This window comes from Senimuribacter intestinalis, from assembly GCF_943192965.1.
Classification (GTDB): Bacteria; Bacillota; Clostridia; order Peptostreptococcales; family Anaerovoracaceae; genus Senimuribacter; species Senimuribacter intestinalis.
In genome coordinates, this window is the sequence record NZ_CALPCF010000010.1 from 1 (window position 1) to 57,671 (window position 57,671).

A 57,671-nucleotide genomic window follows, 5' to 3' on the forward strand; every position below is an offset into this window, starting at 1 on the left:
ATCCAAGAAAAAGGATGGTTTTATCTAATACGGGTGAAAGATTTTAATCAATATTCATCCGGTATTCTGCATGGCTTGGAGCTGCCGGATACTGAGGAATTCGATGAGTATATCGATTTAAAATTAACTCGGAAACAGACTAATGAAATGAAAAAGCTTTTTGAGCAGAGAAATCACTATCGGAGAATCGCGCATAATAAACCATTTGACTATCTGCCTGTTAAGAGCAGAAAATCTGATCCTGCAGTACTTTATAATTTGCCATTTCGCATTGTACGCTTTCCAATATCAGAGGATTATTACGAAGTTGTAGTAACTAATCTGGATACTGATGAATTCCCTGCGGATACTCTGAAACAACTGTATGGCATGCGGTGGGGAATTGAAACTTCATTTAGAGATTTGAAATATACAGTAGGACTGCTTCATTTTCATTCAAAAAAGGTGGAATACATACTTCAAGAAATCTTTGCACGGTTAATCATGTATAACTTTTCAGAATTGATTACCTCGCACGTAGTCATTGAAAAGAAAGACAGAAAGTATGAATATAAAGTCAATTTTTCTGTCGCAGTACATATATGCCGTGAATTCCTGCTTAGTATAAATATCCCACCTAATATTGAATCACTTATTGCAAGATATATAACGCCCATTCGGCCTGGACGTTCAAGGCCTCGTGAAATGAAAGCCAAACAGGCAATAAGTTTCATGTATAGAATAGCATAGATTTTTGAAATATACATTATTTTTTTGACAAGGGAACGCTCTTGTCTATTTGTTGCGTTTTTAAATCTACAAAAAAACAATTTATCAGCTTGAATCAAAGGAAAAAAAGAGAAGTTAATATCGCGAACAATACTAACTTCTCTTTAAATCCCTTAACTTAATGCCATTGATTTCCTATGTGCCGGGGTTTTCCTTTGCCATCTGATATGCAAGTCTTGGCGATCCATCTTTCGAAGAAATGATTCCGCAGTAAGTAAAACCACACTTCTGAATCAAATGCTGCATGATTTTGTTGTCCTCGTGAGTGTCAATACGAATATTGTCAATCAAGGTAAATCCGAAATCCACACACTGCTGCAACAGCCCTTTCACCGTGCCGTTTCCTGCGATTCTGTGAATGGTTCCGTAGGCTCTGTCGTTTAGCCACTGACCGCCGTCAATTCTGTCGTAGGTCGGATCAGCACCTATAATAAAAGCAAATACGCCACAGATACTGCCTCCATCTTCCATGACGTAAAGATTGCCCCTTTTCATATCTCCCTCCAAAAGTTCTTTTTCGGGGTAACCCCAAATCGCCCACTGGGTTGGATTTCCGTTTTCCGACATGAAATTTCTGGCATAGGCATAGATATCCAAAATCTCTATAAAATCCGTCTCAGCGGCTTTTCTGATATTCATAAGCAGCCTCCTTATTCTTCTCTCGTTAAATGGGTGAACTGTGCACCAACTAATTCTGCCAAATCAACCGGTGAAAGCTCTATCTGCAGTCCTACCTTACCGCCACTGACGCAAATCCTCTGATGATTCTTCGCCCTTTCGTCAATAGCAGTCGGAAATAATTTCTTCATACCGACCGGAGAGCAGCCACCTTTGATATAACCGGTAATTTTCGTAATATCTCTCGCATGAATCATTTCGATATTCTTTTCTCCAAAATGCTTCGCCGCCTTCTTTAGATTCAGTTCACATGCCACAGGAATCACACAGACGTAATTCTGTCTACTATGTCCTACGAGAACCAGAGTCTTAAATACCATATCAGGATTCTGTCCTACCTGCTCTGCCACTGAAACACCATCTAAAAAGCCCTCCGGCGCTTCATAAGTATGTAGCTGATAAGCAATCCCTTTCGCCGCCACCATGCGTACCGCATTGGTTTTTGGCTCTTTTTCTTTCTTTGCCATGTCTGTATCCTTTTTTTATGAAATCCATATTATTCTATCACAGGAACGATAAAGTGACAATAACTTTGAATATATCTTCCAGTTTTCATAAAAACTCTGTTGGGTTTTCAAAACTGCCAAAAATGGTTTCTTTTTGCGGACAAAATCGAGATTTTGAAAATCGTTTGAAGAAAAGATGAAAACTGGAAACAAAATACATTGCAACAAGTGCTGAAATTTACAGCTAATATTTTTTCATTTTAACACCGAAATTAAAACATCGCACTGCAGGTTTCCCGTGCAGTGCGATGCAGTTTTCATCAATGATACTGATTAGCCCAGTAATCCAGCGCCAAACATTGGTGCGAATACTACGGATACAATTGTCATCAGCTTAATCAAGATGTTGATGGAAGGACCGGAAGTATCTTTGAACGGGTCACCTACAGTGTCGCCTACAACAGCAGCCTTGTGAGGTTCGCTTCCCTTACCGCCGTAATTTCCTTCTTCGATATATTTCTTAGCGTTATCCCATGCGCCGCCTGCGTTGGACATCATGATTGCAAGAAGTACACCTGCAGACAGTGCACCGCCCAGCATACCTGCAAGAGCTTCAGCACCTAAAATAAATCCAACTGCTAAAGGCGCAATGATTGCCATCAGACCTGGCATAACCATTTCTTTCAGAGCAGCACCAGTGGAGATATCTACGCATCTAGCATAGTCAGGCTTGGAAGTGCCTTCCATGATGCCTTTGTCTTCTCTGAACTGTCTTCTAACTTCTTCAATCATCTGGTTAGCTGCTTTACCTACAGAGTTCATTGTCATAGCAGAGAACAGGAACGGCAGCATAGCACCCAGGAACAGACCAATAATTACGATTGGGTTCAGCAGGTTAATTCCTACTTCGGAAATGCCTGCTACTTCTGCATAGGATACAAACAGAGCCAGTGCAGTCAGAGCAGCAGAACCGATAGCAAAACCTTTACCGATTGCAGCGGTAGTGTTGCCTACAGCGTCTAATTTGTCGGTGATTTCTCTAACTTCGTGTGGAAGTTCAGACATTTCTGCGATACCGCCAGCGTTATCGGATACAGGACCGTAAGCGTCAACTGCTACAGTCATACCTGCTGTGGACAGCATACCTACAGCTGCCAGTGCGATACCATAAACACCTGCAAACATATATGCTACGAAAGTAGCTACACAAATCATGATAATTGGCCACAGAGTGGACATCATACCAACGCCCAGACCGCTGATAATAGTAGTAGCAGCACCTGTCTGAGACTGTTCAGCAATTTTCTTAACGGAACCGTAATCGCCGGAAGTGTAAACTTCTGTAATCTTACCGATTGCAATACCTGCAACCAGACCTGCAATAATTGCAAATGCATAAGTGAAATCACCCAGCATATACTTACTCATAACCAGAGAAGCAACGATTACAATGATACCACTGATGTAAGTACCCATGTTCAAGGCATTTGCAGGGTTGGAACCCTCGCTGCCTCTTACCATCAGGATACCGAGAACAGAAGCGATGATACCTACTGCAGAAAGCAGCAGCGGGAACAGTGCAGCAGTTGTTTCAGAGAACATTGCAGTTTCTGGTGCATTGGCAACAGCAACGGAAGCCAGAGTAATAGCGGAAATGATAGAACCTACATAAGATTCAAACAGGTCGGACCCCATACCAGCAACGTCACCTACGTTGTCGCCTACGTTGTCAGCGATAACAGCAGGGTTACGCGGGTCATCTTCAGGGATACCTGCTTCTACCTTACCAACAAGGTCAGCGCCTACGTCAGCAGCTTTGGTATAGATACCGCCGCCTACTCTTCCGAACAGCGCCATAGACGAAGCGCCCAGACCGAAGCCTGTGATACATTCTGTAACAGTTGCAAGATCCAGTACGCAGAACACTACGCCAAGACCGAAAAGTCCAAGACCGGATACGCAAAGACCCATAACAGCGCCAGATCTGAATGCAATCTTCAGCGCTTTTGGCATACCTGCTTCTTTGGCAGCCCATGCAGTTCTTACGTTACCTTTGGTTGCCACGTTCATACCGAAGAAACCTGCCAGTACAGACAGCAGCGCACCAATTAGGTACAGTCCTGCAGTAATCCAGCTTTGCAGGCCAAATCCGATGAGCAGGAACAGCACAGCAATTACGATAACCATGGTCTTGTATTCTCTCTTTAAGAAAGCCATAGCACCTTCTCTGATGTATCCTGCGATTTCCTTCATTCTGTCAGTACCTTCGTCAGATTTGCTGATCCAGGAGGACAAGCAGAAGGCTACCAACAGTCCGACCGCAGCCGCGATTGGTACAATCCAATTCATAATATAATACCTCCATTTTCTTGTCTGGTTTATAACGCGTTTAAAGAGGCACCGCATATGCACGCGCCTCTTATAAAACCAAACAAATATTTTAAATTAAATTATTAACTAAACATTGAAACAATAGCAAGTGAAAGCACGATAAATAACACAGCGCATACGACTGTAATCTTGCTTAAGATTGCTTCGTATCCTCTGCCCTTTTTCTTTCCGAAAAGCTGTTCTGCACCGCCTGCAATAGAACCGGATAAACCATCGCTGTTACCAGACTGCAGAAGAACACTTAAAATCAGAACGATACTTGCAATTGCCAGTAATGCCATAAGAGCGATCTTCATCTTATTCCCTCCTTTAAATTTAACCATTTAACTTTATCATAAGAACCACGAAAAATCAAGTGTTTTCCTGCTAAAAGTTGACAATCTCCATAAATTTAGACGAATCCAGACTAGCCCCGCCAACCAGCGCGCCGTCAATCTCGTCCATATCCATAATTTCCGTTGCATTTTCAGGCTTTACGCTGCCTCCGTACTGGATAATCACTTTATCACAGGTATCTTCATCGTAAAGACCTTCGATAGACTTTCTGATCCATGCGCACATTTTTCCTGCCTGCTGGGGACTTGCGGTTCTGCCGGTACCGATTGCCCAGATTGGTTCATAGGCTACCACCACTTTAGCAGCATCCTCTGCAGAAATTTCTGCAAAAGCCTTTTCTATCTGCGCACATACAACTTCCTGTTCGATCCCAGCGTCTCTCTGTGCCAAATCCTCGCCAACGCATAAAATCGGCGTGATTTCACTATCGGTTAGGATTTTCTTCAGTTTCAAATTTACCGTCTCATCAGTTTCTCCAAAGTACTGACGTCTTTCCGAATGACCTACAATACAGTAATCTACACCAATTTCCTTGAGCATATTTAGTGAAACTTCTCCAGTAAATGCACCTTCTTCTTCAAAATGAACATTCTGAGCACCGACACCGATTCCGCTTCCAGAAAAAGCCTGTACCAATGCCGCAAGCTGCGTATATGGTGCACAAATTGCAGCTTTTACGTCAGTATCTCCATACATTGTTTTCAGTTCCTTTGCAAAAGCAAGCGCTTCTTCTGTGGTTTTATACATTTTCCAGTTTCCTGCAATTAGTGGAATTCTCATCTCTATTCCTTCCTATTCCTATAAAACATGCAGAGGAGACTTCTCCACTGCATGTAAGATTACAATAAATTATTATTTTTCTTCAATGACGGCAATGCCCGGAAGTACTTTTCCTTCCAAAAATTCCAACGATGCGCCGCCGCCTGTGGAAATGTGGCTCATCTTGTCCGCAAGTCCAAACTGCTCTGCTGCCGCTGCAGAATCTCCGCCGCCAATGATTGTCACAGCATCACTCTCTGCCAGAATCTCAGCAATTGCCTTAGTTCCCTTTTCAAAGGTCGGCATTTCAAAAACGCCGACAGGTCCGTTCCACACGATAGTCTTCGCTTCTCTCAGCACTTTACCATAAAGGCGAACCGTTGCTGGTCCGATATCAAGTCCCATCATGTCAGAAGGAATCCCATCCCTGTCTGTAATTTTTGTCTCTGTTTCATTGGCAAATTCCTTAGCGCAGACAACATCGACAGGAAGCAGCAGTTCTACACCTGCCGACTTAGCCTTTTCGATCAGCTCCGCTGCAAGATTTATATTCGCTTCATCTAAAATGGAAGTTCCGATCTCCAGTCCCATTGCTTTAAAGAAAGTATAGGACATACCGCCGCCAATAATCAGCGTATCGACTTTCTTCAGCAGATTTTCAATGACAGGAATTTTGTCTCCTACTTTGGCGCCACCCATGATGGCAACGAAAGGTCTGCTAGGATTTTCAAGCGCATCTCCAAGGAACTTGACCTCCTTTTCGATGAGGAATCCTGATACTGCAGGAAGATAGTCCGCAATACCTGCTGTAGAAGCATGCGCTCTGTGCGCTGTTCCAAAGGCTTCCTGAACAAAAATTTCTCCAAGATCAGCCAGTTCTTTGGCAAATTCTGCTCCATTGTCCGTCTCTTCTTTGCGGAAACGAACATTTTCAAGAAGCATAACTTCACCTTCTTCTAAGGAAGCCGCCATGTCTCTGATGGTGTCGCACACCACTTCAGGGCAGCTCTGAAACTTCACTTCGCAGTCCAGCAGTTCTGCTAATCTGTCTGCTACAGGTTTCAGTGTAAATTCCATCTTCGGCTCACCTTTCGGTCTTCCCAGATGGGACATGAGAATCACTTTAGCGCCCTGCTCTCTAAGATAAGTGATTGTCGGCAGTGCAGCTTTGATTCTGTTATCATCTGTGATGACACCGTCCTTCTGGGGAACGTTGAAATCACATCTTACAATTACTTTTTTTCCTTTGAGCGCAATGTCTCTAATGGTTTTTTTCATATTTAGCCTCTTTACTTTGCGTGATCTACTTCATACATATGTTTAATCAGCTCTAAAGTTTTGCTGGAATATCCATACTCATTGTCATAGAACGCAATTAATTTGAAGAACTTGTCGTTGAGTTCGATACCTTCTCTCGCATCGAAGATAGAAGTATGCGGATCACCGACAAAATCTCCGGAAACAACTTCATCATCCACATACTCAATAACGCCGTGGAGATAAGTTTCTGACGCCTTCTTAACAGCTCTGCAAATCGCATCATAGGACGCGGATTTTTTCAGTACTACATTCAGGTCGATTACAGAAACATCAGCAGTCGGCACTCTATACGAAATACCTGTCATCTTACCTGCCAAAGACGGAATAACCAGCCCTACTGCTTTAGCAGCGCCTGTGGTGGATGGAATCACGTTTCCAAATACGCTTCTGCCGGTTCTCCAGTCTTTCATGGAACGAGCATCTACAACTTTCTGTTTTGCTGTTGCAGAGTGGATGGTCGACATCAGTCCCTGTTCAATACCAAAGTTATCTTCCAGAACTTTGCAAAGCGGTGCCAAACAGTTAGTAGTACAGGATGCGTTGGAAACCACCTGCATATCACTGGTATATTCATCTGAATTAACACCGTAAACAAATGTAGGCGTAGTCTTATCCTTTGCTGGTGCAGATATGATGACTTTCTTTGCACCTGCCTTTACATGGTCGAGCGCCTTCTCTGTTGTAGTATAAGCACCTGTCGCTTCTACTATGTATTCTGCGCCGCATCTGTCCCAAGGAATGTTCTTCGCTTCTGATTCACTGAATACAGGAACTTTCTTGCCATCAATGATGATACCTTCCTCATATTTATCTAAACTCTTAGGAAAACGACCAAATGTCGTATCATATTTCAACATATAGATTAGGTAATCAATGTCTGCGTTACGAACGTTAATGCCTGCGATTTCAATTTCAGGCATGTCCATTGCAGCTCTGATTACCACTCTGCCGATTCTTCCGAATCCACTAATACCAACTTTAATTGCCATAATTTACCTCCATAACTCTCTTTATATCAAATTAAAGTATGTCAACTGTATTGGTGCAAGCACCATTTTACGACTAAATTCTGCCAATTGAGCATCGCTTAACAAGCTTGCCCTCTTGGGAATTTATAGCATAAGGCATTCCCTTCAATTTCTTTCAGAAATTGGGGGGCAAGTGCCATTAGAACCTGCGCCGCTTGGAGGAAGACAGGATATTCATGCCCTCCCTATACTTTGCAACAGTTCTTCGGGATATATCAATTCCCTTATTTTTTAATATCTCAACCATATCCTGATCACTGTAAGGTTTCTGCGGATTCTCTCCTGCGATAATCTCTTTGATGATGGACTTTACGCTGTTGGATGAAACACCCGTGCCATCTTCGCCTGAAACCCCGCTGGAGAAAAAATACTTGAGTTCAAAAACGCCGCGAGGGCTCTGCATATATTTTCCATTGATGGATCTGCTGACAGTAGACTCGTGTACGCCAACATCCTCTGCAATCTGCTTCAGCGTCAGGGTTTTCAGCGATTTCTCTCCGTTATCGAAGAAATCCTGCTGATACTTAACAACAGCGCTGGCCACGTTATATATGGTCTGTTTCCGCTGCTCTATGCTCTTGATCAGCCATACCGCCGCATTGAACCGGTCGGTCAGGTATTTGTTCAGTTCCTCATCCTGCTTCGCTTCTGCCGATAATTTATTATAATAAGAACTCACCATCAATTTCGGCATGCTGGTATCGTTGTTCATCACCTGATACTCATCGTTGACTTTCTCGACAATGATGTCCGGCACCACATATCTGGTCGCTTCGCCGGAAGAAAAAACTCTGCCGGGTTTTGGTTCCATGGTCTTGATTAAATCAGCGATCTGCTGTACTTCCTGATTTTTAATGCCAATCGTCTTTGCAATGTAAGCAATCTTATTATCTGCCAATTCCTCCAGCATGTTCTCAATGATATATTCAATCTCATCGGTCAAAAGTCCCTTGGCAGCAAATTGGATGATCAGACACTCCCGCAAATTTCTCGCTGCTACACCGCAGGGATCGAAGGTCTGAATAAAATTCAGCACTTCTTCCACTGTATCAATATCCGCACCAACTGCCTTGGATATCTCTTCCACGGACATAGTTAAATAGCCATTGTCGTCAATGACTTCTATAATATATCGTCCGATTGTCGCCATCTGACCTGTCAGCCGGGAAAACTGCAGCTGACTCATCAAATAGTCGGTTAATGTATCTTCTTCATATACATATTGCTCATAAGTATAATCATCATCGTCATCGTCATCAGGTCTGTACTCCCACTGACGAAAACTCTCTTCTTCGTAGTCCGCTTCTCTGATTTTTTCTCTGATGTCAACTTCCTGTGCATCGTAGGACTTCTCCGCTTCTAATACGGGATTCTCCAAAAGTTCGTTCTGCACATAATCTGAAAGCTCCTGGTTGTTAAACTGCAAAATCTGGATGGCCTGAATCAGCTCTGGTGTCATGGAGAGCTTCTGAGTCTGTTCAATTGTTAATTCGTAACCAAGTTTCATTTACCCATCTCCTATGCAAATAGTATACCACATTGAGCCAGTTCTTTTCAAGGGAATTACTGTTTTTCTATGCAGCAACTTTTTTGCACCAAAACTCCTACGCAAGTTCAGGAAATCCTAGCTGGCGAAGTGCTTCAAACAAAATAATGTTCGCTGAGTTGGAAAGATTGAAAGAACGCAATCTGGTGTCTTCACTCATAGGAATGCGCACTGCCGTGTCCTCGTGTTCTTTGATGAAATCTCTTGGAAGACCGGCAGTTTCTCTGCCGAACAAAATCATATCTTCATCTTTATATGTTACATCAGTATAAAGATGTCCGCCTTTCGTAGTCGCCAGATACATAGTATGATCCTTAGAATACTTTTCCATAAAATCATGTAAGCTTTCGTGAATTTCCAGCTTTACATAAGGCCAGTAATCAAGACCTGCTCTTCTCACCGCCTTATCGTCTATAGAAAACCCTAAAGGTTTCACTAAATGTAAAACCGTGCCTGTTGCAGCACAGCTTCTTGCAATATTTCCGGTATTAGGCGGAATCTCCGGTTCCACCAGTACAATGTGTAATGCCATAAAAAAACCTCCGTCCTTACATCATAAATCTTTTTTGCAGAAATATAAAGACAAAATTACTTTTTTGTTATATAATTTTTAGCAATGGAAATTTTGTACAAGGAGGCTGTTATGAAAACAGTAAAAATCGGAATACTCGGTCTGGGTACCGTAGGTGGCGGCACTTACGAAATCCTGCAGACAAACAAGGCATTAATCGAAAAAAGAATCGACCGCACCATTGAGGTCGTAAAGGTCTTAGAAAAGAATATGGAACGTGTAAAGGCGCTTGGACTCCAAGAAAACCAGGCTACACAGAATCCTGACGATATTTTAAAGAATCCTGACATTGATATTGTGGTAGAATCTCTGGGCGGTATCGAGCCGTCCACTACTTTCATGCTGACTGCCATGGAAAACGGCAAAGGCGTTGTTACGCCGAACAAAGCTGCTGTCGCAGCTAACTTTGACAAGCTGCACAAAGCTGCAAAAGAAAATGGCGTAGGTTTCAGATTTGAAGCCAGCGTCGGCGGTGGTATCCCTGCCCTGACTGCAATCACAGAAGCCCTTGCAGGCAACGAGTTTACAGAAGTCATGGGCATCTTAAACGGCACTACCAACTATATCATGACAAAAATGACCGACCTCGGTCTTGATTACAACGACGTGCTCAAAGATGCCCAGGCAAAAGGCTTTGCAGAAGCTGACCCGACTGCTGATGTTGAAGGTATTGATGTAGCCAACAAGCTTTCTATCCTGATGGCTCTTGCGTTCGACAAATACGTACCGCCTGCCGAAATTCCTACCGTGGGTATCAGCAAAATCACTATGGACGATATCAACGCTGCCAAGGAAAAAGGCTGCAAAATCAAACTGATTGCCCACGCAAGGAAAACCGGCGATACACTCGAATACAGTGTAAAGCCTATGGAAATCGAAAACTCTCACCCGCTTGCCGGCGTATCCAACGAGTTTAACGCAATCTATGTAACCGGCAACGCCGTTGACGAAGTGATGTTTTATGGAAAAGGCGCAGGCGCCCTTCCAACAGGCAGCGCAATCGTAGGCGATATCTTAGCCATTGCAAAAGAACTGTAAGAAAACGTTTATAAAGGAGGAATCACCCATGAGCTTATATCAGGACTGGCAAGAGCTGATTGACAATCAGACAGAAGACACTTTTGAGGCCTTCTGGAAAGAATATGCAGAGACAGAAACCAAGCTGTACTCTCATATTTTAGAAAACCATACGGAGCACCTTTCCGGTACCGTAGCTGAGCTGGTTGAAAAATTTGAATGCAACAAGACTATCTTTGTCGGATTTTTAGATGGTATCAATTCCAGCTTAAACAAGGAAATGGATTTAGAGTCTGTCACTGACGACACTGTCATCGACCTCGACATCGACTTTGAAAAACTCTTCTTCAACATGCTGAAAGCTGAAGCCGACTACTTGTTTAGCCTGCAGCAGTGGGACGGCGTACTCACCGAAGAAAAAAGAATAGAAATCGTAAAAGAGTTCAAGCGTTCAAAGACTGTTCGTGTCGAAAAGAAGCCGGGCAGAAACGACCCTTGTCCTTGCGGTAGTGGCAAGAAATACAAGAAATGCTGCGGTAAATAAGAACCCCACCCTCCCACGAAGCAAAGCTTCGGGTGGGTGCCCGGGAACCTTGTTGTCCTCTGACAATAACAACCCCACCCTTCCACGAAGCAAAGCTTCGGGTGGGTGCCCGGGAACCTTGTTGTCCTCTGACAATGACCTTACAAAGCGGGCGGTCTCATTGATTGAGACCGCCTGTTCTTTATTTCCACCATTTAAGTCAAATAGACGCCCATGGGGCGTCATATTTTTTTGTAACTAGTAATCATACGGTAGTTTTTGCTGCGTAGAATCCGGCGCGCCATAATCTCAAGATTTTTTTGGATATCCGGCGTTCACCCCATGAAAAACGCCATCTTCTAAGCGTTTTTTTGTATACATGGCGTCAGCCATCCGCCAAACGCCATATTGGGATTCATTTTCATAAAAAACTGGCGCGCACCTGCCGCCTAATACCCACTTTTTTGATATTTTACTGTAGGATGCTAAAGTTTTTCCGACTATCTGTCTGCATTTCTTTCTGCCGCCGCCATTTTTTCTAAAAAAGCTTTTCTACCTGGCACTTTCTCAAAGGTCCGCGCCATGTATACAGAAATCAAGTTCAAAATTGGCACGGGGTAAATCATCGGCATATCTTAATTCTCTTTCTGCCAGGTTTACTCCCGTACACGAATTTGCCTGACTAACTGCTTCAAGCCGGCGCTCTGGTCGAAAATCAAAACAAAAGCTGTCTCATTTTATTTTGAGACAGCTCCAATCATGTTAAATCAAAATCGGATCGCACGGCTGACTGCTCGTGCTGGTTACAGAATTTCTTGCAATGAGGAAGTAGTAGTACTGCTGCCCCGGTTTTCTCAGCGAATCAAAATATGTTGTCTCCTCTTTAATCGTTGCCTCAAGCCAATAAGGACCGTTTATCGTTCTGCTGCAGTAGAGCTCATAACAGTCTGCGCCTTTTACTTCATTCCATGACAACGTAACGGATCCATTCTCATCATCGTGAAGCACTCCGGAAAAACCAGTTGGCGGCTGCAGCTGTATATCTACATAAACAGCTTTGGAGTAAGCTGAATTCCCGCTACTGTTTCCAGCATAAACCGCCTTTACACGGTACCGGCAGATACCTTCGATATTGCTTACCCTTGCAGTATAGGTCAGATTTGTAGTAGTCTTTACCAGTTTTTCTCTGTCCGTTCCAATTTTACGATAGACTTTATAGCAATCTGCTTTAGCTACCTGTCCCCAAGACAGTGTAATCTTACTTTCCGCCTGATTGTTTTCTATGGTAACTACAGGTGTCGCCAGCTTCAGCGTGTTTGATACGATATTGCTGTATTGGCTGCCACTGGTTTTGACCGCTTTAATTTTGTAGTAAGCTTTTTGTCCCATGTCCACAGAACGATCAAGAAAAACCCTGTCCTCTGTCTTTCCAATGCGCTTATAAGTTCCGGTTTTATTGTAGCTTCGGTACACATCGTAGCGGGTTGTATTAGTGGTCTTCAGCCATGTCAACCGAATTCCGCCAGCTTCCATATCTCGCATTGAAGATACCGTTGGGGCTGCATAAGTTTTGTACTTAACTGGTTTTTTCACCATAGTCAGATAGCTATACTGTCCATACATCGAGAAAAAATCATCGATAGTGCCACTGTAATACTGCACCGTATTGGCTCTGTCATAATTATTGTCAGCCCAATAAATATAATCTTCCGTCACCTTTAAAAGCACCACGGAATGACCAGACCAACTGTCAAACTGTCTGGTATTGCAAAAACGAATATGCGTGCCCGCTTTAACACCAAGACATTTTTTTAGGAAATTCTTCTGGGTATTCTTTAGTCCTGTAAAATAGTTAACATCGTTTTGCGCTGCCAAAAGTCCGTTGATAGTCTCAGCAAACCCCCAGCATTCTCCACTCTTTGGAAAAGTGCTCAGGTGCTTGTACTTACTCATGGCATAGTCAATGGTGGAAGAGGCGGTCTCGTTTGCAGTACAATCCTGTCCTGCATACCCTGTACCTGAGTCAGCTACAGCTTCTTGCGGCTGCAATATAAATGACACACTCAGCATCATGGTACATGTCAAAAGTAAAGCCAAGGCTCTTTTTTTCATAGCTTGTCCTTTCTGTCCTGCTTTCGCAAACGCTTTATAAATGCTTCTCACAAAGTTCCTTTATGCTGCAGTTTTCGCAAGCAGGCTTTCTGGCGTCGCAGCAGTTTCTGCCGTGGAAAATCAGTGAATGGTGAGTTCTCGACCATCTATCTTCAGGGATTACTTCCATCAGCGCCATCTCTGTTTTCAACACGTCTTTTTCGCTGACAAAACCGATTCTGTTTGCCACTCTAAATACGTGAGTATCCACCGCAATACGCTGATGTCCAAATCCTACAGAAAGCACTACGTTAGCAGTTTTCCTGCCTACACCCGGCAGTTCCACCAATTTGTCGTAGTCCTCCGGCACCTTGCCGTCGTATTGATCTGCCAGCATTTTCGCCATCTTTACGATATTCTTTGACTTCGTCTTGTACATGCCGATTCGCCTGATATACTCGCTAACCTCCTCCGGGTCGGCATTTCCCAGTGCAAAAGCGTCCGGATAAGCTGCGAATAAATCCGGAGTCACCTGATTGACGCTTTTGTCTGTGGTTTGTGCGGACAAAGCCACCGCTACAATAAGCTGAAATACATTTTGATGATGCAGTGCGCACTCTGCGTCCGGATAAGTATCCTCCAAAATGTCTAAAATTTCTTTAATGTGTTCCTGTTTCATACCTAGCATTATACAAGAAAAAACAATCTTTGACAAGTCCGAGCAGACAGACCACCGCAAGCCACGCATCTATTTTGCTTGACAAATGCCCATTCCCCTCATATAATTGTATACGGTTAAAATCCAGGAGGAAAGAAATGTCTATTATTCAATACTTAGAAGACGGCAAAACAGGCAATCAGCCCCTATCCACCAATCTTTACACAGAGCTTCAGGAAGACGTTTTAACTGGCAAACTAAAGCCCGGTGAAAAATTAACAGAACAGAAAATCTGCAATGAGTATAAAGTCAGCAGGACACCTGTCAGAGAAGCATTGAGACAGCTTGAAATGGACGGTCTCATTGAAAATATTCCCAACAGAGGCGCCTTTGTCCTTGGGCTTTCCACACAAGATTTAGAAGATATGTTTACCCTTCGCAAAGATTATGAAATTCAAGCTGTGAGATGGGCTATTGAACGCATTACAGAAGAAGAAATGCAAGAACTTGAGGAGACCTTTGAATTCATGGAATTTTATACCATGAAAAACGATATTAACAAAATGATTAATATCAATACAGCATTCCATCAGATTATTTACATGGCAACGCATAACAGAATGCTGAAGCAAATACTGTCTTCCTATCAGACTTATTTGAAGCACTGCAGCCCATCCAACTACTACGCCCCTTCCTACCTGAACGATGTCCTTTTGGAACACCGCGCTATCTTCGAAGCATTTAAAGCCGGCGACATCGAAGGCGGCGCACTGGCGATGAAAGAACATATGGAAAATGGCAAAAAACGAAAATTCAAATAAATAATCAAAAACTATTACAGCCTCCAGCAAAGCTTATTGCGGGAGGCTGTTCTTGTATTCTCTATTTTATTTTACCTCAAAAATCAGTTGTTCTCCGTCAGAATTGATGACCACTGTATCCCCGTCTGTAATTTCACCCTGAATCAGCTTGGAGGCAAGGGCTGTTTCGATATTTTTCTGCAGATATCTTTTTACAGGTCTTGCACCATAGGCCGGATCGTAGGAATTTTTTGCAATGAACCTCTTACCCTCTTCCGTCAGGGAAAGAATAATTTCACGCTCAGAAAGGCGTCTCTCAAGTCCCTTTAAGGAAAGCTCGATAATACTTACAATCTGGTCTTCTGTCAGCGGACTGAAGACCACGATATCGTCGATTCTGTTGAGGAATTCCGGACGGAAGTAATTCTTCAGCTGGTTTTCTACATCTTCCTTGGTTTTCTCATCAATCGAGCCGTCAGGCTGGATGTTTTCAATCAGCTGACTGCTGCCGATGTTGGAGGTCATGATGATAATGGTATTTTTGAAATCTACTGTTCTTCCCTGATTATCGGTCAGTCTTCCATCATCCAGAAGCTGCAGCAGAATGTTGAATACATCCGGGTGCGCTTTTTCAATTTCATCGAAGAGAACCACGCTGTACGGCTTGCGGCGAACAGCTTCAGTCAGCTGACCGCCTTCATCGTAGCCCACATATCCCGGAGGCGCACCGACCAGTCTGGACACTGCGTGCTTTTCCATGTACTCGGACATGTCGATACGAATCATATTCTTCTCCGAATCAAAGAGAGACTCTGACAAAGCCTTGGCAAGCTCAGTTTTACCAACACCAGTAGGTCCAAGGAAAATAAAGGATCCGATTGGTCTGTTTTCGTCCTTTAAGCCTGCCCGTGCGCGAAGAATGGATTCTGATACAGAAACAACGCCTTCTTCCTGACCGATGACTCTGCGGTGCAAAATTTCCGGCAATTTGAGCAGCTTTTCCTTCTCCGACTCTACCAGCTTGGCGACAGGAATGCCAGTCCATGCAGAAACTACTTCTGCAATTTCTTCCTCGCCGACCTCTTCTTTCAGCAGGCGATTTTCCTCAGCCGTTTCAGCAGTCTGCTTATCAGTTTCAAGCTTTTTCAAAAGCTCCGGCAGCGTACCGTATTTCAGCTGCGCTAGTTTTTCAAGGTCGTAGTTTCTTTCCGCCTCTTCCATCTGGTGCTTTACTTCTTCTATCTGCTCCTTGGTACTCTTCACCTGGGTAATCGCTTTTTTCTCATTTTCCCACTGGGCACGCATCGTGGCATTTTCCTCGCGAAGCTGGGAAAGCTCTTTTTCAAGTGCGGAAAGCCTTGCCACCGATCCGCGGTCTGTCTCCTTGGAAAGAGCTTGCTTTTCGATTTCCAGCTGCATGATTTTTCTGGAGATCTCATCAAGTTCCGTTGGCAAGCTGTCGATTTCCGTTCTGATTTTGGAAGCTGCCTCATCCATCAAGTCAATGGCTTTATCTGGTAGAAAACGATCGGAAATATACCGGTCAGAAAGAGTTGCGCAGGCAATGAGAGCGCTGTCTGTAATGCGCACGCCGTGATGAATCTCAAAGCGTTCCTTAAGACCACGGAGAATGGAAATGGTATCCTCCACTGTCGGCTGATCCACAAGAACCTTCTGAAAACGTCGCTCAAGTGCTGCGTCCTTTTCGATATACTTGCGATATTCATCAAGAGTCGTAGCGCCAATGCAGTGAAGTTCTCCTCTGGCAAGCTTTGGTTTCAGCAGGTTTCCTGCATCCATGGAGCCCTCTGTTCTTCCTGCACCTACAATATTGTGAATCTCATCAATGAACAGAATAATTCTACCATCGGACTTTTCGATTTCGTTGAGAACGGCTTTCAGACGTTCCTCAAACTCTCCTCTGAATTTGGCGCCGGCAATGAGGGCTCCCATATCAAGAGCAAAAATCGTCTTGTCTTTCAGTCCCTCCGGCACATCGCCGTTTAAAATTCTCTGTGCCAGCCCTTCTACTACGGCAGTCTTGCCTACCCCCGGCTCACCAATCAAGACCGGATTATTCTTAGTTCTTCTGGAAAGGATCTGAATTGCGTGTCTGATTTCGCTATCACGCCCAATAACCGGATCCAGCTTTCCCTCTCTTGCCATCTCCACAAGATCACGACCATACTTATTCAACACGTCATAGTTATCTTCAGGATTCTGGCTGGTAATACGCTGGTTTCCTCTCACTTTAGAAAGAGCCTCCAAAAATTTCTCCTTGGTAATCTGATACCTAGAAAACAGCTTTGCAGACGGCGTGCCTCGTTCAGCAAGAAGCGCCAGGTACAAGTGCTCAACACTGACATATTCATCTTTAAACTGCTCTGCTTCCTTCTCTGCAGAAAGCAGAATCTGATTCAGCCTTCTAGAAGCGTAGATATTGTCCGCATTTCCGGAAACTTTCGGCAGTTTCTCGATGGCTTCCTGAAGCTCAGCAATCATATAGGAAGGATTGACCTCCATGTACTGCAAAAGCTTCGGAATCAGACCGTCCTTCTGCATTAGCAGCGCTAAATGCAAATGCTCGCCCTCCAGTACCTGATGGCCCTCTGAAATTGCAATATTCTGGCAGTCCATAATGGCGGACTGTGCATTCTGTGTAAATTTTTCGATGTTCATATGCTTCACCCCCGCTTCAAACATCACTATATTTGTACTATTTTTAATCTCTGTCTCTATTTTATACCCACTTTTTCAAAAAGTAAAGAACTTTTTAGCACTCATCATCAACGAGTGCTAATAATCTTCAAACCAAAGAATGCCCGCATAGCCATCTGGCATACACGGGCAGCTCATAACTTCGCAAAATCTTTAAAAAATAATCAAATCCATCAGAAGCTGATATACAAAGTTGACGCAAGGCACCAGCACAACATCAGTTACGTTAAAGATAATCAGCGCCAGCAGAATAAGAAATCCTTTGTCGTAAACCTGATAATACCAGTTGTATTTCCGCAGGTCGAAAATCTCGGTCAAAATGCCGAACCCATCCAGCGGCGGCACCGGCAGCAGATTAAATACCATCAGCACCACATTGACCGATATGATGTAAAACAAAACGTCTAAAAGAACATCTCCGAAAGTGCCCATGAGCCAAGGTGGATTCATGATAAATAAGCCTTTCAGTACAAACGAAAAGACGATAGCAATGAAGAGATTCATCACGACTCCCGCAAAGGACACCAACATTTCGTCCCGCCTTCTGTGTTTATAATAGCGCGGATCAATTTCTACAGGAACACCCCATCCAAATCCCGCGATTAGCAGCGCAAAAAAACCAAAAGGATCAATATGTGCCGCGGGGTTTATGGTTAATCTTCCCTGCAGCTTCGGAGTTGGATCCCCTAGCTTATAAGATACAATCCCGTGTGCAAATTCGTGAAAAGATAAACCTATAATAATGCCAGGCAAAATCAAAAGTTTATCCATAATCCATTCTCCGGCATCTACGTATGGATTAGAAATAATTCTAAGTACAATCAGTGCAAAGAGCAGCACCAGCGCCGGTGAGCGTAAAAATCGTTTCAAATCTTTTTTCCTTTCCCAATATATTTTTAAATATTTTATCACATTTATGGGCAATTGAAAATACTATAATATAAACGGTCAAAAAAGAAAGGTGGTTTTTTATGAGTAATACACTTGTATGTATCGATGTCTATACTGTCTCAGCAGGTGATACCCTGTACACAATTGCAGAGAAATATGATCTGCCAGTCAGTCTTTTGATGAAGGTTAATCACATTACCAATCCATACAATCTGCAAATCGGAACCAGACTCTGTATTCCGGGAGATCCTTCCCAACTTCCAAAGCCGGAAGAACCGTCAAAGCCAAAAGTGATTACCCACGTGGTAGAAGCTGGAGACACTCTGTACTTAATTGCAAAAATGCATGGCGCAAAGCTGGATGATATTATGCAAGCCAATCCATCCATCGACCCATACAATCTGATGATTGGAACCGAGCTTTGCGTTCCTCTGCCGTAAATCTTTCACTGTAGAAGTAGTACGCCTCTGTTGCATTAATGCCTTGTTAACGTGCATAAAATCGATATTTTTTTTCAAATATATGCACACTGGCCACACTGCGCCCAACAAATATAGTTCGCAGAGAAGTATGCGTTGCGCACGTTGCCTTTTCTTCTCATTCATGGTAGAATAAAATCAGCTAACAAACTGGGAGGATACAATTATGGAAGGCACATGCAGACTGAAAAGGTTTTTACAGAAAGAACATACCCCTGCCGAGAAAGCTATGCTGGTTTCTGCTGCTGCGCTGATTGGCGCTGCTGCAGGCATCATTCTCTTTTCCGCAAGCGGCGGCATTAACATCGAAATCTCTATCGGCTCTCACAACGGCTGCCATAACACCGGCAACGGCTGTGACAATAACAGCACCAGATAATCGACAAATCAAAAACGCTTCGGCAAGCCATCTTGGGCACCTGCCAAAGCGTTTTTTCGTTTCACACTTTTTTTGCAAATAAAATTAAAGTTTTTTTAGTTCTTCTTCCAGTTCTATCAGCACTTCTTGTCTCGCATCAATCGCCGCAGTGAGATCTAGTGCAGCCTGCTCTGCGCCAGCCCCTGCTTTAATTAGGTCATAATAAATTCTGCCCAGCTGTGCAAAATCCACTTCTAGTTCTTTCTTTTCTCCATTAATCTTTGTTTTAATCTTCGTTACTTCAATTGCATCGTTTGCCTTATCACCGATAGCAGCAGCGGCATCGGTCAGCTTATCTAAAAAAGCCATATCGATTCTCCTTTCACTATCTGCAGTTTGTTAATCTGCTTTCTTTTCCTTCAATATATCTCTTCTTTGCAGCAAAGGATTCCTGCTCCAAAGATACATCCAGTTCCTCGTCGTTTAACGCAAGCCCTGCTTTTTCGGCTGCCACAGTAATAATTTCCTCTGTAAGCCATGGATTGGTTACAAGCATAGGTCCCAGGGTGTTGGTGAAAATTGCATTTTCTGTCAGAAAACCTTCCTGTCTATCCTTTCCAGTGTTTCCATAGCCATAAATCAGCTGACCGAAGGCAGGCTGCACATCGCAGATAAAATCCGCCATCTGAATCTGGTTTCCCAGCACTTCCACTTCCTTGCTTCCATATTTACAGCTAAAGTACACATCGTCACCATATACCGCATCATTTTCCTTCGCAACTGCATCCAGAATCCCCAGTCCCTCAAAACTGCTGCCGTCGGCTCTCTGCACTTCTTTGCACCACAGCGCCATAGACGTTCCGGTTGCCAAAAGCACCTTGCCGCTTTCGATATAAGCCTTAAAAGCGTCAGCCTGCGGCCTCAGATATTCCAGTACTACTGGAAAAGACACGATTTCTCCCGGCGGGCAAAAGATGATATCATAATCCATCGGATTAAAATTCTCGGTATCAAAATCAATACGATCTATCGAAGTTTCCAGACCTTTCAGCTTTGCAATCTGCTGCAGCGCCAGAATATTTCCCCTCTCTCCGTGAAGATACAACGTATCCGGGAAAAGCCACGCAATTTTTAAGTCTTTCATTTAATTTCCCTCCTTATCGATGTACTTCTTCATGTGTTCAAAAGTATGCAGCCACGTAATCAGGTAAATATTCTTCGTTTCTGTCTCCTCAATTTCCTTAAAGATGGTCTCTACCGCTTCAGTTTCTGCAATAGAAATCTTTGACCGATCTACTCCCTCGTAAATCAATCTGTTGGCAGTATCAAAGCAAACCGCTTCGGAAAAGCAGAAGTATTTCTCAACGTCAGATTTTACCAGACCTGACAAATCACAGTCAAAGGCGTAGAAAGAGTTGGTATAGTGTGGAATCAGGTCAATAAGAGGACACAACCCAAGGCACACCATCTTCGTTTCCTTGTCTGCAGCCATGACGTTGATACAGGTCTGCAAAGTTTCCGGATTTTCCTGCTTAATCCGCATGTATTTAATGGTTTTATCTTTATATTTCAAAATCTCAAAGCGACCGCCCACATTTTTGAAGGAGCCAAAGGCTTTTGCCGCATCAGCAGGTTCTATGCTGCCAAGTTCCTTGGCTACTGCAAGCGCACCGGCATAATTGTAGCACATATAAGGTGTATCGTATGGCATATCAAAGGTTACATCACCAAGCTTAAACTTTCTCGCCGCAAAATCCACATCGGTAATGGTGTAGTCTGCTCTTTCGTCTGAAGATAGACCGCAGTAGCTGCAGTGGAATTTGCCAACGCCATCGTTGTTATAATAATCGAAGATGATTTTGTGCCTGCAACGAGGACAAGCCATAGTCGGAAAGCTCTCATCTTTGGTGAAAGACTCGTTATGACGATTAACACCGTAAGTTACGATGTTTTCAGATTTGTCTCCAAAAGAGCGGGTTCTCGGCTCCTCGTTATTTAAAAAGAAGCGAATGCCGTCAGGCAGCCCGTCAAAAATTTTTCGGTAGATAAAGTCCGGATCGCCGTTTCTCTGCACCTGATCCTTCTGCAGATTGGTAATCATGATATTCTGTGCCGGAAGCTGCTTATGAATCAGCGGCAGATAACGCTCGTCAGTCTCAAAGATGATATAGTCCGCCTTAATACGACCAGTCAAGCTGGATGCCTTAGAAAGCGCAGTCGCAACACCGTAAATCAGGTTTGCACCCTCTAAATTGGCGACTACTTTTTTCCCGTTTGAGCGGAAAATATGCGTAATCAGATTGTTGGTCGTCGATTTGCCGTTGGTGCCGGTAATGAACAGCACCTTGGAATAATCAATTCCTTTAAAGTGAGCCACCATCTGTGGGTCAATCTTCATGGCTTTTTCGCCGGAGAAGTTGGAGCCGCGGCTCTTGTCCACAATGTTGATGATGATGTTGATGAGCTTTGCAAACCAAAGCGCGAGATAAAATTTCATTGGTATCCTCCCGTTATAATATATCTGACAGCAGTCTTGAAATGGCTTCTTTAAATTTGACTGCTGTAGGTCTGTTGTTGTAATCCTTTCGCGTCAGTTCGTGACCGTGTTCCATATCAGTCAGAAACTGCCTGTCCATCCTTTGGCCAAAGTCTTTATCGTAGATAAAGGCGTTGGACTCAAAGTTAAGCCGAAAGCTCCGCCTGTCGAAATTGGCAGATCCGACCGTCGAAACTTCGCCGTCCACCACCAGGGTTTTGGCGTGAAGAAAGCCGTTGTCGTAGATGAAAACTCTGGCGCCGGAGCGAATCAGTTCGCCGCAGTATGCGTAAGTGGCCCAGTATACAAACATGTGATCCGGCATGCACGGTATCATAATCCGCACGTCTACGCCGGACTGCGCCGCCATTTTGAGAGACTCCAGCATGCTGGGGTCTGGAATAAAATATGGGGTCTGCAAATAGACCGACTTCTGCGCGTAGGTAATCATCTTCATCATAGAACGCTTAATCTCTTCTCTGACGGAATCGGGCCCGCTGGAAACAATCTGCACAGGACTTGTCCCCGCATCCCTGGGCGCGCCCAGATAGGCTTCGTCCAGCTCCAGCTGCTCTTTAGAAGCAAACCGCCAGTCCATGATAAAGCGGGCGTTGAGATCCTGCACGGCACCGCCCTGCAGTCTGATGTGCGTATCCCGCCAGTAACCGAACTTCCGCTTCTGCCCCAGATATTCCTTCGCGATATTAAACCCGCCGGTATAACCGATTTCGCTGTCAATGACAACGATTTTTCGGTGATTGCGGTAATTCATTTCAAAATAAAGATATTTCAGCTTGGGCTTAAAGAAATAAGCGGTCTTTCCGCCGGCCGCCAGAAACTCTGAAAGCCGCCAGTCATTGATAAACCTGCTTCCCAGAGCGTCCATCAAAAGCCTTACCTCTACCCCTTCTCTGGCTTTCTTTGTCAGCGCTTCCAGAAATCGCTTTCCTACCTTGTCGTCCTTGATGATGTAGTACATGACGTTGATGGATTTCGTCGCGCAGTTGATGTCGTGAAGCAGACTCTCAAACATCTCTTTGCCGTCCACCAAAAGTTCCACCTGATTGTTCTGGGTCAGAAAAGCGTTGCCGTAGACCTGATTCAGCTTAATCATATGTTTCCATCTGACTGCCGCCTCACCGGAAAAAGGAAAGGCTCCGCTGTCCATGGCTTCAATCTGCTCTTTCATTTCCTCGTTCATCGTCATCATTTCTCTCTCAGACAGCCTGGAAATCTTGTGTCTGGAAATATTCTGCGATAACATCATATAAAGGAAAATACCAAAAATCGGCAGTACAAACAAAACCAGAATCCAGGCAAGAGATGCCGCCGGATTCTTTCGCTCCAAAAAAATAATGGTCAGTGCTATGATCAGATTGATACTGTAAATAAAAGCGCTCCAGTTGCTGTCTGTAAACAAACTGATAAAATATGTCATCTCTAAATCCCCTAATACTATAATTTGTCCATTTTCATATTTTATCACAACACTGAAAGATTTTCCACATATAAATCAGCGGCAAGCCTATGAAATCTGTTTCCCTGCTTCGAGATTTGCTTGAAGTCTGCTCGAAGTCCGCTTCGGATCTACTCAGAAAGTGAATTTCGATTCTGGAAATCGGCTATCTAACCGTAAAAAGCTGATTTGAACAAATATGGTCAGATTGGCGTTTTCAAGCCGCTTGCTGATAATCGTTAATAAAAGAAATGCCTGCTGGCAGCGAGTCTCACTGCCAGCAGGCGCTTCTTTAAGAATATATATGGCTTTATCATTCGTATTTCTTCCTCATTTCTGTAACGACTTCGTCCCACGGTTTTACCATGCTCTATTATAAATATGCTTGTAATATTCCGCTATTAAATCCTAAATTCACACGCAAAAACTAAGTCTTCGCTTTTATGATATTCGGCATCCAGAGTTACATCACAGTCTTTTATAATTCTGTATGTTCCATGGGGTAATTTCCCATAATCTTTTTCCCAATTCACAGTAAAACTATATTCACCAGTTGGCACTTCATAAGCTACCATTACAAAATTCAAATACGGTTCTACATCGCTCCATTTTCCTAAGACTTTTTTCTGCAATGCGTAGAATTCCCCTGTACGCATCTGTAGGTCGGATTTGTTATTGATAATGAAAGTTCCCTTTTCTGCGGTAATAGCTTCTTTATCAGAAGCTGGATAAAATTCTAAATAACTGGCAATCACCGATTCCTCCGACAGTCTTTCTGACCAAATATCATTTAACGTGCTGCGATGATGCAGCGTAATTCCTAATATAGCAATAACTAATACGAATCCAGCTATTATTTTTATATATTTTCTCATCTTATTTTAGTATAAAGTTATGTTTAACCTTGATACAATATTTCCCTCCTCAATAAAAACTTTTCACATAAAGTAATATGCAAGATTTATACCATAAATAGAATTAATTTGAAATTTATATTGTATTAACTATTTTCAGCTACCCCAGACTTCATGACTTTCTATATCAAACTTTATCTATTTTAATTTAAAACATATATATGCCTGTTTAATCTTGTTTTAATCTATAGGTGTAAAATTTTTATTGATAAAATTTTGCCTGCATATCAAATAATTCGCGATACAACTTATTTGCCTGATACAGTTCATCATGGGTTCCATATTCTACAATCTTTCCATCAACAAAAACTGCAATCTTATCACAGAATTTACTGCTGGATAGACGATGTGAAATGAATATTGTCGTCTTACCCTTACTCATATCGTTAAAATGCTGATACATTTCGTATTCTGCTCTCGGGTCTAGTGCAGCCGTCGGTTCATCCAGAATCACTACAGGCGTATTCTTAAATAGTGCTCTTGCCAGAGCAATCTTCTGCCCTTCGCCACCCGATGGTTCGAATCCATCCTCTTCAAAATTTTTATAAATACTAGTGTAAATTCCTTTAGGAAGTTTCTCCAACTTGTCGCCAAAACCGCTGCGCTGCAGACAATCAATAATTTCTGTATCATCACACTCTTGATTGAAACAAACGTTTTCCTTTAATGTAAAGGAAAACAGCCTAAAATCCTGGAAGACTGCTGCCATCAAACTTTGATATGCATCATACTCAATTTCTTTTATATCGACCCCATTAAGCAGAATCCGTCCCTCTGTAGGCTCGTACAATCTAGTCAACAGTTTTACAAAAGTTGTTTTTCCTGCTCCATTTTCACCCACAACGGACAGCTTTTCTGCAGGAGAAATAGTAATATTTACATTTTTAAGCGCATAAGTACTTGCCCCTGGATATTTAAAAGATACGTTTTCAAACTGAATCGTATACCCCGCTGCATTGTCCTCAGGAAGTTGCTTTCCATGTCTCATTTTCTGCGGCATATTTACATACTTCTCCAGTTCCTCATAATACATGCCGAACTGCCTAATTCCAACAATGCTAGACATAACATCGTTCATCGCTGCTGAAAATTGTGCAACTGCCCCTAAATACATTGCAAATGAACCAATTTGAATATGGCGGCTTAATACATTAAAAATCAGATAAGCATAGGTAATTCCATCACGAATTAACGAAGTAAATGCGGTAAAATATTGAGATTTATTCATTACTCTTATTTGTTTTTTATAAAATGCGTCAGACTCACCTAAGTGCTTTGAAATCTTGCGAATTAGAAACTCCTTTAAATTATAAATTCGTTCTTCTTTTCCATACTCAAAATTCTCAATAGCATTTAAAAGATACAGACTTCTACGTTCTATCGGCGCTTTCTCCATATCCCATGAAACATATTTCTTTTGCACACGAGATTCTACCAAACTATTTAATAAAACCAGTATGACGAAAACGAATACAACTCCGACATTCAATGTGCTAAGTACAGCGATCAGTCCAGCAAAGACAAAAATTTTACCCACAATATTAAATGCGTAATCTAAAACCATACCAAACCCATCTCCATCCGCATATAAAATCTTATGGGCTTTTTCTTTTGTATCTAAGAATTCTGGATTTTCTAGAGATTCAAAATCGCAAGTGACTAGTTTTTCTGCCATCATACACTGAAAATCATTAAATACTTCACTTTTCGATGTAAACATAGCACCACGTAAAAAGGCAAGAAGAATTGTTCCCACAAAGTTAGTTAACACGAGAATCCCTACATATATGCCCAGATACTCTAGCCGTTGTAAATCAGTCAATTCATCAATAATATACTTGGGCATAATGACGCTAATCAGTGGCACTAATGCCGTTACCAACTGAAATGAAGCCGCATAAAAAATATACTTTTTATTAAATTTCCAAATTAGTTTCAATAAAAACCGAAAACTCTTAAACATACTTCTACTCCTCCCTGTCCTCAATCCAACATACTTCCATATGTGGACTGTTCTTTGAATACTTAATTTCTTTTATACAATTTGTTTTAGGCAGAAAAATAATCGTTTTACCTTTATGGATTTTGACCGCAATTTGTGAACATTCCACACTGGAATGTTGAAAAAAAAGATATTCTTTACTTCTCAAATACATAAACTTACTAAAAAAATTTGCAAAATCTTCAAAGCTATCCACTTTCATCAAAATAGACGTTGGAATACTTGTCTTTATATAATCTCGTTTAAAACCTGTTTCCACACAGATTTCAGATACAAATTTATTCGTCATTGCAAATAAATCTATAATATAAATACAAGAATGATGCATTATGTAATTCACTACATGCCCATTACCTGAAAGAGAAGAAATCCCAACTAATCCTACCTCCTCATACTTTCCTTCCAAAATGTAGTTTCCAAAACTAGCAACTGATGCACAACAGCCTTGATTTAATCGCACAGCATCATATCCAGTCCTATGCTTTTCCCATTGCAAACCATTATGCTGCTCATAAATATTATCATCTACTACTTCAAATCCTCCAATTTGAAGTAACTGTATTAATTCATAAAGATTCTTTATTTTCTCTCGCTTAATCTCTGGAGATTTATTTTTCAGTTTCTCTATATCTTCATTTGTAAGTCGGCTTTTTCCCAATGTATTAACAGGAATCCAATATACACCTGGATAAATCTTAGTATAAAAAGCAGCATTTTCTCTTAGATTAACTGTATCTTTTGTCATTATAGCAACTCCTATGATAAGAAATCAATACACTCCTGAACTAGTGATTCCATTTCAACCATTACACCTAATGTGTAAACCTTCTTCTTTGTTTCCTCAGCGACCTTTTCTTTATATGCTTTGATTTCAGCTTCATTAGCTAAAATTTTTTGTGTTAACATAATTTGCCAGTCATTAGGATACGTTAGAGGAGAAACAACAATCGATAAAACTGTACAGTCCACTAAACTCTCAATTGCGCAGATTGTACGTTTTATGTAATCAATATTATCGAATAAGTTGACACATAAAATGACTATATCTGGATTTGTTCCAAGTAAAAACTCCAATTGCGTTAAATGAGTTTGTTCTATATGATTATATAGCATAGGGACTGTTCCTGATTGGCTTCCTGTTAATATAAGGTCTTTACCTTTTTTATCAATATGAAACAAACTGCTATTAATTGATTCTATTAGGAATTTATCTGTAATATTAACGTTTGAATCATATCCAAAAGGGAATGAATCATCCATTCCAAAAAGTAAAGATGACGGTTCGGTACCAATCTGCCCAATATCATAGCCATAATTCGTAAATATTTTTCTTAAATATAATTGTAATGTAAACTTTCCTTGTGATTTTAATTGCCAATGTAAATTCCGGTCACAACCGGTAAACCAGGTTCCCTTAAGCGCTTTTTACCTTATCTTTCTCTATATTCCATTTTTTCAGCTATTTTTAGCAGTGTATCTTTATCATGCTTTCCTGTCATTTCAATACATAGCTGTCTATCTTCAGTTGACCAATAAATACTCAAAGAATCATATTCTTCAGTAACCATCAAGAATCCATTATGATAACCTATTTTAACTTCTTCAATAGAAGTATGTTCTGTATCTACAGTTATAGCCGCATCCATAGGAATTTCTCGAATACGGCACTCCTCCCTCGCATCTGAAGAAAACAACATAACTTTTTCAAACTCAGTTTTTTCTGCAGCCTGTAAAACAAATCCTTCTGGAATATATGTCGGATACCAGTAATCCTTCCAGTCACCAATCAAATCATATTCATCCTGTGAAAGAAGAGCCGCTGAACCCTCATCTTGAATAGAGAAAATCTGATAAATTTTCAGCCTAAACGCATCAGAACTTTCCAGCGTAATTGCCGAAAAAGTCACGAAGCAAACCATAATCATTGCTGCAACTTGCACAAAATGCCTTTTACGCTGTATTTTTTTCTTTTTTGCTTGTTTTTCATCAAATTCTCTAGCTAGATTTAAAATTTTTGGATCCGGCTCGATATCCATAATACTAATCGGTTCCCCATCTTTTTGAAAATACATATCCTCAGGTAAATTAAATTTCTCTCTCATACTGTTCCTCATTATCTTTATTATTTCAACGATTTAATCCAACATCCTTCTTAGCTTCATTAAAAGTCTCTGCTGACGCATTTTTACTGTGCTTTGTTTAAGTCCCATGGCATTTCCAGTTTCCTTTACACTAAGCTCCTGATCAAATCTTAAATCAAGCAGCTGCCTTTCTTCCACAGATAGACCGATCCTTATATTATATAATCTTTCCAGATTCTCTTTCAGAATAATCTCTTCTTCTGCCGACTTAGGAATGTCTGAAAGCTCTGCAACTTTTTCAAGACTCCTATTTCGCCTTACCTGAATTCTATACTGTTCACAGAACTCATTCTTTACCATGACTCTAATATAATTGTGAACCCATAAAATTTCATGCTCAAGATAGAATTCTGGTTGCTCTGCAACTTTAAGCCATATAATCGAAGAGAGTTCCTCAGCCGTATACCAGTCATTTGTATAATCTCTGATAAATAAGTATACCAACCGATGAGCTGATGCATATAATTCTTCAAACGATTCATACTTTTTCTTGCCATCTCCCATAACTAGATTCTCCTAAATAATCCTTTACTACGATTCATTTCAGATAAAAAACTTTCTATTATGAATATCACGCAAGATTCATACCATAAATAAAATTGATTTAAAATTCATATTATATGAACTATTTTTAAATACTGTAAGCCGCATAACTTACTATATCATATTTAACTAGTTTCACCTTTAACCAGATATATTCCTGTTTAATCTTATTTTGTCCTGTTATCCTAAATATAGCCTTTATCCCAATATACTCCCAATGCACGCTTCATCACCCTGTCCAGATTGTCGCTGCTCTTTTCACCGCAAGCTAATGATATTGCCGTCACATAAGAAAAAGAGGACTGCCCTGGCAGTCCTCCGCTCCACACTTATAAAATAATACAGATAAAATAATCCTTCCCCTCGTTGCTGATCTTCTGTAGTGACCTCTGCACCTTGACCTGCAGGCTTTCCGGCATTGCGGTCAGCTTACCTTCCATCTGCTCTGCCACCAGCTCCTGCAGGGATTTTCCAAAGAGATTGGTATCCCAGATATCGCTGCTTTCAGTACCTTCAGCATTCTCCGCTACATCAAACTTTTCCATCAGATATTTTGCCAAATCCGCAGACTGCTGTTCCGTCCCCACAATAGGTGAAATCTCCGTGCTGATATCGGTTCTCACCATGTGCAGACAAGGTGCCGAAGCGACCAGTCGCACGCCATACTTGCTGCCCTGTTTAAAGACCTCCGGCTTTCCCAGATTCATTTGTGACAGTTTTGGATGAACAATTCCATATCCGGTGGATTTTACTTTTTCAAGAGCCTGCGCCATATCGTCGTAGGCGCGCTTTGCACCGGCGTATTCAGAAAGGAGCATAAACAGTTCTCTGTCGCTTCGTACCGGCTGACCGAGCAGTTCCTCCATAATCTGATAATAAAGTCCTTCCTGCAGCTTGACATCGATGTACACTCTGCCCGTAGCCATTTCGGAATGCTGAACAGACACTTCCTTCACATGGGCATTAGCAGAAAGCATTTGTACCGTCTGTTCCACACTACTGATGGTATCTATGCCGTCCATCCACTCACAGACAGTCCTGACAATCCCCGCCTTAATATAGTGGTTCTGAGAAAGCGCATCCATATATTCCGGCAAGTCAATAAAGATTTCACTGACTGGAAACTGTTTCAAAAGCTCATCAAAAATCTGCTCCGGCACACTTCTATCCATTACTGCACAATCAGCCGCAATCACCGGCGCTGCATATTTTTCCGAAAGTTCTTTTGCCAGGTTCTGACATGCATTAGATGCCGGTATCGCACTGTTCAGCACAATGACAAAAGGCTTTCCCAGCGCCTTCAGCTGAGAAACAGTCTTTTCTTCTGCCCCCTCGTAAGCCTCTCTTGGAATTTCCCCAAAACTGCCGTCACAGGTTACCATAATGCCGACGGTGGAATGGTCGGTGATGACTTTCTCGGTTCCCCTCTCTGCCGCCTGTTCAAAAGGCATTTCCGCTTTATCCCACGGTGTCTTTACCATGCGGCTTTTTCCATCTTCCTGATGTCCAAGGACACCAGGTACCAGATATCCCACACAGTCTACCAGTCTGATTTCCATGGCTGCATGATTAATTTTTACTTTGACTGCCTCTTCCGGCACAAATTTCGGCTCCGTCGTCGTAATGGTTCTGCCGTCGCCGCTCTGGGGCAGCTGATCCACCACCCTGGTTCTGGCATATGTATTTTCAATACCCGGCACAACAAACAGTTCCATAAATCTTTTGATAAATGTGGATTTCCCCGTCCTGACAGGTCCTACCACACCGGCATAAATCTCTCCGCCGGTTCTCTCCGCTATACTCTTATAAATATTTCCATCAGTCATACCTTCATCCTCTTTCTCACATAACTTATTCAGAATATATGAAAAAACCGCCATGGATATGACGGTTTTGTAAAAGTTTTAGTCTTCAATTTTGTACTGGATTGCATTGATAATGGCTGCAGCAATATTACTTCCGCCCTTTCTGCCCCGTGCCACAATGGCAGGCACCCCAAGCTTGATAATCTGCTCCTTAGATTCTACTACATTGACAAATCCCACCGGTACGCCGATGACTGCCGCAGGTCTAAGCTTTCCTGCCTTTACTAAATTACTGATAGAAATCAGCGCAGTGGGCGCATTGCCGATTGCAAAAATAACCGGGCGATCAAGCTGCGCCGCTTTTTCCATGCTGACCAGAGAACGGGTTACACCTCTTGCCTTTGCTTCCTGCGCCACATCCTCGTCTCCGATAAAGCAAAGCACCTTCCCGCCGTATGCCTCGATGCGTTTCTTGTTAATGCCCGCCTGCGCCATCTTGGTATCCGTTACAATATATGCGCCGTTTCGGATGGCGTCCTGCACGGTTTCAATAATACCATCTGTAAAGTATAAACTATCCGCATACTCAAAATCTGCAGAGGTATGAATGCAGCGCTTAATCACCGCCTCATAGCGAGAATCCAGTTTCTTGTCGCCGAGAATTTCTCCAATCATTTCAAAACTCTTTGCTTCTATTTGATTAGGTTTAATATTTTCAATTTTCATTATGCTTCAATACCTGCCCTTGCCGGAATTCCCTTGTCGTAAGGGTGCTTTACTTTGTCGATTCTGGAAACATAGTCAGCAAGTTCCTCAAGCTCTGCAGTTGGATATCTGCCGGTCATTACGACCTCAAGCTGCTCCGGACGATTCTTCAAAAAGTTCACAATCAGCTGATCGTCGAGAAGTCCTGCTTCAATGGAGCCAAGCACTTCGTCCAGCACCAGCATATCGTAGTGGTCGTTTTCCAGCATTTTTACCATATCTGCAAATTGCTCTGCATTAATCTGTCTGGTTTCTTCCTTTTCTTCTTCAGTCATCTGGAAGGAAAACTTTTTAATCGGTTTCGTTCCCAGTACCTCAATGCCCGGCAGACTCTTTAGAATCTTCAGCTCGCTGCTGTCTCCGGATTTCAGAAACTGCATAAACAGAACGTGGAGACCGTATCCGCAGGCTCTTACAGTAAGACCCACAGAACAGGTTGTCTTTCCCTTTCCTTCACCACAATAAATGTGTACTAAGCCTAAATCATTCTTTTTCATATTCTTCCTCCTGTTATCTAATCAAACTGTAAATCAAATCCATATCCAGTGCAGCGCGTAAATTGTCTGCAAGAATATCATACTGCACCTGCTTATACGCGTCAACATCAAATGCCTTTACATCAGTAAAATCCATGCCTCTTTCAGCCAGAAGAGCCTCTATGACGGCTTTTGCAATTTCCTCTTTGTCAAAAATGCCGTGAATATAGGTGCCGTAAACATTTCCATCGTTTATGATATTGCCACTGGCGCCCGAGGTGCCCATGTGGATTTCATAGCCTTGATATGTTTTGCCTGACAGAGCAGCAAAAATGCCATCTACGTCAGATAGTACCCCTGTCGCATTGGTTCTGATTTTCTCATTCCCAAATTCAGTACTGTGGGGGAGCAGACCGATTCCGCTCATCTGACCTCCATGTTCCACACCCTTTGGATCTGACAGACTTTGTCCCAACATTTGGAATCCGCCGCAGATGCCGAAAATCGGCTTTCCCTTGGCATGGTGTTTCAAAACGGCAGCCTCAAGCCCTGACTGACGCAGCCACAAAAGATCTGCCATGGTGTTCTTTGTGCCCGGCAGTATAATGAGATCCGGATTTCCCAGCTCATGAACCGACCCTGCGTACCTTACGCCCACCCCGTCAATATATTCAAAGGGATTAAAGTCGGTAAAATTGGATATTCTCGGCGTGCGAATGACAGCGATATCCACAAGAACCTCACCTTTACGGTTTGCAAAGCGGTCAGTCAGACTATCCTCATCGTCAAGATCCAGTTCCATATAAGGAACTACGCCTGCCACCGGTACGGAAATGATATCTTCCAGCATGCGAAGCCCTGGTTCCAAAATTGTCACATCACCTCTGAATTTATTGATGATTACACCTTTGACTCTTTCTTTTTCTTCCTCGTCAAAGAGCAGCATAGTACCTGCTAAGGAAGCAAAAACGCCGCCTCTGTCAATATCTCCTACAAGAAGCACCGGCGCATCCGCCATCTTTGCCATGCCCATGTTCACCAAATCTTCTTCTTTTAAGTTGATTTCCGCAGGGCTTCCCGCCCCCTCCATGACGATAACATCGTAGTCCCTGGAAAGACTCTCAAAAGCCTGTCTGATATTTTCACGAAATCTTCCTTTTTCTCTGTAAAAATCTTTTGCAGTCAGAGTGCCATACACTTCCCCGTTGATAATGACCTGCGAGCCCTTGTCGCTGGTCGGCTTGAGCAGCACAGGATTCATACGGCAGTCCGGTTCAATCTGACATGCCTCCGCCTGCATCACCTGCGCTCTGCCCATTTCCATACCATCTTTGGTGATAAAGGAATTCAGCGCCATATTCTGCGCTTTAAAGGGAGCTACTTTATAGCCGTCCTGCTTTAAGATTCTGCAAATTCCCGCAGTTACCACACTCTTTCCGGCATTAGAGCAGGTTCCCAGTATCATAATTGTTTTAGCCATGGATAGGTTCCTCTCTTCCCTCTGTAATTTCTCCAAGACACTTTAAAAAATAAATATTTTCCTCTCTGGTTCTTACAGCGATTCGGTAATACTGCTCATCAAGAGAAATATAATTGCTGCAGCTTCTTACAATAATATCAAAGGCTTCCAGCGGTTTTCGGATATCCCTGGCACTTCTGAAAAAAATATAGTTCGCCTTTGTATTATACACTTTGTAGCCCAAATCTATCAATCCTTTTACAAGAAACTCCCTATTTTCTTTGATATATGTTTTCGTTTTCTCCACAAACCCCGTCAACTCAAGTGCCGCACAGCCTGCTTTTGCTGCTACAGTCGATACCGACCAAGGCTGCAGCGTCTCTCTGATGATTTCCGCCTGTACAGTATTTGCGCAGATGCAATATCCCAGTCTAAGTCCAGCCATAGCATATATCTTTGTAAATGCCTTTAAAATAATAACGTTTTCAAGGCGTTGCACATCAGCCATAACCGAATAGCGCTCTTCTTCGTCCAAAAACTCTGTAAAGCACTCGTCTATGACTAAAGTAACACCGCATCTTCCACATTTCTGCGCAATAGCAAGCACCAATTCCCGCTCTGTCGGTATACCAGTCGGATTGTTAGGATTGCAAAGAAACATCATATCCATACTCTCATCAATAGCTTCTAACACATCTTCCTGCAGCCGAAATCCTTTCTCCTCTGCAAGAAAGTGATAGACTACAGTACTGCCGCAAGTTTTCAGCGCCTGTTCATACTCCGAAAAAGTCGGCGCCAGAACAAGTGACTTCTGCGGTCGCAAGCCTAAAGCGATACGAAAGATGATGTCTGCCGCCCCATTGCCGCAGCAGATACACTCTTTCGGCACACTGTGATACAAACTAAGCGCCTCAGTCAGCTCCCTGTTCTGCGGGTCAGGATAGCTTTCGTACCGGTCTATATGTTCTGCAATCGCCGTCTTCACTTCCTCCGGCATGCCGAGAGGATTGAGATTAGCTGAAAAGTCATAGACCTTGTGGTCGTATTTATAAATATTTCCGCCATGTATTTCTTTCATTATAGTAACTCCAAACAGGTTCTAATCCCAAGGAAGATGATGAGGCATAAAATCGCTGCACCATACATCAGCTTCACGGTGTTTTTGATGTCGGATGCTTCGATTGGTCTGTCATCATCGCCGATGGTCTTTTTCTTGTAAAGTTTTCCGAAGTAATATGCGTCACCGGCAAGCTGTACATGCAATGCACCAGCACAGACAGATTCCGGATGGGCGCTGTTGGGGCTGGCGTGATTTCTTCTGTCTCTTCTGTAAATCTTCAGTCCATTCTTTGCGTCAAAGCCGGTAAAAAATGCTGCCGCCACCATAGCAAAAGCAGTCAGTCTTGCCGGAATATAATTCCAAATATCATCGCTGATGGCAGACACTTTGCCAAAATTGATATACTTCTCGTTCTTATAGCCCACCATGGAGTCCAGCGTATTAACCGCCTTATAAAGCATACCAAGGGGCGCGCCGCCCACTGCCATAAACAGCATAGGCGCAATAACGCCGTCAGAGGTGTTCTCCGCCACTGTTTCCACCACAGCCTTGGTAATCTGCCTAAAATCAAGATCTTCCGTATCTCTTCCCACAATGTAGGACAGATATTTGCGCGCACCTGCAAGATCGCCCGCCTCAATATGGTGATAAACACGCATACTCTCGTCTTTGAGCGACTTAGCCGCAAAAATCTGATAGCAAAGCAAAGTTTCCACCGCATATTTCAGATAAACATGAACCATTGCAGCTGCCTGCAGCAGCCCCCAGCATAACCCGAAGGTCAGCACAGGAACACTTACTGCCAGCACTGCTCCTGCTGCGATTTCACCGCCTTTGTTCTTTGGAAACAAAGCACGAAGCAGCTTTTCTCCCTTCGTAATGAAAAAGCCAATCAGGCGAATGGGGTGCGGCAGCCACGGCGGATCGCCAAAAAGACAGTCCAGCAAAAAAGCAATTAAAATGATGATGACTGTTTCCATCTATATGCCTCACATTTCCTTACAAAATTCTCCCCAAAAGCAGGATTGCTCCACAGGTGAATATGGGGATATCCAGCGAAAATTGTCTCACTGCTGCAGACAGCCTGCCAGTGTCTCTTTCCCTTTTCCGCAGTAAAACCTTCACCGTTCATATCACTGTCACTGTAGTGAAACTCATGGCAGGCAATGGTGTCCCCTTTCCCGCACATTAGATTGTCACTGTTTGCAGTCAGCGTTTTATATCCAAAGCGAACCAGACTTTTCGTCATCACAGATTGACCGGAAAGAACGCCCGCCATGGGAAAGATTTTTCCGTCTTTTTCTATGGACTTTCCCAGATACATAAAGCCGCCGCATTCTGCATAAACCGGCATGCCGCCGGCTGCTGCGCTTCTGACAGACTCAAGCATCGACTCATTAGAAGACAGCTCGTAAAGATACTCCTCTGGATAGCCGCCGCCTAAAATCACGCCGCTAATCCCGTCTGGAAGTTCTTTGTCCATAAGGGGTGAAAAAGGTATCAATTCCGCCCCCATTTTTTTAAGTAAAGTAAAATTGTCCTCGTAATAAAAACAAAAAGCTTTATCGCGGGCTACCCCAATGGAGACCGGCTTTTCCAATACCTGTGGTACGCAGATTTCCTCGCACTCTATTTCAGCCGCCGACTGTGCCAGCTCTAAAATTCCTTCCAAATCCAGCGTTTCGGCAGCCACCTTTCCCAAGACTTCCATCTTTTCTTTCAGGTTTTCTATTTCTTCGGCAGTAACCAGTCCCAGATGTCTGCTGCCAATTTCCGCCTCAGGAAGCTTTGGAAGATATCCATAGCAGCGCAAATGAAGTTTTTCTTCAATCATCTCTTTATAAAAAGGATACATAGCTTTTGAGCAGTGGTTTAGAATCACCCCCGCTATCCGATTCTCTGCAAAATTGATATATCCAGAAAGCTCCGCCAAAAGGGACAGGCTCTTTCCCCTGACCCCTGTAATGAGAATCTCCGGCGTTTCTGTCACTCTTGCAATGTGGTTAGCCGAACAGGTGTCATCAGAAAACCCCAAACCGTCATACATGCCCATAACCCCTTCTATGACAGCAATATCCGAACCCTTTCCATTTTCGGAAAGCAGGTATTTCACCGTATTTTCACCGCACAGAAATAAATCCAGATTTCTGGATTTTGTTCCCAAAATCTCACTGTGAAACATAGGGTCGATATAATCGGGACCGCATTTAAAGCTGGCGGCTTTGATGTTTCTGCTGTAAAGCGCCTGTAAAAGAGAGCAGGTCACAGTGGTTTTACCACAGCCGCTGCCACTTCCTACCAGCATAATTCGACTTACTTTAGTTTTCAAGTTTCCTTGCTCCTTTGATGATATATACCGGATTGTCTGCCTGCATAAGATGATAATTTCCCAGTTTTTTTGCGGTGGCAATGTTGGCACAGACTACCTCGGTTTCCATCTGCAGCTCCTTAAACACCTCAGTTGTCTGAGAAATGGTTTCCAGCGTTACCGCAGTGACTGCAAAGACTGCCGCCGGATTTTTTGCAAGAACGGCTTCCATAATCTCTGTGAGATTTCCTGTGCTGCCACCGATAAACACCTTGTCAGCAGGCGGAAAATCAGAAAGACCATCGGGCGCCAGCGCATTCCTTATTACAATGTTTCCTGCACCGGTTGCCGCCATGTTCTGTTTTACCAGTTCCACCCCTTCAGAATTTTTTTCCACTGCGTAAACCGTGGATTCAAAAGCTTTGTACGCCATTGCGCAGGTCACAGAGCCAGTGCCTGCTCCAATATCGTAAACAACATCGGTCGGCTCTATTTCCAAGGCTGACAGCACTAAGTTCCGTACAGCTTCCTTCGTCATAGGACTCTTTCCTCTGACAAAATCCTCATCTTTTAAGGTTTTATATCGGTTTGCATAATTTTTATTCTCGACAACTATAACTGACAAGTCGTCAAATTCCATCTCCGCAAAATCCGCTGGGTTTCCCGTCAATATTCTCTCTTCTTCAAGGGATAAATTTTCTCCGATATACATCGTAACATTGGAGAGTCCCGCCTTACGCAGCTGCTTTGCAATATCCTGTACCTTAAGCGTGCCTCCTGTCAGAGCAAACACCTTTTCATGATAGCAAACATATGGCACGATAGATTTGTTTCTGCCGTGAAGACTTACCGTCTTTATATCCTCATAGCCCAGTTTCAGTTTTGCCATAAAACAGGACAAACTGCCGATACCGCTGATAAATTCCATCTCAATTTCGGGTCTTACATTTTTTGCTATGGTGGATGCAATGCTGTAAAATCCCGTATCGCCGGAAGCTGCAACACATATGATTATAGGTTCTTTCCCATGGGCGTTAATATAAGAAACAGTGTCCATAACTCCCATCACCTGCACCTTGTCAGTCAGCGCCGAAAGCGAATCATAAAGTCTGCCTGCTGTCAGCACCAAATCGGCAGAACGTACCGCCTGTATCATCTTGTCTGTATAAAGATCCGCAGCCCCCGGACCTGCGCCTGCAACAATTACTTTCATAAAACTTCCCTATTTCTTCAATGCCTTTTTATAAGACTCAATGGTGAAATCCAGTTCTTCTTTTGTAAAACAGCTGTTTATGAACATCGCCTCATACTGTGACGGTGCCACGTAGATGCCTGCCTCAAGAAGCTCTTTGAACACGTGACCAAATCCCTGCGTGTCCGATTTGCAAGCGCTGTCATAATCTGTGACAGGCTCCTTTGTATAAAACATGCAGACCAGCGAGCCTATGTGATTTACCGTAAAGCCGCTGGCGCTGCGCAGACCGTCTGCCAGATACTGTCCCATTTCATTGATTCGATCATAAATGGAAGGGTTAACTAGCAGCTGCTGCAGTGTTTCAATGCCTGCAGTCATAGCGATAGGATTTCCCGATAAAGTTCCTGCCTGATACACACTGCCAAGAGGTGAAACACATTCCATAATTTCCCTTCTGCCCCCATAGGCTCCCACCGGCATACCGCCGCCGATAATCTTTCCATAGGTCACTAAATCCGGCGTCACACCGAAGTACGCAGCAGCTCCTCCAAAAGCAAGACGAAAACCCGTTATCACTTCATCAAAAATCAAAAGTGCACCGAATCGGTCGCATAAATTACGCAGCCCCTGTAAAAATCCAGGTTCTGCAGGTACAACGCCCATATTTGCAGCTGTCGGCTCCACAATGACGCAAGCAATATCGTCTCTGTTTTTTTCCATGAGAAACTCTACACTGGCAAGGTCATTATACCGCGCAAGGAGTGTATCCGCTGCTGCACCGCAGGTTACACCTGCGCTATCCGGATCGCCAAAGGTCATGGCGCCGGAGCCTGCCTTTACCAGCATAGCATCGCTGTGTCCGTGATAGCAGCCTTCGAATTTGATAATCTTGCTCTTTTTCGTATAGCCTCTGGCAAGGCGCAGCGCACTCATGACTGCCTCAGTACCACTGTTTACCATACGAATCATTTCTACGTGAGGAATATTGTCGCAAATCAGTTCTGCCAGTTCCACCTCAAGTTCTGTACATGCACCGAAACTGAGGCCCTTGCCGACTCTCTGCTGTACAGCGGCAATCACCTTCGGATCTGCATGACCTAAAATCATCGGGCCCCAAGAGCCCACATAGTCAAGATACTCATTTCCTTCGATATCGTAAATTTTATTGCCGCAGGCTTTTTCAATAAATCGCGGTGTTAAACCTACGGACTTAAAGGCTCTTACCGGACTGTTGACACCGCCGGGCATCACCTTTTTTGCTCTGTCAAATAGCTGCTGTGAACTCTTCATTAGCCGATATCTCCTCTCTTTATCGCATCTGCAATTTCCATGGCATAATAGGTCATGATGATGTCTGCACCTGCGCGGTACATGGAAACTGCCGTTTCACACATGATACCGTACTCATCCACAAGCCCTGCTTTGCCAGCATTTTTTATCATAGCATATTCACCGCTGACGCTGTAGGTTGCAATTGGCAGATTGGTTTCATAAGAAAGCTCTCTGATTACATCCAGATAGGAAAGCGCCGGCTTTACCATGAGAATATCTGCACCTTCTTCTTCATCAATGATTGCCTCTTTCATACCCTCCTTAATGTTGTGAAAATCCATCTGATAGGTTTTTCTATCGCCAAAAGAAGGTGCGCTGCCTGCAGCTTCACGGAACGGACCGTAAAATTTTGAAGCGTATTTCACTGCATAGCTCATAATCGGCACGTTTTTAAAGCTATTTTCGTCAAGGCCTGCGCGAATCGCAGCAATTCTTCCGTCCATCATGTCAGAAGGTGCAACCATATCAGCGCCTGCCGCCGCATGAGAAACTGCCGTAGCCGCCAGATATTTCAAAGTTTCGTCATTGTCTACGTCATGTCCGCAAAGAATACCACAATGTCCATGGGAAGTATATTCACACATACACACGTCGGTAATCACATAAATCTGATCTCCGTATTCTTCCTTTATCGCGCGTACAGCCTGCTGAACCACGCCGTTTTCGGCATAAGCCTGACTGCCCTTCTCGTCTTTTTCCTTTGGAATACCAAACAGCAGCACCTTATTAACGCCGTGCTGCAAACATTGGTCGATGACTTCCTTTGCTCTATCCGGGCTGTAACGATACTGCCCTTCCATCGCGGAAATTTCAGCTTTTATATCAGTTCCTTCTTCAAAGAAAATAGGATAAATCAGGCTGTCAGTTGACACCCTGGTCTCCCGCACCATACCGCGAATCAGCGGATTTGCTCTAAGTCTTCTCGGTCTGTTAATCATTGTATTTACTCCTTACCTTTTCTACCATACTATCGATAGTAGCTATCTTTGAAACGACTGTATCAAAGCCAAATCTTGCGGCTTCTGCTGCAGTCTGTTTGCCAATACAAAGGGCTTTTACCCCTGCAAAATGCTCTCTGCTCTGTGTCTTCACAAAACCATCCACACAGGATTTACTTGTAAAAGTCACATAGTCCCAGTCTTCCAGATCTGTAATCTCCTCATGTTTTACATATGCAGTATCGTAAACCGGATAATCCAGGTAGTCTATTTTTCCTTCATCAAGAGCATCAGTCAAATCGGCTGTTCCAATCTTTGCGCGCAGCAGCAGCACTTTACTGTCTTTGTTCACAAATCCCGTTGCAACCATCTCTCGTCCCAAAGTTTCACCGTCATATATAGAAGGCAGAAAATCCGCTGTCAGACCAAATTCCTTCAGGGCTGCTGCTGTGGCGCTACCGATACATGCAAAGCGCTTATCGGAAACCGCCCGAACATCTTTCCCCTGCTCCAAAAGCCAGCTGAAGAAGGAGCGAACGCCCTCGGTGCTGGTAAATACGAGCGTGTCATATCCTTCAAAATCAGGTGCTATAGGTCTGATAAAATCGGTCCTGATACAAGGATACAGCTTCGTTTCCGCCCCCAGATTCCGCAGCTTTTGTTCAAGCTTTGAAGCTTTACTTTTTGGCTGTGTCACCAGAATTCGCCTGCCCTTAAGTGGTCTTCCATCAAACCAGTCAAATCTGTCCGAGAGAGAGCAGACTCTGCCAACAGCAATGACTGCCGGAGATTTCACCCCATTACGCCTTACAGCTTCCTCTATATGTGCTAAATCTGAAATGAACTTTCTCTGCTTTGTATAGGTTCCGTTTTCGATTACAGCGCAAGGCATATCTTCTTCCATACCTGCAAGAAGCAAACCTTTTGCAATGCGGCCTACTGTCGACACACTCATCATAAAAATCAGTGTTCCTTTGAGCCGTACCAGCGCGTCAAAATCGATAGCAAGTTCGGCGCCTTCCTTTGCATGCCCTGTAATAATGTGCAGCGACGAGCAAAAATCTCTGTGCGTTACCGGAATGCCTGCATAGGCCGGCACAGAAATAGACGATGTGATGCCCGGTACTACCTCAAAGGGGATTCCGTTATCTGCCAATAGTTCCAGTTCTTCTCCCCCCCTGCCAAAGACAAATGGGTCGCCGCCTTTGAGCCGCACTACTTTTTGACCGGCCTGTGCCTCTTTCAGAAGGATTTTGTTGATTTCATGCTGAGGGACCGGATGATTTCCTACATTTTTGCCTACGTCGATGCGTCTGCAGCAATCTGGAATCAGTTCCATAATGCTTTCACTGACTAGCCGGTCGTAGACGATAACGTCCGCTTCCTCAATCAGCCGCACAGCCTTCATTGTAAGCAGTTCCTTATCTCCTGGACCTGCACCTACTAAATATACGATTCCTGTGCCCATGCGCTGCCTCCTTTCATCCTCAGAGCAAGCTCTCTTCCCAAACTCTCTCCCTGATATTTGCTGCCCTTTATTTCATCTATGTATTGGTTCTCTTCTTCATCTACATAATAGCCCTTTATCGTGATTTCATCACCGTCAATCACAGCATATGCTGCAACCGGTGAACTGCAGCCGCCGTCCAAAGTGCGGACAAAGCTTCTTTCTGCCAATGCGACTAATCTTGCCTCTTCATCTGTGAAATCCTTAAGAAAAGGAACCTCATAGCCTTTTCTTCCCTGTACTGCCAAAATTCCCTGGCATGCAGCCGGCAGAATTTCCTCAGTAGAAAACAACTTGCTGCTTCGCGCTTCAAGGTTTAGTCTTTTCAGCCCCGCATAGGCTAAAATAATAGCATCGTACTGTCCTTCGTCCAGTTTTGCAAGGCGTGTCTGCACATTGCCTCTAATCGGTCTGATATCCGCTGTCTGATACAGTTTCTGCGCCTGTAATTTCCTTCTCTTTGAAGAGCAGCCTATGATTGGATTTTGCGGCAGCCTTTCAAGACCTGCCCGCAGAACCAGCGCATCTCTTGGGTCTTCTCTTTCGGAAAACGCCAGAAGCGGCAAATCGCCATCCACCTCCATCGGCATATCCTTCAGACTATGCACTGTTAAATCAACTCTTTTCTCCATCAAAGCCTTATCCAGCTCCTTGACGAAAAGACCTTTCCCTCCAATTTGATCCAACGTTTTATCTAATATGATGTCGCCGGTGGTCTTCATAGTCACCAATCCGACATCAATGGTGCTGTCGAATTTTCTAATGGCATCTATCACCATCTCTGACTGAATCACAGCCAGCTTGCTTTCTCTGCTTCCTACGATTACTTTCATCAGTATGCCTTTCCTTTTATGATTTCTCTTACTTTTGCTGCAGCTCTTTTCGTAACGCTGTGAGAAAGTCCGCTACCGCAGATACCTGCAGTAACCTCATCTCCCGCTGCGACAGCCGGAAAATAAAATGTACACTCTGCCCTATTATCACAGACACTTACCAAAATGTTCCGTTTCTTTGCCGCATCTCCAATCTGCTTGTTTACCTGTCTGTTATCAGTACAGGCAAGCACCATATAGCAGTCATGCAAATATTCTTCATTATAAATGTCCGTAATCAAAGTCAGTCTGTCATTTGCCGTCAGATTTTTCAGCGCCTGGGAAGTCTCCGGCGCTATGACAGTAATTTCAAAATCAAATTCCAGCAGAGTTTTAACTCTTCTGGTTGCGATATTGCCGCCGCCAAATACAACTACCATCTTCCCCTCAGATGGTACAAAGACCGGAAAATATCTATTTTTCATAATAGTCCGCTGCCTTTCTTAACACCTCTTCAAAGGAATATCCTGCCTCCTCGCTGGGTCTTCCAATCACAATAATTCCGAAGCCTTCTTCCAGACACGACAATTTATCATCAAAGCCGCCTGGTTTTCCCGTATTCTTTGTCACAAGCCACCGGCAGCCGTACTGTTTCATAACCGCCAGATTCATTTCCTTTATAAAAGGACCCTGCATAGCGATAATATTTTTTGGAGCGATACCTGCTGCTATACAGCTTTCAACAGATGAAACCGATGGAAGCACTCTTGCAACTGCTCTTTCCTGGATACCTTTCATTTTACTATATTTCCACAGCTCTTTGGCACCGGTCGTCAGCAGCACCCGCTCATCAGTTCGATTTAAAAAATTCACAGCTTCTTCGATGGTAGCGACTTCTATGATACCCTCACCTGCGGTGTTTCCCTTTTCTCGCAGAAGCCTCAAATATGAAATCGACTGATTCTCACAGGCTCCTCGAATATTTTCTGTGACAAGATTTGCGTAAGGATGTGTCGCATCAATGACAAGACCGTAATCTCCGGCAGCCATCAGCTCTTCCATTTCTGAAAGGTTCAACCTTCCTTCAAGAACAGAAAGCCCCGGTATATCTGTCAGCATTTCACTTCCGTAATCCGTAGCAACACAGAAATCCGCACCGCTTTGCCATTTCCTCTCCGCAAAAGCCTTTGCCAGCTGATGACCCTCATAAGTTCCCGCAAAGACCAGTATTCTTTTTTTCTTACACGTCTTGATATCCACGAGGTGTTACCAGCTTTCCGTTGATGACTTTCGTCTGACTATTTCCTATAAAGACAGTGGTAAACATGTCTATTTCTTCATTATTTTTTAAATCAGCAAGAGTGCATACCACCCCTGTTTCGCCATCTCTTCCGATGTTTTTTACATAACCGCAGGGCGTATCCCAGCCTTTGAAAGCGCTCATAATCTCTGCTGCTTTGTCGACATAATCGTGACGTTTCTTACTTTTCGGATTATAAAGACAGACCACAAAGTCAGCATCTGCCGCAAGGCGCAGTCTTTTTTCAATTTTTTCCCACGGAGTCAAAAGGTCTGACAGAGAAATAACTGCAAAGTCGTGAATCAGCGGTGCTCCTAAAACTGCTGCACCGCTGCAGGCTGCTGTAATACCCGGCACAGTAATAATTTCCACCTCAGGATGCTCTGCTGCAACCTCTGCCATAATTCCCGCCATTCCGTAAACGCCAGCATCTCCGCTGCAGACAAAAGCCACTGTTTTTCCTTTCAGAGCAGATTCCAGCGCCAGTTTGCAGCGATCCACCTCTTGCTTCATGGCAGTCGATTTAACTTCTTTTCCCTCTGTAAGCTCTCGTACCAAATCCACATACAGAGTGTAGCCTACGATAACATCGCTTTTCTCAATGGCTTCCTTCGCCTGCGGCGTCATATATTCCCTGTTACCTGGGCCGATGCCCACTACATATATTTTCATTTAGATATCCTCTTTCGACAGACGCTCCCTGAAGCTATACCATTTGTGGAAGTCGTCCATGTATTTTTCTATAATCAATTCAATTTCTTTCATTTGCTGTTCCATACGGGTGTCTCTCACATCTGTGCCCAAATTATCTATATCATAGTAACGCACATGCGCAAGTTCTTCCACCCTTGGGTCAATATCTCTGGGTACAGCCAAATCAATAAACACCTCCGGTACTCTGCTCAACCGGCTGATTTCCTCCATAGATACAGTGTAATGGGGACTTAAAGTTGCACTGACAACAGCGTCAACCGTCTCTATCGCATGATAACGTTCCCCATAGTTGACGGTTTTCACACCCTGCGGTATGATGTTTTCTCCATGCCTATACTGACGAAGGGTCATCGTCGCTTCTAAGCCCTCTTTTACCAGAATTTCCGCAACCAGACGTCCAATCATTCCATTTCCGATGACCAGCACCTTTTTCAGTGCCGGATTGGTACGAATCAGTTTGACCGCCCGAGAAGCAGTTGAATTGTCATCAAACTTGAAATCCACCAGAGTTTTTGCCTTTTTTCCCGCACTGACACCATTTCTGAAAATGACATTGAGCAGAGTATCTGTCACCCCCGCTTTTTGGGCAGCTTTCAGCGCATCATCTACCTGTGTCACAATCTGATCATCGCCCCAAATCTGAGATTCAGCACCCGCTGCCACTTTACACAGATGGATAATCGCATCATCGCCTGTCAGTGTCCGGTTCATATAGGCGTAAGTCCCATACTCAACCCCTATCATCCGGCAAAGCTCCTTAAAAGGGTTTAATACTGCTTCGTCCTTGAGAGACAGATATAGCTCTGTCCTGTTACATGTGGCGATGAGAACTGCCCCCAGTATCTCCTCTTTTTCCTTCAGCTTATCATAAAGCTCTGCAGTCTGCGTCTTTGTACAGGAGAATATCTCTCTTTCTCTAAGCCCCGCCATGTTATAATCAATATATGACATAATGATATTCAAAAATTACACTTCCAATCTCTCATAGCCAGGGCGCAGGTACAGCCGCTTCCACTGGTCTTTGATAATATTTTTGTTCCGTAATTGCTCGCCAGTACTGCGCTGCGCTCACAAACATTATCAGCACCCGTTACTGATTTGACCAGTGCTGATGGTACAAAGCACCCCTGCACTTCTTGCAGCTCCTCTGCCGTATAAGTAACCAAAGGAATCTCATATTTGTCGCAGAATGTCAGAATACAGGTCTCATATTTCTTCAAATCTATAGATGCCAGCTGCTCTACCGCTTCAATCGCAATGTGCTTATCTGCCAGCTGCTCCAAAATAAATCTTTCAAAAGCCTCTGCACTGACACCTTTACGACATCCGACACCGATTGTAACAATGCGCGGCACCAGATTAATGGTATTTTGAAAAACATTCTGATTTCCGGCAAGGCTGACACAAATACCACTTTCCGTTTCATCGAGAGTCAGAGCCTGCGGCAATTTTCCCTCAAAGGGAAATGCGCTGGAAATCCCCACCCTTTCTCCTCGCAAAATCGCTGATGATATCAACTTGATTTTGCTGATATCCATAATATGACAGCCTGCATATTTACTCCATACATCTACTGCGAACTGTCCGTTGATATCGGTAGCCGTAGTCAGCACCAGCTCCGCTCCCGTCACCTTTGCAAACTCTGCCGCCGCTTCATTTGCGCCGCCCAGATGGCCGGAAAGCAGCGGTATGGAAAATCTGCCAAACTCGTCCATGACTACTACTGCCGGATCCTGATCCTTGGTTTTAATCAGCGGTGCAATCAGGCGAACGGCAATGCCTGCCGCGCAGATAAAGAGAAAAGTGTCTTTTTTCTCAAAGTTTGCTTTCAGATATTCTCTCGCGCTTTCTTTTCTTTTATCGAAAATCTCCGCACTGCACGTCTCTTTCAGCCTTTCTGCAATTTTCTCTGCCAGGCTTTGTCCTCTAGCCGTAAATGCCAGAATACTGATGTTTTTCATTATTTTGTCGCCTCTCTGAACAGATGAGTAAAAGACGGATCATAGAGCCTAGAACGCTCGTATTCGCTGCCTAAAAAACCGCCTACCATAATCAGCGCCATTTTATTGATACCATTTTCTTCTGCAGCTTTTGCGATATCCTTCACCGTGGTGCGAACCACCTTTTCGTCCGGCCAGGTTGCCTTATAAACAATCGCCGCCGGGCTGTCCGGTGCGTATCCACCTGCAATGAGTCGTTCAGAAAGCTCAGCCAGCATGGTGGAGGTCAGAAATACTACCATGGTTGCTCCATGTTCAGCCAGTTTAGAAATTTCTTCTTTCTCAGGAACCGGGGTTCTTCCTGCCATTCTTGTCAAAATGACTGTCTGACTCACATTAGGCAAAGTGTATTCTGCATTTAATGCTGCTGCTGCACCGATAAAGGAGCTGACGCCGGGTACAGAAACATATTCCATATTTTCCCGGTCTAAAATATCCATCTGCTCTCTAATCGCGCCGTAGATACAAGGATCTCCTGTGTGGAGCCGAACTACTTCCTTTCCCTTGTTTTCTTTCATCACCGCAATAACCTCTTCCAAAGTCATCTTGGCACTGTTATAAATCTTACAGTCTTTACCAGCATAATCTAAAAGTGCCGGATTCACAAGAGAACCTGCATAAATGATAACGTCTGCTTTCTTTAGAAGCTCCGCCCCTCTGACAGTAATTAAATCTGCAGCGCCCGGACCTGCTCCGATAAAATAAATCATAGTTTAACTCTCCTTTTGTCTGTCTTCCGACGGAATTATAATCAGCGAAAAGTAGCTGGACTGCTCTTTCAGTTCTTTTAGGTCCTGATATACCCTTTCATTTTCCATGGTGGCGCATTCTACCATCATAGCTTTCTTGTCAGCCAGCTGATCTTTAATCTTCATGATGGTTTTGCCTGACTTCATCAGCACTTTCGTGCCTTCCAGTTCTTCCGCCTGACTTCCTTTATAGGTCGCCGGAATGATGTGCAGCATTTCCTCACGTTCGCAAAGAGATATATTCAGACTGGCCGCCGCACCGCAGAAGGACGGAACGCCCGGCACCATTGCTGTCTGATAACCCCGCTGGGCGAGTTTTCTATGCACGTACATGACTGTGCTGTAAATTGCCGGATCTCCTAAGGTCAGAAACGCCACATCCTTTCCCTGCTCTAAAATTTCGGAAATGGCATCAGCAGACCTCTCGTGACAGCGATTAAGCTCTTCTTTATCTTTAATCATGGGCATATCGCATTCCAGGATTTCCTTGTCCAAGATGTAATCTCCCGCAATTTTCAGCGCCACGTTTTCTGCTGCTCCGCTTCTTGGCACTGCAATAACATGACAGTCTTTCATTACATTGATGGCTTTCATTGTAAGCAGCTGTGGATCTCCCGGTCCCAGTCCTACTGCATAAAATTTTCCACTCATATCTGTTTCATATCCTTTCGTATCATTTCAGCAAGCCGGTCTGCACCAGGGCTTTTCATAATATGGTTTCGATCTGTAGTAAACAATACCGTCTCAACTTTCACCTGTCCTTTCAGCCTGAAATGGAGATGGTACAGAACCTTTTCCAAAATCCTTGCTTTTACTTCCTCATAATAATTTTTTTCCTGAATCAGAGCAAACGCCTCATCGGTGGTAATACACTCTGCAATTGCTTTTACAGTATCGCAGTCAGCACCGCAAACGGCACTATGCATACCGATAATCTCCATTCTGCCATCAGCGTAAGAGGAATGGGTATTCATAATCCCTGCTGCCAGCTTGATCAGCTTGCCAGTATGACCTACCAGAAGTATTTCCTCAAACCCCTTAAACTTAATGTAATCCAAAGCTTCTCCAATATAGTTAGAGATGGGTACAGCCTTTGCGATATCCAGTCCCAGATACTCACGGCAAAATTCCCTGCCGTAATTTCCCGGGGCGATAAGAATCCGCTTCGGATTCTCCTGATACTGTTTGTCGATCACAGTCTTAATCGTATCGACAAGAGCCTTTTCACTCATAGGATCGACAATACCTGTCGTTCCCAGAATAGAAATCCCCCCAACAATCCCAAGTCTTGGGTTATATGTTTTTTTTGCAATCTCCGCACCGCAAGGCACAGAAATTTCTATATATATAGGTTCCTCCTCTTTTCCGTACTTCCTGCGTATCCTTTGCACATTTTCAAAGATCATCTGCCTCGGCACCGGGTTGATGGCAGGCTCTCCTACGCTGCACTGCAGGCCTTTTGCTGTAATAATGCCTATGCCGCAGCCGCCCAGCAAGGTAATACGATCTCGAGTTTCTGCTAAAGTTCCCGATGAAATCGGCTCCTTGCTGACACAGGCTGAAATTCCTGCGCCATGGGTTGCATCAGGGTCATCGCCTCCGTCTTTTATCACCGTGCAGCAAACCGTACCCTTATCTATATCTATTTCACTGACCTGCATGGTCGTTTTCTCTCCTGCAGGCAATATAACCTCCGCCTCAGAGACTTTCTCTCCAGAAAAAAGCATAGCCGCTGCCGCTGCAGCTGCAGCAGCAGCGCAACTTCCGGTTGTAAAACCGTATTTTAGTTTTTTTCCATTTTTGACGGTAAACTTCTCCATATTATCCTTTCTGCAAGCTTTTCCTGCAATGAATAATGTTGCAATAGAAAAACCCGAATCCACAGGATTCGGGTTCAAATTTATCTTGCATTAAGTAAAACTCTTCGCACTGTCTCCTTCTTTTCCGTTTTGGGAGTCCAGCCGCCGAAGAATTTACTATTATTACCCTAAAACTCATATCCTGTGACTTTCATGGTAAAATATTGGGATGTCTTCCGACTCTGACGTCAACGCTCTTATGCGCCTTCCCAGGAACGATTCCCAGTGACCGGCCATATGCCTTGCATAAAAACTCCGTCATTACGGCAGCAGGACTGTTCAGGACTCTCACCTGATTCCATATTACGATTTTATCAACCAATATTTTCAAGTTGTTTAACAGAATTATATTACAATCGTTTTCGGCTGTCAACTGCAATTTGCACCAGCTTGAAGCAGCCGTTTATCGGGATGCTTATTTAAGCTTTTCAAATGCCCTTGCTGTATGCTGCGCAAAAATTTCTCTGATTGCAGGAATCTGCCCCATGCCTCGCAGTACACACTGCACCGCATAGCCCTCTTTTTCCAGAATCGTTTTCCATGAATCTTCATCATCACTTGCCATATCGTTATTGGCATGATCGCCTGCAACAATCATTAAAGGCTGCAGCACAATTTTTTCATAACCGCCTTCCTTTAAGGCAGGAAGAATATCTTCCAGCGTTGGTACCGCTTCCACAGTTGCGATAAAATAGTTGTGGTGTCCCTGTTTTCTGAGCTCATCTTGCAAATCAAAGTATACCCTGTTTGCCTCAACACCTGTTCCATGTCCCATCAACACCACGGCCGTCTTTTCATCCGTATGCTCTTTTGTGTCTTCCACCATGGCAGCTGCAACTTTCTCAAAATCCTCTTTATCAGTTAAAAGAGGTTCTCCAAGTACTGCAGCTGCAAAAAGATCTCTATGTTTTTCCACATCGCGCAGAAGGTCGTGATACTCTGTTCCATTCATCAAATGTGTCGGCTGTATCACCAGCTTTCTGAATCCATCTGCTGCTGCATGCTGCAGTGACTCAGCTTCGTTGTCGATATGAAGTCCATCTCTTTTCTTTAGCTTATTAATAATCATCTGACTGGTAAAAGCACGCCGCACCGGATAATCTGAAAAAGCATCCGCAACTGCCTGCTCAATAGCATCTATTGTGACCTTTCTATTTTCGTTATAGCTGGTGCCAAAGCTGACTACCAGAATCGCGGTGTCTTGTTTCTGATTCATCTTTTTATTCCTCTTACTTTCCTTGATTACTATTTTTCTTTTTATTTTTCTCCTCGTAGTATTCCTTTGGCGTAACGCCAATCTGATAGAGAACGTTACCCCAGGAACCGCATTTTTCGTGCAAATCCTGCCGCAGCTGTCTTGGCACTTCCTTTTTCATAGGAATTTTTCCGTTTTTCAGATAGATATCTTTTACCATACCAAGGCGCTTTCTATCATCTTCATCCAGATTCAATACCTTATAATAGCAGCCATAGAGACTGTCAGAATGATGCCTTCGATTTTCTGTCATTCTATGGTCGATATAAATATCGTGAAAAGGCTCCATTCGGAGGACCGGTTCCAAATCAATCTGAAACAGCGCATTGCGCCAGGAGCCGCATCGCTCTATGAGCGCCTGCTTAACAGCCTGTTCAATTTCTCCATGAAGAGGACTTCGTCCTATTTCATGAGCAAAATTTCTAACTGCTTCCAGCATATTGATATATTCCAGTTCTAAATCAGGAATCTTATAGACTGCTCTTTTAAGAAAATCAGCATCCAGCTTTGCAGCTTTAATAACAGAAGTCCAGCCGCTGTAATATTTTTTGATTTCCCTGCAAACCTCAGGCAGATCTCTGGGATGCGGAATTTTCCCAAGCTCCAGTGCTTTTTCTCTGACCATGTCAAGAAGCTTTTCCTTATGCAATCGCTCTTTTTCCATCTGCTCCATAGTTTTTCCGCCTTTACCTGCTGACGCGGAAAGCCCTGCAGCACGAAGCGCATAAGGCCATTTACCAAACCTTTGTTTGATGTAGTCTTTCAATATCCAAAATACTTCTCCCTGCGTAGGGCCATACCCCAGTTCTGACGCTAAACGCCTTAGATAAGCGAGCAGTTCTTCATCAGAAAAGCTTTGGTAGACACATTTGCCGTCCGGACTTGCTAATGCATAATTTTTCCAGACAGCAGAAGTTTTGTCATTCTGCCCGTATTTCCTGTCTGGATTTCGACTGATCTTTTCAATCAGCAGCTTCTTCCTTAGCTCTAACTCTCTTTCTTCCACTTTGATTTCTCCTAAGCAAGTTTTAATATTAGAATAATAAAAATGCTGTAGCAAAATATGCTACAGCCCGTATTTTCTGTATCTGTCGTTTAGGAAACCTGATAACCGTCAGGCGCACTCCTAGTATTTCAAGCAGGTCTTCTGGCTCGGATATCTTCATCATGCACACCTTCCCAGACTATCTGTCCAGTGGTATTTCGGCATGACTCCTTCCTTACAGCGGCGGCAACCGCACAGGATTTGCACCTGTTTCCCTCTTTGCTGTTAAAACAGACAAGAAATACTTGTCATTCAGTTGTTATTTCAAAGCATCAACGCTTCTACGCTGACATTGTATCATATCAAATCGCATTTGTACAGAATCTTTTTTTGCCCCTATCCTCCGCTTGACAAAATACAACCTCCGGTAATATAATGAGGTTACAATTGAATGTATAAGGGTCCCTTTCAAGGGGTTTAAAAGAGAAGCAGGTGAAAGTCCTGCACGGTCGCGCCGCTGTAATGACGTAGCCCTATCTTAATTTATGTCACTGGGAAACTGGGAAGGCAAGATAAGGGTGCCAGATGTCTAAGTCAGAAGAACTACCCAAATACAGCCAATTTACACAGGTTACGAACGATGACCGGGTGTGAACACGAAACGGAAAGTATTTTTTGCATACTTTTCTATCGCTGCACCTGTCATAAATGACAGGATTTTTTATTGCGTAGAGATACAACATTTCGTGTTTTGTTCATTTGTTTATCAAGAAAGGAGATACTTTATGACAAAAAGGCAAAAATTATTTTTATCAATTGTAACAGTTTTTTCACTGGTCTTTGGTATGGTTCCCACGGCAAATGCCATGCACATTATGGAGGGCTACTTACCCGGAACCTACTGTCTGGTATGGGGAGCGATATGCGTTCCATTTCTTATCTGGGGTTTTTTCTCCATCAGAAATACCCTTACAGATAATAGAAAAATTATCACTGTACTTGCCATGGCAGGTGCATTTATCTTTGTAATTTCCTCGCTAAAAATTCCATCGGTTACAGGAAGCTGCTCTCACATGACAGGAACCGGTCTTGGCGCAATCCTTTTCGGTCCTGCAGCAGTCAGCATTTTGGGAATTATCGTACTTTTATTTCAGGCAATTCTGCTGGCTCACGGCGGTCTTACTACCCTTGGAGCGAACACTTTCTCCATGGCTATCGCAGGACCTTTTATCACCTATGGCGTGTACAAGCTATGCAAAAAGTTAAAGGTAAACAAAATGTTTTCTGTATTTCTGGCAGCTGCCTTAGGTGATTTGCTTACATACTGCATTACCAGTCTGCAGCTGGCTCTGGCTTATCCTTCAGAAGTAGGAGGTGTCGGTGCTTCTCTTGCGAAATTCATGGGTATTTTTGCTACGACGCAAGTACCTCTTGCTATCGTAGAAGGCATTTTGACTGTTATCATCGTCATCGGTTTAGAATCCTTTGCGAAACCTGAACTGAAATCAATCGGATTTATCAAGGAGGGCAAATAATATGGATAAGAAGAAATCTAAAAAGGGTCTTGTGGTTCTGCTTCTGATTCTGGCAATTCTCATCGCAGTCGTACCCTTCTTAATGCTCAAAGACGCTGAATTTGGCGGCTCTGATGACGCTGCTGGCGGCGCTATAGAAGAAATACAGGGCGGTGAATATGAACCTTGGTTTACACCGATTTTGGAAAGCTATCTGGGCGGTGAAATTCCCGGTGAAATCGAAAGTTTAATTTTCTGCGTACAGACCGGTATCGGAGTCGGCATTCTCGCCTTCTTTATGGGTCGGTTTTACGAAAGAAAAAAATGGATGAAGGATGAATAAATAAATTATGATTATTGTAGATAAGCTGTGCTATTTGTCAAAACTCAGATATGTAAACCCCATGGAAAAGTTCGCTTTTGCAATGCTGACTCTCATTTTTTGTATTGTCAGTCGTTCCATTGCTATGGGCGTCTTTGTCATTGGAGTCAACAGCTGGCTAACCATTGTTCGCGGCGGTATTTCCGCTGCCAGATACAGAAATTTGATGATGGTCCCCCTGGCCTTTCTCATACTGAGCACTACTGCCATTATCATCAACATCGGAAAACATCCCCTTGACGCCTTTGCAGTTCCTATTGGAAGCTGGTACGTCACTGGAAGTTTTGCAGGCATTTTGCACGGGGCACAGCTTATCACTACAGCACTAGCCGCCGTATCCTGTCTATACTTTTTATCTTTTAATACTACTATGACAGATATTCTAAGCGTCCTCAGAAAGCTTCATGTGCCAGCTCTTATGATAGAGCTCATGCTTCTGATTTACCGGTATATCTTTGTGCTGCTGGACGTAGCCTACTACATTTCCACTTCACAAAGCGCCCGCCTTGGACACAAGGATTTTAAAACATCAATAAAATCTTTTGCCTCTATGGTGCAGGCGCTGTTTATCAGATCTATGAAGCGTTCCAGAAATCTTTATGACGCTATGGAGTCCAGAGGATATGATGGTGAAATTAGAGTGCTGGAAGAAAGCCATCCCACCAGCAAAAGAAATATCTACTACATTGTACTTTATGAAACTGCCCTTTTGGCTTTTACTTTATGGTTTAAATTATGGAGATAGGAGCTTCCGCGAAAGACATGACGAAAGATATTATCATTAAAGCAGACAATTTATTTTTTTCCTACGACGACGAAAAAAGCTATTCCTTAAACGGACTCAGTCTGGAAATTGAGCGTGGCCGCAAGGTTGCCTTTATGGGTGCAAACGGCGCTGGAAAGTCTACTTTTTTCCTGTGCTTAAACGGCATTCACAAACCTTCAGAAGGTACACTCTACTTAGACGGAAAGCCTGTGGACTACAGCAAAAAAGGTCTTTTAGACCTTCGAAGCAAGGTAGGCATTGTCTTTCAGGACCCGGATAATCAGCTGTTTTCTGCCTCAGTGACACAGGAAATTTCTTTTGGCGCTCTTAACATGGGAATGAGCGAGCAAGATGCACGCAAAGAGGTCGCAAAAGTCATCGAAACTCTGGAAATTACAGATTTTCAGCATAAACCCACCCACTCTCTTTCCGGAGGTCAAAAGAAACAGGTTTCTATTGCCGATGTTTTAGTCATGCACCCGGAAATCATCATTTTAGATGAACCAGCCTCCTCTCTCGACCCTAAGCATACAATCATCGTCAACAAAATTGTGGATATGCTCGTAGAACAAGGTATTACAATTCTTATGTCCACCCATAACGTCGATTATGCTTTGGAATGGGCTGATGAAATCGTATTAATTGCAGAAGGTAAAACACTGATGCACGGCACTCCTGTCGAGGTTTTTTCAAACGACACCATCTTGCAGCAGACCAATTTAAAAAAGCCTGCAGCCATGGAGCTCTTTGAAAGCCTCGTAAAAAAAGGCATCCTGCCTGCGGATCTGCCGGTACCAAAATCCCTGAAGGTTCTTGAGGAATATATTAGTGCGGTTTAATTTTGCAACCCTGTTAAACTCTGGTTTGCAGGAAAACACTAGCGTTCTGCTACTTGCGGAAGATTATTCAAGCTTACAGCTTCCAACGTCTGCAGTTGTTGTATCGTCAGTTGACGAAGCAACTCCATTCTCTCTTTTTGATTTTTCCCTTGGGTAATCAGAATGGCATTATAACTCTCTAAATTTGCAAGCACCAAAAGCTGATTTAGTGTCGCACCATCTCTCATATTTCCTTTTACCATAGGATTTTCGACTTTCCACTGCTTCGCTGTTTTTCCAAATAAAACAACATTCAACATGTCAGCTTCATTTGCATATGTATAAGCAATCTGCGCAGGCGTTAATTCCGGTGGAATAAGATTTTCTTTAATTGCATTCGTATGTATCTTATAATTTAATTTGGAAATTTCTCTATTCAAATTCCAGTTCAAAGATAATCGACTATTCTCGTCCGTCTTCAATCTTCTGTAATCTTTCATTATATATAACTGAAATTCTGGCGAAATCCACGTTGCAAAGGACATTGCAATATCACTATGGGCATATGTTCCTCCATAACGTCCTGCTTTTGAAACAATTCCAATAGCTTCTGTAGCTTCTATCCATTTCTTTGGTGACATTGTAAATGCATTTGCTCCTGCCTGTTTTCTAAACCCCTCGAATTCGAGGGGTTTAAAATCCGGATTATGGAGTTTTTCCCATAATCCCAAAAATTCTATCACATCCCGATTTCTCATCCAATTTTGAATAACTGCTGTTGGGTCATCACTCTTATACCGAGCAATATCTGTTAATGAAATGAATTCATTTTCAAAATCCTGTGTGTAAATTCCAATATCTATTCCATTCGCATGAATCGTATCCTTGATTACTTTCCCCATTGTTCCTCCTGCTATTGTGTCATTATAATCTCACTAAAAAGAAACCCGCCTGCACATAACTATAATGTTAACTCTTTAGTAATTCATTATAGCTATTTTGTTCGTCTTTTGCAATGTAAAATCAACTCAATTATAGCTTTTTCTTTCTGTACGAATGTTGATTTTGTCACTTCACAATTTCTTCCGTACTCACCTGCAAAACAGTTTTTAGTTTGAGTCTTTACATCTTTATAGTCGCCTAATGCTAACAACGTTTGAAATTTCTTTATAGCCTTCTCATAACTGGAGATGAATTTTTTCCCCATCAATTTAGTAGCATTAGATTCCTGCAGAAATGCATATATAATAAAAAAACTCCTAAAATATGCATAATTTTTCGACCATACATGCATATTTTCAGGAGTTTTCTTCAAAATATGTACAACTCTCTATATATTCAGCTAAAATTTCCTATAAACGACATGAGTTTTCTTAAAAAAATGCATATATTCGAAGTTTATCGTCAAAATATGCACGATAATGTGCATATTTTAAGTATTTTTTCAAAATATATGCACACCGCACCTACGCCCTGCTAATAAGCTTTCCATATACCCGCTTTAGCATCCACGGTTCGCTGACGCGCTGCGCAAGCTGACTGACAGGAATCCACTGCACTCCGCTGTTTTCATCTGCTTTAACAGAAAGCGGCGCATTTTCATCTGCCTGCAGCAGGTAGGTCAAATTCAAATGAAGGTGTGACGGCACGTAATCGCCGCGTTTTTCATGACCGTCTACGGTGATAATTTCAAGAGAAAACGGTACACGCCGCAGCACCTTGAAATCCTGCACCCCAGTTTCTTCCTTTGCTTCACGGATTGCAACAGAAAGCAGATCGGCTTCACCGTCAGCGTGACCGCCAGTCCAGGCCCAAGAGTCATACAGATTGTGGTAGACCATAAGTACTTTATCGCCACCATCATTGACAATCCACGAGGAAGCTGTAAAATGTGCAGTCAGATTCTCCCGCACCAGACAATTGTCGTTTTCTTGTAAAAAACGAAGCATAACTTCCCTATCCCGCGCTTCCTGCTCACAGCCCGGCACAAAATCTGTAATGACAGTGCAAAGATTTCTCAGCTTCGGATTCATAAAATTTCTCCTTCCAGGCTGAAGGTGTTGCTCTTTGTAATCTTTACATCTATCATCTTTCCTGTCATGTCAGTCTCGCTGCGGAAGTTCACCAGCTTAAACCCATCGGTTCTTCCTGCAAAGGTTTTACTTCCTGTTTTGCTCGGTCCTTCTACCAGCACCTGCTGCACAGTTCCCACATAGGCGGCGTTCTTTTCCGCGCTGATGCCGTTCATCAATTCTACCAGCCGATTAAACCGCTCATGCTTAACTTCCTCTGGAATCTGATCCTCATACTTTTCCGCCGGCGTGCCCTTCCTGATGGAATATAGGAAAGTAAAAGCGGAATCATAGCGTGCTTTGCTGACTAAATCCAGCGTTTCTGCAAAGTCCTCTTCTGTTTCTCCCGGAAATCCTACAATAATATCCGTTGACATAGTGATGCCAGGTACAGCAGTTTTCAGCTTCTCAACAAGAGCCAGATACTGCTCTTTATCGTAGTGACGGTTCATGGCTTTGAGAATCCGGCTGCTGCCTGACTGTACCGGCAGATGAATATTCTTGCAGAGCTTATCGCAGTCCACAAATGCCTGGATTAGCTTATCAGACAAATCTTTCGGATGTGAAGTCATAAAACGGATCCGCTCAAGCCCTTCTATTTCATTGAGCATATAGATTAACGCTGCAAAA

The 57,671-nt window shown here is 43.3% G+C and carries 59 protein-coding genes and 3 riboswitches (1 of these 62 running past the window's edge); of the genes, 10 read left to right on the forward strand and 49 right to left on the reverse strand.

Translation table 11 applies throughout. The features are described 5' to 3' along the window. Window positions 1-729 (forward strand): transposase (locus NFR88_RS09520; protein ID WP_251615492.1); only part of this gene is annotated, 729 nt, incomplete at its 5' end. A 174-nt stretch (window positions 730-903) separates the two neighbouring features. Here NFR88_RS09520 and NFR88_RS09525 read toward each other — a convergent pair. The 9 genes from NFR88_RS09525 to trmL form a co-directional block, all read right to left on the reverse strand. Continuing rightward, entirely contained in the window at window positions 904-1,407 is a 504-nt protein-coding gene (locus NFR88_RS09525) for a GNAT family N-acetyltransferase (protein WP_160202663.1), read from the reverse strand. 11 nt (window positions 1,408-1,418) lie between these two features. Further along, a complete protein-coding gene (ybaK, locus tag NFR88_RS09530; RefSeq protein ID WP_251615494.1) occupies window positions 1,419-1,913 on the reverse strand; it encodes a Cys-tRNA(Pro) deacylase in 495 nt (164 codons plus the stop codon). Between the two features lie 312 nt (window positions 1,914-2,225). Further along, on the reverse strand, window positions 2,226-4,241 hold the full coding sequence (locus tag NFR88_RS09535; protein WP_160202665.1) for a sodium-translocating pyrophosphatase: 2,016 nt from the start codon (window positions 4,239-4,241) through the stop codon (window positions 2,226-2,228). A gap of 104 nt (window positions 4,242-4,345) precedes the next feature. Next, a complete protein-coding gene (gene secG, locus NFR88_RS09540) occupies window positions 4,346-4,579 on the reverse strand; it encodes a preprotein translocase subunit SecG (RefSeq protein ID WP_160202666.1) in 234 nt (77 codons plus the stop codon). A gap of 70 nt (window positions 4,580-4,649) precedes the next feature. Beyond that, on the reverse strand, window positions 4,650-5,399 hold the full coding sequence (gene tpiA, locus NFR88_RS09545) for a triose-phosphate isomerase (RefSeq protein WP_251615496.1): 750 nt from the start codon (window positions 5,397-5,399) through the stop codon (window positions 4,650-4,652). Window positions 5,400-5,471: 72 nt separating this feature from the next. Further along, the gene (locus NFR88_RS09550; RefSeq protein WP_160202668.1) at window positions 5,472-6,656 is read right to left on the reverse strand and encodes a phosphoglycerate kinase; all 1,185 of its coding nucleotides are present in this window, start codon (window positions 6,654-6,656) and stop codon (window positions 5,472-5,474) included. 11 nt (window positions 6,657-6,667) lie between these two features. Next, window positions 6,668-7,687 carry a type I glyceraldehyde-3-phosphate dehydrogenase gene (gap, locus tag NFR88_RS09555; RefSeq protein ID WP_251615499.1) on the reverse strand — a complete coding sequence of 340 codons (1,020 nt, stop codon included), beginning with the start codon at window positions 7,685-7,687 and terminating at the stop codon, window positions 6,668-6,670. Between the two features lie 178 nt (window positions 7,688-7,865). Further along, a complete protein-coding gene (gene rpoN / locus NFR88_RS09560) occupies window positions 7,866-9,233 on the reverse strand; it encodes an RNA polymerase factor sigma-54 (protein WP_251615501.1) in 1,368 nt (455 codons plus the stop codon). 97 nt (window positions 9,234-9,330) lie between these two features. Continuing rightward, entirely contained in the window at window positions 9,331-9,804 is a 474-nt protein-coding gene (gene trmL, locus NFR88_RS09565; protein WP_160202671.1) for a tRNA (uridine(34)/cytosine(34)/5-carboxymethylaminomethyluridine(34)-2'-O)-methyltransferase TrmL, read from the reverse strand. Between the two features lie 111 nt (window positions 9,805-9,915). On the opposite strand from trmL, the gene NFR88_RS09570 reads away from it, so the two are divergent. After that, entirely contained in the window at window positions 9,916-10,881 is a 966-nt protein-coding gene (locus NFR88_RS09570; protein WP_251615518.1) for a homoserine dehydrogenase, read from the forward strand. A gap of 28 nt (window positions 10,882-10,909) precedes the next feature. Beyond that, window positions 10,910-11,404, forward strand: coding sequence for an SEC-C metal-binding domain-containing protein (locus tag NFR88_RS09575; protein WP_160202673.1), 495 nt, complete (start codon window positions 10,910-10,912; stop codon window positions 11,402-11,404). 479 nt (window positions 11,405-11,883) lie between these two features. On the opposite strand, the gene NFR88_RS15070 is transcribed toward NFR88_RS09575, so the two are convergent. The 3 genes from NFR88_RS15070 to nth form a co-directional block, all read right to left on the reverse strand. Next, entirely contained in the window at window positions 11,884-12,015 is a 132-nt protein-coding gene (locus tag NFR88_RS15070) for a hypothetical protein (RefSeq protein WP_279261703.1), read from the reverse strand. Between the two features lie 130 nt (window positions 12,016-12,145). Continuing rightward, a complete protein-coding gene (locus NFR88_RS09580) occupies window positions 12,146-13,546 on the reverse strand; it encodes a fibronectin type III domain-containing protein (RefSeq protein ID WP_251615519.1) in 1,401 nt (466 codons plus the stop codon). Next, window positions 13,530-14,153 (reverse strand): endonuclease III, encoded by a 624-nt coding sequence (nth, locus tag NFR88_RS09585; protein WP_160202187.1) that lies wholly within the window; start codon window positions 14,151-14,153, stop codon window positions 13,530-13,532. Before nth ends, NFR88_RS09580 begins: the two co-directional genes overlap by 17 nt. A 137-nt stretch (window positions 14,154-14,290) precedes the next feature. On the opposite strand from nth, the gene NFR88_RS09590 reads away from it, so the two are divergent. Further along, window positions 14,291-14,953, forward strand: coding sequence for a GntR family transcriptional regulator (locus NFR88_RS09590; protein WP_161907515.1), 663 nt, complete (start codon window positions 14,291-14,293; stop codon window positions 14,951-14,953). A gap of 66 nt (window positions 14,954-15,019) precedes the next feature. Here NFR88_RS09590 and clpB read toward each other — a convergent pair whose 3' ends face one another. Further along, complete coding sequence (clpB, locus tag NFR88_RS09595) at window positions 15,020-17,611, reverse strand: ATP-dependent chaperone ClpB (RefSeq protein WP_251615522.1); 2,592 nt, start codon at window positions 17,609-17,611, stop codon at window positions 15,020-15,022. A gap of 192 nt (window positions 17,612-17,803) precedes the next feature. After that, a complete protein-coding gene (locus NFR88_RS09600) occupies window positions 17,804-18,520 on the reverse strand; it encodes a site-2 protease family protein (protein WP_243151064.1) in 717 nt (238 codons plus the stop codon). A 101-nt stretch (window positions 18,521-18,621) separates the two neighbouring features. Between NFR88_RS09600 and NFR88_RS09605 the strand changes: the two genes are divergently transcribed. Together NFR88_RS09605 and NFR88_RS09610 are read left to right on the forward strand one after the other, a co-directional pair. After that, on the forward strand, window positions 18,622-18,981 hold the full coding sequence (locus tag NFR88_RS09605) for a lytic transglycosylase (RefSeq protein ID WP_160202190.1): 360 nt from the start codon (window positions 18,622-18,624) through the stop codon (window positions 18,979-18,981). A gap of 205 nt (window positions 18,982-19,186) precedes the next feature. Next, complete coding sequence (locus NFR88_RS09610; RefSeq protein ID WP_251615525.1) at window positions 19,187-19,399, forward strand: hypothetical protein; 213 nt, start codon at window positions 19,187-19,189, stop codon at window positions 19,397-19,399. 84 nt (window positions 19,400-19,483) lie between these two features. Here the strand turns inward: NFR88_RS09610 and NFR88_RS09615 are convergent, their stop codons facing one another. From NFR88_RS09615 to NFR88_RS09770, 32 genes are all read right to left on the reverse strand, one after another. After that, window positions 19,484-19,747, reverse strand: a complete 264-nt coding sequence (locus tag NFR88_RS09615; protein WP_160202192.1) for a hypothetical protein — start codon at window positions 19,745-19,747, stop codon at window positions 19,484-19,486. Between the two features lie 16 nt (window positions 19,748-19,763). After that, entirely contained in the window at window positions 19,764-20,522 is a 759-nt protein-coding gene (locus tag NFR88_RS09620; protein ID WP_251615528.1) for a type 1 glutamine amidotransferase, read from the reverse strand. Continuing rightward, window positions 20,523-21,875, reverse strand: coding sequence for a MurT ligase domain-containing protein (locus tag NFR88_RS09625; protein WP_251615531.1), 1,353 nt, complete (start codon window positions 21,873-21,875; stop codon window positions 20,523-20,525). 13 nt (window positions 21,876-21,888) lie between these two features. After that, the gene (gene cls, locus NFR88_RS09630) at window positions 21,889-23,352 is read right to left on the reverse strand and encodes a cardiolipin synthase (protein WP_251615533.1); all 1,464 of its coding nucleotides are present in this window, start codon (window positions 23,350-23,352) and stop codon (window positions 21,889-21,891) included. A 419-nt stretch (window positions 23,353-23,771) separates the two neighbouring features. Then, window positions 23,772-24,245, reverse strand: a complete 474-nt coding sequence (locus NFR88_RS09635; RefSeq protein ID WP_251615535.1) for an immunoglobulin-like domain-containing protein — start codon at window positions 24,243-24,245, stop codon at window positions 23,772-23,774. A gap of 241 nt (window positions 24,246-24,486) precedes the next feature. Next, a complete protein-coding gene (locus NFR88_RS09640) occupies window positions 24,487-26,247 on the reverse strand; it encodes an ABC transporter ATP-binding protein (RefSeq protein ID WP_251615537.1) in 1,761 nt (586 codons plus the stop codon). A 4-nt stretch (window positions 26,248-26,251) separates the two neighbouring features. Beyond that, a complete protein-coding gene (locus tag NFR88_RS09645) occupies window positions 26,252-27,031 on the reverse strand; it encodes a hypothetical protein (protein ID WP_251615539.1) in 780 nt (259 codons plus the stop codon). Between the two features lie 11 nt (window positions 27,032-27,042). Continuing rightward, the gene (locus NFR88_RS09650; RefSeq protein WP_371874465.1) at window positions 27,043-27,546 is read right to left on the reverse strand and encodes a hypothetical protein; all 504 of its coding nucleotides are present in this window, start codon (window positions 27,544-27,546) and stop codon (window positions 27,043-27,045) included. 170 nt (window positions 27,547-27,716) lie between these two features. Further along, window positions 27,717-28,388, reverse strand: coding sequence for a DUF4367 domain-containing protein (locus NFR88_RS09655; RefSeq protein WP_251615541.1), 672 nt, complete (start codon window positions 28,386-28,388; stop codon window positions 27,717-27,719). A gap of 33 nt (window positions 28,389-28,421) precedes the next feature. Continuing rightward, complete coding sequence (locus NFR88_RS09660; protein ID WP_251615542.1) at window positions 28,422-28,931, reverse strand: sigma-70 family RNA polymerase sigma factor; 510 nt, start codon at window positions 28,929-28,931, stop codon at window positions 28,422-28,424. Window positions 28,932-29,299: 368 nt separating this feature from the next. Beyond that, the gene (gene spoIVA, locus NFR88_RS09665) at window positions 29,300-30,796 is read right to left on the reverse strand and encodes a stage IV sporulation protein A (protein WP_251615544.1); all 1,497 of its coding nucleotides are present in this window, start codon (window positions 30,794-30,796) and stop codon (window positions 29,300-29,302) included. Window positions 30,797-30,874: 78 nt separating this feature from the next. After that, entirely contained in the window at window positions 30,875-31,501 is a 627-nt protein-coding gene (locus NFR88_RS09670; protein ID WP_251615547.1) for a precorrin-8X methylmutase, read from the reverse strand. Continuing rightward, window positions 31,501-32,037 (reverse strand): cob(I)yrinic acid a,c-diamide adenosyltransferase, encoded by a 537-nt coding sequence (locus NFR88_RS09675; protein WP_160202199.1) that lies wholly within the window; start codon window positions 32,035-32,037, stop codon window positions 31,501-31,503. The genes NFR88_RS09670 and NFR88_RS09675 overlap by 1 nt, the downstream gene beginning before the upstream one ends. 13 nt (window positions 32,038-32,050) lie before the next feature. Continuing rightward, window positions 32,051-33,496, reverse strand: a complete 1,446-nt coding sequence (locus tag NFR88_RS09680) for a cobyric acid synthase (protein ID WP_251615549.1) — start codon at window positions 33,494-33,496, stop codon at window positions 32,051-32,053. Then, window positions 33,489-34,553 carry a pyridoxal phosphate-dependent aminotransferase gene (locus tag NFR88_RS09685; protein WP_251615552.1) on the reverse strand — a complete coding sequence of 355 codons (1,065 nt, stop codon included), beginning with the start codon at window positions 34,551-34,553 and terminating at the stop codon, window positions 33,489-33,491. The genes NFR88_RS09680 and NFR88_RS09685 overlap by 8 nt, the downstream gene beginning before the upstream one ends. Beyond that, window positions 34,553-35,515: an adenosylcobinamide-phosphate synthase CbiB gene (gene cbiB, locus NFR88_RS09690; protein ID WP_251615556.1), complete on the reverse strand. Its 963-nt coding sequence runs from the start codon at window positions 35,513-35,515 to the stop codon at window positions 34,553-34,555. The genes NFR88_RS09685 and cbiB overlap by 1 nt, the downstream gene beginning before the upstream one ends. After that, window positions 35,491-36,864 carry a cobyrinate a,c-diamide synthase gene (locus tag NFR88_RS09695; protein ID WP_243151123.1) on the reverse strand — a complete coding sequence of 458 codons (1,374 nt, stop codon included), beginning with the start codon at window positions 36,862-36,864 and terminating at the stop codon, window positions 35,491-35,493. Before NFR88_RS09695 ends, cbiB begins: the two co-directional genes overlap by 25 nt. Beyond that, window positions 36,854-38,056, reverse strand: coding sequence for a precorrin-6y C5,15-methyltransferase (decarboxylating) subunit CbiE (gene cbiE, locus NFR88_RS09700; RefSeq protein ID WP_251615559.1), 1,203 nt, complete (start codon window positions 38,054-38,056; stop codon window positions 36,854-36,856). The genes NFR88_RS09695 and cbiE overlap by 11 nt, the downstream gene beginning before the upstream one ends. Window positions 38,057-38,065: 9 nt before the next feature. Then, window positions 38,066-39,328, reverse strand: coding sequence for a glutamate-1-semialdehyde 2,1-aminomutase (gene hemL, locus NFR88_RS09705; RefSeq protein ID WP_251615563.1), 1,263 nt, complete (start codon window positions 39,326-39,328; stop codon window positions 38,066-38,068). Further along, on the reverse strand, window positions 39,328-40,308 hold the full coding sequence (gene hemB / locus NFR88_RS09710; protein WP_251615565.1) for a porphobilinogen synthase: 981 nt from the start codon (window positions 40,306-40,308) through the stop codon (window positions 39,328-39,330). The genes hemL and hemB overlap by 1 nt, the downstream gene beginning before the upstream one ends. Next, complete coding sequence (gene cobA, locus NFR88_RS09715) at window positions 40,301-41,776, reverse strand: uroporphyrinogen-III C-methyltransferase (RefSeq protein WP_251615568.1); 1,476 nt, start codon at window positions 41,774-41,776, stop codon at window positions 40,301-40,303. Before cobA ends, hemB begins: the two co-directional genes overlap by 8 nt. Beyond that, window positions 41,752-42,648 carry a hydroxymethylbilane synthase gene (hemC, locus tag NFR88_RS09720; protein ID WP_251615571.1) on the reverse strand — a complete coding sequence of 299 codons (897 nt, stop codon included), beginning with the start codon at window positions 42,646-42,648 and terminating at the stop codon, window positions 41,752-41,754. Before hemC ends, cobA begins: the two co-directional genes overlap by 25 nt. Continuing rightward, window positions 42,648-43,112 (reverse strand): precorrin-2 dehydrogenase/sirohydrochlorin ferrochelatase family protein, encoded by a 465-nt coding sequence (locus NFR88_RS09725; protein WP_161907530.1) that lies wholly within the window; start codon window positions 43,110-43,112, stop codon window positions 42,648-42,650. The genes hemC and NFR88_RS09725 overlap by 1 nt, the downstream gene beginning before the upstream one ends. Further along, entirely contained in the window at window positions 43,102-43,887 is a 786-nt protein-coding gene (gene cobK / locus NFR88_RS09730; RefSeq protein ID WP_251615575.1) for a precorrin-6A reductase, read from the reverse strand. The genes NFR88_RS09725 and cobK overlap by 11 nt, the downstream gene beginning before the upstream one ends. Then, window positions 43,868-44,599, reverse strand: a complete 732-nt coding sequence (gene cobJ, locus NFR88_RS09735; RefSeq protein ID WP_251615576.1) for a precorrin-3B C(17)-methyltransferase — start codon at window positions 44,597-44,599, stop codon at window positions 43,868-43,870. The genes cobK and cobJ overlap by 20 nt, the downstream gene beginning before the upstream one ends. Beyond that, complete coding sequence (locus NFR88_RS09740) at window positions 44,600-45,592, reverse strand: glutamyl-tRNA reductase (protein ID WP_160202210.1); 993 nt, start codon at window positions 45,590-45,592, stop codon at window positions 44,600-44,602. 8 nt (window positions 45,593-45,600) lie between these two features. Further along, window positions 45,601-46,602 carry a cobalt-precorrin 5A hydrolase gene (locus NFR88_RS09745; RefSeq protein WP_251615579.1) on the reverse strand — a complete coding sequence of 334 codons (1,002 nt, stop codon included), beginning with the start codon at window positions 46,600-46,602 and terminating at the stop codon, window positions 45,601-45,603. Beyond that, on the reverse strand, window positions 46,602-47,351 hold the full coding sequence (gene cobM, locus NFR88_RS09750; protein ID WP_251615581.1) for a precorrin-4 C(11)-methyltransferase: 750 nt from the start codon (window positions 47,349-47,351) through the stop codon (window positions 46,602-46,604). The genes NFR88_RS09745 and cobM overlap by 1 nt, the downstream gene beginning before the upstream one ends. 3 nt (window positions 47,352-47,354) lie before the next feature. Then, window positions 47,355-48,041, reverse strand: a complete 687-nt coding sequence (gene cobI / locus NFR88_RS09755; RefSeq protein ID WP_251615584.1) for a precorrin-2 C(20)-methyltransferase — start codon at window positions 48,039-48,041, stop codon at window positions 47,355-47,357. After that, window positions 48,038-49,273, reverse strand: a complete 1,236-nt coding sequence (cbiD, locus tag NFR88_RS09760; protein WP_251615587.1) for a cobalt-precorrin-5B (C(1))-methyltransferase CbiD — start codon at window positions 49,271-49,273, stop codon at window positions 48,038-48,040. The genes cobI and cbiD overlap by 4 nt, the downstream gene beginning before the upstream one ends. Window positions 49,274-49,398: 125 nt before the next feature. Continuing rightward, window positions 49,399-49,587, reverse strand: a riboswitch (cobalamin riboswitch). 77 nt (window positions 49,588-49,664) lie between these two features. Continuing rightward, window positions 49,665-50,465: a sirohydrochlorin cobaltochelatase gene (locus tag NFR88_RS09765; RefSeq protein WP_160202215.1), complete on the reverse strand. Its 801-nt coding sequence runs from the start codon at window positions 50,463-50,465 to the stop codon at window positions 49,665-49,667. Between the two features lie 13 nt (window positions 50,466-50,478). Continuing rightward, the gene (locus NFR88_RS09770) at window positions 50,479-51,510 is read right to left on the reverse strand and encodes a homing endonuclease associated repeat-containing protein (protein WP_161907538.1); all 1,032 of its coding nucleotides are present in this window, start codon (window positions 51,508-51,510) and stop codon (window positions 50,479-50,481) included. Between the two features lie 114 nt (window positions 51,511-51,624). Further along, a riboswitch (cobalamin riboswitch) is annotated at window positions 51,625-51,804 on the reverse strand. A 127-nt stretch (window positions 51,805-51,931) separates the two neighbouring features. Next, window positions 51,932-52,114: riboswitch (cobalamin riboswitch) on the forward strand. 160 nt (window positions 52,115-52,274) lie between these two features. Here NFR88_RS09770 and NFR88_RS09775 point away from each other — a divergent pair. The 4 genes from NFR88_RS09775 to NFR88_RS09790 are packed head-to-tail and all read left to right on the forward strand — an operon-like array spanning window position 52,275 to window position 54,990. Further along, window positions 52,275-53,024, forward strand: coding sequence for an energy-coupling factor ABC transporter permease (locus NFR88_RS09775; protein ID WP_160202217.1), 750 nt, complete (start codon window positions 52,275-52,277; stop codon window positions 53,022-53,024). A gap of 1 nt (window position 53,025) precedes the next feature. After that, on the forward strand, window positions 53,026-53,346 hold the full coding sequence (locus tag NFR88_RS09780) for an energy-coupling factor ABC transporter substrate-binding protein (RefSeq protein WP_161907539.1): 321 nt from the start codon (window positions 53,026-53,028) through the stop codon (window positions 53,344-53,346). Window positions 53,347-53,353: 7 nt separating this feature from the next. Then, on the forward strand, window positions 53,354-54,130 hold the full coding sequence (gene cbiQ, locus NFR88_RS09785) for a cobalt ECF transporter T component CbiQ (RefSeq protein ID WP_251615590.1): 777 nt from the start codon (window positions 53,354-53,356) through the stop codon (window positions 54,128-54,130). 17 nt (window positions 54,131-54,147) lie between these two features. Continuing rightward, entirely contained in the window at window positions 54,148-54,990 is an 843-nt protein-coding gene (locus NFR88_RS09790; RefSeq protein ID WP_161907540.1) for an energy-coupling factor ABC transporter ATP-binding protein, read from the forward strand. Window positions 54,991-55,028: 38 nt separating this feature from the next. Here NFR88_RS09790 and NFR88_RS09795 read toward each other — a convergent pair whose 3' ends face one another. From NFR88_RS09795 to miaB, 3 genes are all read right to left on the reverse strand, one after another. Continuing rightward, a complete protein-coding gene (locus NFR88_RS09795) occupies window positions 55,029-55,871 on the reverse strand; it encodes a KilA-N domain-containing protein (RefSeq protein ID WP_251615593.1) in 843 nt (280 codons plus the stop codon). A gap of 564 nt (window positions 55,872-56,435) precedes the next feature. After that, complete coding sequence (locus NFR88_RS09800) at window positions 56,436-57,002, reverse strand: NUDIX hydrolase (RefSeq protein ID WP_251615596.1); 567 nt, start codon at window positions 57,000-57,002, stop codon at window positions 56,436-56,438. Then, on the reverse strand, window positions 56,999-57,671 hold the 3' portion of the coding sequence (gene miaB, locus NFR88_RS09805) for a tRNA (N6-isopentenyl adenosine(37)-C2)-methylthiotransferase MiaB (RefSeq protein WP_251615599.1). 644 nt of this gene lie beyond the right edge of the window; the window shows 673 of its 1,317 coding nt (coding positions 645-1,317); its start codon lies beyond the right edge, outside the window; it ends in the stop codon at window positions 56,999-57,001. The genes NFR88_RS09800 and miaB overlap by 4 nt, the downstream gene beginning before the upstream one ends.

Excerpts from the sequence above, each read along its gene's own strand:
- NFR88_RS09575 (WP_160202673.1), top strand. The coding sequence starts at position 10,910 with ATGAGCTTATATCAGGACTGGCAAGAGCTGATTGACAATCAGACAGAA.
- trmL (WP_160202671.1), bottom strand. The coding sequence starts at position 9,804 with ATGGCATTACACATTGTACTGGTGGAACCGGAGATTCCGCCTAATACC.
- rpoN (WP_251615501.1), bottom strand. The coding sequence starts at position 9,233 with ATGAAACTTGGTTACGAATTAACAATTGAACAGACTCAGAAGCTCTCC.
- NFR88_RS09605 (WP_160202190.1), top strand. The coding sequence starts at position 18,622 with ATGAGTAATACACTTGTATGTATCGATGTCTATACTGTCTCAGCAGGT.
- hemC (WP_251615571.1), bottom strand. The coding sequence starts at position 42,648 with ATGAAAGTAATCGTAGGAAGCAGAGAAAGCAAGCTGGCTGTGATTCAG.
- cbiQ (WP_251615590.1), top strand. The coding sequence starts at position 53,354 with ATGATTATTGTAGATAAGCTGTGCTATTTGTCAAAACTCAGATATGTA.
- NFR88_RS09615 (WP_160202192.1), bottom strand. The coding sequence starts at position 19,747 with ATGGCTTTTTTAGATAAGCTGACCGATGCCGCTGCTGCTATCGGTGAT.
- NFR88_RS09775 (WP_160202217.1), top strand. The coding sequence starts at position 52,275 with ATGACAAAAAGGCAAAAATTATTTTTATCAATTGTAACAGTTTTTTCA.
- NFR88_RS09590 (WP_161907515.1), top strand. The coding sequence starts at position 14,291 with ATGTCTATTATTCAATACTTAGAAGACGGCAAAACAGGCAATCAGCCC.
- NFR88_RS09640 (WP_251615537.1), bottom strand. The coding sequence starts at position 26,247 with ATGTTTAAGAGTTTTCGGTTTTTATTGAAACTAATTTGGAAATTTAAT.
- NFR88_RS09795 (WP_251615593.1), bottom strand. The coding sequence starts at position 55,871 with ATGGGGAAAGTAATCAAGGATACGATTCATGCGAATGGAATAGATATT.
- NFR88_RS09680 (WP_251615549.1), bottom strand. The coding sequence starts at position 33,496 with ATGGCTAAAACAATTATGATACTGGGAACCTGCTCTAATGCCGGAAAG.
- cobJ (WP_251615576.1), bottom strand. The coding sequence starts at position 44,599 with ATGAAAATATATGTAGTGGGCATCGGCCCAGGTAACAGGGAATATATG.
- tpiA (WP_251615496.1), bottom strand. The coding sequence starts at position 5,399 with ATGAGAATTCCACTAATTGCAGGAAACTGGAAAATGTATAAAACCACA.
- ybaK (WP_251615494.1), bottom strand. The coding sequence starts at position 1,913 with ATGGCAAAGAAAGAAAAAGAGCCAAAAACCAATGCGGTACGCATGGTG.
- NFR88_RS09550 (WP_160202668.1), bottom strand. The coding sequence starts at position 6,656 with ATGAAAAAAACCATTAGAGACATTGCGCTCAAAGGAAAAAAAGTAATT.
- clpB (WP_251615522.1), bottom strand. The coding sequence starts at position 17,611 with ATGAACATCGAAAAATTTACACAGAATGCACAGTCCGCCATTATGGAC.
- NFR88_RS09655 (WP_251615541.1), bottom strand. The coding sequence starts at position 28,388 with ATGAGAGAGAAATTTAATTTACCTGAGGATATGTATTTTCAAAAAGAT.
- NFR88_RS09610 (WP_251615525.1), top strand. The coding sequence starts at position 19,187 with ATGGAAGGCACATGCAGACTGAAAAGGTTTTTACAGAAAGAACATACC.
- spoIVA (WP_251615544.1), bottom strand. The coding sequence starts at position 30,796 with ATGACTGATGGAAATATTTATAAGAGTATAGCGGAGAGAACCGGCGGA.
- NFR88_RS09790 (WP_161907540.1), top strand. The coding sequence starts at position 54,148 with ATGACGAAAGATATTATCATTAAAGCAGACAATTTATTTTTTTCCTAC.
- nth (WP_160202187.1), bottom strand. The coding sequence starts at position 14,153 with ATGAAACAGGAACACATTAAAGAAATTTTAGACATTTTGGAGGATACT.
- cls (WP_251615533.1), bottom strand. The coding sequence starts at position 23,352 with ATGACATATTTTATCAGTTTGTTTACAGACAGCAACTGGAGCGCTTTT.
- NFR88_RS09525 (WP_160202663.1), bottom strand. The coding sequence starts at position 1,407 with ATGAATATCAGAAAAGCCGCTGAGACGGATTTTATAGAGATTTTGGAT.
- NFR88_RS09620 (WP_251615528.1), bottom strand. The coding sequence starts at position 20,522 with ATGAAAGACTTAAAAATTGCGTGGCTTTTCCCGGATACGTTGTATCTT.
- NFR88_RS15070 (WP_279261703.1), bottom strand. The coding sequence starts at position 12,015 with ATGCCGATGATTTACCCCGTGCCAATTTTGAACTTGATTTCTGTATAC.
- NFR88_RS09625 (WP_251615531.1), bottom strand. The coding sequence starts at position 21,875 with ATGAAATTTTATCTCGCGCTTTGGTTTGCAAAGCTCATCAACATCATC.
- NFR88_RS09800 (WP_251615596.1), bottom strand. The coding sequence starts at position 57,002 with ATGAATCCGAAGCTGAGAAATCTTTGCACTGTCATTACAGATTTTGTG.
- cobI (WP_251615584.1), bottom strand. The coding sequence starts at position 48,041 with ATGAGTGGAAAATTTTATGCAGTAGGACTGGGACCGGGAGATCCACAG.
- NFR88_RS09650 (WP_371874465.1), bottom strand. The coding sequence starts at position 27,546 with ATGGATGATTCATTCCCTTTTGGATATGATTCAAACGTTAATATTACA.
- hemB (WP_251615565.1), bottom strand. The coding sequence starts at position 40,308 with ATGATTAACAGACCGAGAAGACTTAGAGCAAATCCGCTGATTCGCGGT.
- NFR88_RS09675 (WP_160202199.1), bottom strand. The coding sequence starts at position 32,037 with ATGAAAAAGAATGATTTAGGCTTAGTACACATTTATTGTGGTGAAGGA.
- NFR88_RS09645 (WP_251615539.1), bottom strand. The coding sequence starts at position 27,031 with ATGACAAAAGATACAGTTAATCTAAGAGAAAATGCTGCTTTTTATACT.
- gap (WP_251615499.1), bottom strand. The coding sequence starts at position 7,687 with ATGGCAATTAAAGTTGGTATTAGTGGATTCGGAAGAATCGGCAGAGTG.
- NFR88_RS09745 (WP_251615579.1), bottom strand. The coding sequence starts at position 46,602 with ATGAAAAACATCAGTATTCTGGCATTTACGGCTAGAGGACAAAGCCTG.
- NFR88_RS09765 (WP_160202215.1), bottom strand. The coding sequence starts at position 50,465 with ATGAATCAGAAACAAGACACCGCGATTCTGGTAGTCAGCTTTGGCACC.
- cbiE (WP_251615559.1), bottom strand. The coding sequence starts at position 38,056 with ATGAAAGTAATTGTTGCAGGCGCAGGTCCGGGGGCTGCGGATCTTTAT.
- NFR88_RS09660 (WP_251615542.1), bottom strand. The coding sequence starts at position 28,931 with ATGGGAGATGGCAAGAAAAAGTATGAATCGTTTGAAGAATTATATGCA.
- NFR88_RS09725 (WP_161907530.1), bottom strand. The coding sequence starts at position 43,112 with ATGAAAAATAGATATTTTCCGGTCTTTGTACCATCTGAGGGGAAGATG.
- hemL (WP_251615563.1), bottom strand. The coding sequence starts at position 39,328 with ATGAAGAGTTCACAGCAGCTATTTGACAGAGCAAAAAAGGTGATGCCC.
- NFR88_RS09670 (WP_251615547.1), bottom strand. The coding sequence starts at position 31,501 with ATGAAAATTGAAAATATTAAACCTAATCAAATAGAAGCAAAGAGTTTT.
- NFR88_RS09685 (WP_251615552.1), bottom strand. The coding sequence starts at position 34,553 with ATGAAAGAAATACATGGCGGAAATATTTATAAATACGACCACAAGGTC.
- secG (WP_160202666.1), bottom strand. The coding sequence starts at position 4,579 with ATGAAGATCGCTCTTATGGCATTACTGGCAATTGCAAGTATCGTTCTG.
- NFR88_RS09570 (WP_251615518.1), top strand. The coding sequence starts at position 9,916 with ATGAAAACAGTAAAAATCGGAATACTCGGTCTGGGTACCGTAGGTGGC.
- NFR88_RS09635 (WP_251615535.1), bottom strand. The coding sequence starts at position 24,245 with ATGAGAAAATATATAAAAATAATAGCTGGATTCGTATTAGTTATTGCT.
- cobA (WP_251615568.1), bottom strand. The coding sequence starts at position 41,776 with ATGGGCACAGGAATCGTATATTTAGTAGGTGCAGGTCCAGGAGATAAG.
- NFR88_RS09535 (WP_160202665.1), bottom strand. The coding sequence starts at position 4,241 with ATGAATTGGATTGTACCAATCGCGGCTGCGGTCGGACTGTTGGTAGCC.
- cobM (WP_251615581.1), bottom strand. The coding sequence starts at position 47,351 with ATGATTTATTTTATCGGAGCAGGTCCGGGCGCTGCAGATTTAATTACT.
- NFR88_RS09780 (WP_161907539.1), top strand. The coding sequence starts at position 53,026 with ATGGATAAGAAGAAATCTAAAAAGGGTCTTGTGGTTCTGCTTCTGATT.
- NFR88_RS09740 (WP_160202210.1), bottom strand. The coding sequence starts at position 45,592 with ATGTCATATATTGATTATAACATGGCGGGGCTTAGAGAAAGAGAGATA.
- cbiB (WP_251615556.1), bottom strand. The coding sequence starts at position 35,515 with ATGGAAACAGTCATCATCATTTTAATTGCTTTTTTGCTGGACTGTCTT.